The sequence below is a fragment of the Variovorax sp. KBW07 genome (assembly GCF_003852515.1).
Classification (GTDB): Bacteria; Pseudomonadota; Gammaproteobacteria; order Burkholderiales; family Burkholderiaceae_C; genus Variovorax.
This window is the reverse complement of sequence record NZ_QAJK01000058.1, coordinates 1-56987: the sequence shown is the minus strand read 5'-3', so window position 1 is coordinate 56987 and position 56987 is coordinate 1. Positions and strand designations below refer to the sequence as shown.

Here is a 56987-nt window from a genome sequence, read left to right as displayed (position 1 = left end):
TGTCGTCGGAAAACCAGAGAAAGAGGGCCACGCCCGCCAGCAACAGCAGGAACTGCAGGCCGGCAAACCATTGAACGCCGCGGCTCACGGGCGGCTCGTAGCGCGTGACCTTGGTGATGTCGAAGGCCGGTTTCGGAAAGCGCACCGCCACGTCGGCCGGGCGCCAGCCCGGCGGCTTGAGCCACACGCGCAGCTTGTCGGCCCAGCTGCGCGCGTGCCACGAGTCTTTTGCCAGCGTCCAGTACACCTCGGCGTTGGCCCACAGCGGGTCCCAGCTGCGCAGCTCGCCGCGCGTGCCGTAGACGCAGCGCTCGTCTTCTTCGCGGAAGGTGCCGAACATGCGGTCCCACACGATCAGGATGCCGCCGTAGTTGCGGTCCAGGTAGCTGTCGTTCACGGCGTGGTGCACGCGGTGGTTCGATGGCGAGCAGAACCAGCGGTCGAACCAGCCGAGCTTTCCGACCTGCTCGGTGTGCACCCAGAACTGGTAGAGCAGGTCGACCAGCGACACGATGGCGAACACCACCGGCGGCACGCCCGCCACCGCCATCGGCAGGTAGAAGAGCCAGCCGAACAACGCACCGCTCGAGGTCTGCCGCAGCGCGGTCGACAGGTTGTAGTGCTGGCTCTGGTGGTGCACCACGTGCGCCGCCCACAGCACCGCCGACTCGTGGCCCATGCGGTGCAGCCAGTAGTAGCAGAAGTCGTAGAACACCAGCGCCAGCAGCCAGCCGTACCAGGTGGTCCAGAAATCGCGGGCCGCCTCTTGCGGAAACAGCGCCACTGCCGAATACACGGCGGTGTAGATGCCGATGCGCAAGAGGCCGGTGAGCACCGCGCTGATCTGGCTCAGCATGCCCAGCCCGATGCTGTTGACCGCATCGGCCAGCCGGTAGGTGTCGTGCCCCGTGCCGCGGCGCGCGCGCACGCGGCCGACCGCGAACTCGATCGCAATCAGAAGAAAGAACACAGGGGTCGCAAGAACGATGATCTGGCCAGGGCGCATCGCGCGATTGTGGCGTTGCCGGGCGGCGACAAGTCACCGGGATGTCACGGGGGCGCCATCGTCCGGTCACGTGGCAGTGGGAGCCTACCCGTCCATGCAACGCGACGATGCTTTCCTGCGCGCATGGCGCGACACAGCGGTCCAGTCCCCGATTCAGTCGGAACCGGAGGACGAAGATCGCCAGCGTCCACCGCTGCACTTCCGCACGCTCTGGATCTCCGACCTGCACCTGGGCACGCCCGGTTGCCAGGCCCGCGCGCTGCTCGACTTTCTCAAGCACACCGAGTGCGAGACCCTGTTCCTGGTCGGCGACATCATCGACGGCTGGCAGCTCAAGCGCCACTGGTACTGGCCGCAGGCGCATAACGACGTGATCCAGAAGCTGCTGCGCAAGGCACGCAAGGGCACGCGCGTGATCTTCATCCCGGGCAACCACGACGAGTTTGCCCGCAAGTACCTCAACCACAACTTCGGCGGCATCGACGTTGCCGACGAATGGATCCATGAAACCGCCGACGGCCGCAAGCTGTGGATCATTCACGGCGACCTGTTCGACGGCGTGATCCAGTGCGCCAAGTGGCTCGCCTACGTGGGCGACTCGCTCTACGAATTCACGCTCAAGCTCAACCGGCACCTCAACTCGCTGCGCGCGCGCATGGGGCTGCCGTACTGGTCGCTTTCCAAATACCTCAAGGGCAAGGTCAAGCGCGCCGTGAGCTACGTGGGCGACTTCGAGGCAGCCGTGGCGCGCGAGGCCCGCAACCGTGGCGCGCAGGGCGTGGTCTGCGGCCACATCCACCATGCCGAGATGCGCGACATCGACGGCATTCTTTACTGCAACGACGGCGACTGGGTCGAGAGCCTGACGGCCCTGGCCGAGCACGCGGACGGCACGCTGGAAATCATCGACTGGGCGCAGCACATGCCGGTGCCGTCGAAGGAGCCGGCGCCGCGAGAGGTTGTGGCGGCCTGAAGGCCTGAAAGCCGGCGTAGCGGCAATGCCGCGCTTCGGTGCTACCGCTTGCATTGCCCCACACGTATGCATGTTGCAGACGGGGCTTCATTCGATGACTCGTTTGCTCGATGGTCCGAGCCCATCGGCATGAACTTCCAGGGTTCCCTGCATTCCTGACGCGTGAATTTTGGGCATTCTTGTGCGCCCATTCTTGTGATGGTGGTCGTTTGACTATTGTTTGCGAATGTGGACGTCCCGCGTGCCCCAGACTTTTCGGATTGCCATCCATGAGGTCTGTTGCGCGTGTCCCAAACTCTTTCGGTTACCGGCCCGGCCATCCCATTGGTTCAAGGGCGTCCCGCGCTGGAGCCCGTGCGGTTCTCCGGCCGCGAAGGCGTCAACAGCCTGTGTGAGTACGAACTCATCCTCAAGACCCCCGATGCACTGACCCACGGTGCAAGCGGCGCGGCCGATTTCAACCTCAACGACTTCGTCGGGCGTGAGATCACCTGTGCGATAGAGCTGGATGGCTCCGGCGAACTGCGGGTCGGCACCGTGGGTGCCAGTACCAGCGGCATGGGTGCCGGTGTGCGGCAGATCAGCGGCATCGTGACAGAAGCTTCCATGGAAGGAGAGGCGGGGCGCCACGTCGTCTATCGCTTCGTCATCCGCCCGTGGCTGTACCTTGCAACGCGCAATTGCGATTGCAAGATCTACCAGGACCAGACGGTCGTCAGCACGCTCGACCAGTTGCTGGGCGACTACTCGTTCCCCGTCGAGAAGCGGCTGTACGACGCCTATCCGGTTCGCGACTATTGCGTCCAATGGAACGAGAGCGACTTTGAATTTTTCGAGCGCCTGTGCCAGGAGTACGGCATCAACTACCACTTCGAGCACAGCGACGGTGCGCATCGCCTGGTCTTGTCCGATGCGATGGCGGCCTTTCGGGAATGCCCCAGTGCCGCCTACGCGAACCTCGAATTTCATACCCCGGGCTACAAGACCGATGCCGAGTACATCCATCACTTTGCCCCGCGCAGTCGGCTCACCAGCGGTGCTTACGTCACGCGAGAGTACGACTACACGCGCAGCAAAGCCCAACTGACTGCACGAAACAGCGATCCGCGCCCCACGAGCCAGGCCAACGCTGAGGTGTACCAATACCACGCAAGCGTTGGCGGCAGTCATTTCGCGCAGCCCGAGGCCGGAGCGGCCGGCCCCAACGATCCGTCCACCGAAGGCCGAGCCGTCGCCCGGCTGCGCATGGAGAACCTGCGCACCGATGGCGCGCGAGCACAGGCCGCAGGCAATCTGCGGGGCATGGTGCCGGGCTGCACGTTTCGCATGCACAAGCACCCACGCGAAGGTGCGAATGCCGAGTACCTGATCCTGGATACGGACTTCGTGATCGAAGACGTCGGCCAGGACAGCCAGACGAGCGATGCGTCCCCCGGCGGTTCGCAGAACTGGAAGGTAAGCGTCGACTTCACCGCGCACCCGATCAAGGAAGAGTTGCGCCCCGCGTTCACACGCCCCAAGCCCAAGACGGGCGGTCCACAGAACGCGGTCGTCGTCGGCCCGCCGGGCCAGAACATCTGGACCGACGAATACGGCCGTGTCACGGTCCAGTTTCCCTGGGACCGGGACGGCCAGTTCAACCAGAAAAGTTCCTGCAAGGTGCGCGTGTGCGCCCCGGGAGCGGGCAACCAACTCGGCGCAATGCACCTCCCCCGCATTGGCCAGGAGGTCGTCATCGAGTTCTTCGGTGGCGACCCCGACCTGCCCATCTGCATGGGGCAGGTCTACAACCAGATGAACATGCCGCCGTACAAGCTGCCCGAGCAGGCGGCGTTGTCAGGGTATCGCTCGCGCGAACTCGTCGGCGGTGGCGGCAATGGCTCGGCAGGGCGCAGCAACCAACTCGTTCTGGACGACACGGCCGGGGCAATTCAGGCCCAACTCAAGAGCGACCACCAGTGCAGCTCATTGAGCCTGGGCGCCATCACCCGCGTTGAAGACAATGCCGGACGCAAAGACCGACGTGGCCACGGCTACGAGCTGCGCACCGATGGCCACGGTGTCATGCGCGCCGCAGACGGCATGCTCATCACCACCGAGGCCCGCATGGATGCCGCTGGGCATGCCAAAGACCTGGGCGATGCGCTCTCGCGCCTCACGCTGGCCCGCGATCTGGTCGAGGGGCAGTCCGATGCGGCCCGCACCAGCGAGGCTCAAATCAAGGGCGACCAGGATGCGATCGCCAAGGCCCTCAAGAAGCAGAACGACACCATCAAGGGCAGCGGTGGAAATCCGCAACAGGGTCAGTTCCCGGAGTTGGCCGAACCGCATCTGGTGCTTGCCAGTCCGAGCGGTGTTGCCGTCACCTCGGGCGGTTCCACGCACATCGCCAGCGTTGAACACACGCAGATCACCAGTTCCAAACACACCAGCATCAACAGCGGCGGCAGTCTGATCGCCGTTGCGCTGGAGGCGTTCAAGGTCTATGCCATGCAAAACGGCATGGAGGTGATTGCCGCCCAGGCCGACATCGAAATCAAGGCACTCAAGAACTCCATCAAGCTGATGGCCAAGGACAAGATCGAGCTGACCGCCGACGTCATCAATATCACGGCCAAGACCCGGCTGACGATCAATGGCGGGGGCAGCTATGGTGAATACAGCGCTGGTCGCATTACGAAGGGCACCACTGGCAAGTACACCAACCATGCGGAAGTCCACAGCCAGGTTCCTGCGGACTCTCAGCCCACCAAGCCGGTGAACGGCAAGGCCTGCGCTACCAAGGAACACGCTGCGGACAAGGGCGGAAACTCGGTCGAGCGCCGATGAACGACGACGCAGTTACCGAAGGGAACAGCGCCCATTTCTCGGGGTTGGTCGATGCGTTGATCCAAGGCTGGAGTGCCTCGACTGTTCCCGCGTCTACGGACTCGAGCGAGGTGGCATCCAGAACCTCAAGGGAGCCGGTTCTCCCGCGGGCCTACCTGCTGTTCAACCGCTGCGAAGAGAACCCTTTGGTGCAGGGGCTGGCCGATCAGTTTTCCAAATGGATGCGCGATCGCGTCATCGTGCCTGACGGCTACTTCGAGCACCGCGAAGAGCACGCCCCTGTCTTGCTGGAGTTGCCTGAGGAGCTGATCGCTCCTACCCCAGGATTCAAAACCGGGGTCTTGCGCGCATGGTTGGCGCGTTGTCTGGAGTTCGCTGCGCAACAGGCTAACGAGCGCGTCACGAAACAGGATTTTTGTGGTGTCGTCATCAGCCCCGCTTCGCCCCAGGCCATCGTCCGACATTGGGTCAACCTGGGCGATCAGCGCCCACCCCGCGAGGAAGACAGCGTGCTGTTTCGCTACCAGGACCCGCGCGTCATGCAGCGCGTTTGGCCTGCCTTGAGTTCGTCCCAGCAAGCAAGGTGGCTCGGCCCGGTGACCCATTGGTGGTCAGTGATGCAGCCCTGGGGTCCATTCAGCGATCCCGCAGCGCCCGCCCAATGGTTTCACGCCAAAGCGCCGGTACCGCCCCATGGCATTCAGGCCGGTAGCTCGCCGTGCAATCTGTTCAACGAGGCGCAGTGGTTCCTCTCGGGCGTCTCGCCGGACGCCAATTCGATCTGGCGCAGCTATGCCGACAACAACATACCGGTCGAAGTACAGCCCGATCCGGACAGCCTATTGCAAATGCTGGCCGACGCAGCGCGCATGGGACTGCAAGAGCTCAATCTCGAAGACTACGTGTGGATCACCTGGAAGTACATGCCCAAAGAAGGCGCCGCACGTGCCATGGACTGGAAGCAGCCTCATCTGGACACGGCGCTGAGCCGGATTCAAGAACTGCTTCGGGATCAACCCGATGTTCGATTTTCTACCCACTTCATTAACGCCACTCGGCGTTGAAACCAAGCATCATGGCCTGTAAAACCGCTTGCAAGGAATGCGCCCAAACGGGCCTGCCGATTCTTTTTGCGCGCTATGGCGTCGCCTACAGTTCGACGAAAGAAGGAATGGCGGCACTGGATGTGCTCAAGCTCACCGGCCAGTTGCAAGTCACGCCGGGCAGTGTGGGCATGCAGATCGCCAAATACAACCTGCGCATGCTTCGCGCCGGCTATTTGTACATCCGAACGGAAGCACCGCACCGAACTCCCGAGTGGCTTGCCTATGTCGTGCACCCGCATGGCTATCTGACGAAGATCGACATCAAGCACCCGGAAAAGACCGACAACCTTGCGGCGTGCAGCCCAGGTGAGTGGGGAGCCAACAGAAGCCTCGTATGGGTGAAAGATGCGAAAGACATCACCAAGCTCCAGTACATGTTTCATCCCGACCCGATCGATCCGGTGCACCTGGAAACGGTGATCGGGAAAGACCCGGACAAATATCTGCAGCGTTTCAACGTGTCGGGCTGGGCGAACGGCAGCAAAACGGGTCCTGACACCGCGGTGCCCAACAAGGATGCAAGCCAGTGGACGGTGGCGGAGTTCAAGGCGCTGCAAGACGAAAAGGTGCGCAATGCACTGGAGCCGCAGTTGCATGGCCTGATGGGCAGCAGCGTGATGGAGCGCGGTTGGGGCGACTACGAAGACAAGCGTGTCGTGGAAACCGACAGCTATCTGGTCACGGGGGAGTACGCCGGGAAAATTTCTGTCGAGGAGTCATCCGTAGTCAAGCAGCTTGACTACGCCGGTGCACACGGCAAGCGCCTTCAAAACATCGCCAGGTTCCTGGACGACAACGGCGGGGCGATTGTCGCTTGCGAAGACGCCATCGGCATTGCGCAGGAACTGGGTCACCTGCAGGCCGAGGTGCAAACCGGCTACACGCGGTGGCAACTGACCCAGGCCGATGGTGCTGCCAACGGCGTCACCAATGAATGGGTGTACCAGACAGCCATCGCGGCGCAAAGTCTCAGGGGGCTTATCAAGAAGGGGGCGGTAGGCCGAGTCAACAAGCGCATCGCGCAGTGGGACAAGATGCTTGATCAGAGGGGCCAGGACGACGTCATGCTCTCCCGACGCAACCCGGAAGTGTTGACTCGCAATGCGGAAACACGGGCCATAGCCCATGCCAACCAGCAACGCGAAAGAGACGCCGCACTGGCGGCCGGCGATAAGGCGTATGAAGAATTGTTCGACAACGCAGGTGCGGCCAACATTCTTGAAGCGCAGCGTATTGCCTACGAAGCCAGCTCCGCCCGATTGTCCCAATTCGGCATCGACCATGTGGCCTGGCTCAAAGCGCCCAGCCTGATGCAGGCCATCAGGCGCTACAGCGCCGAGAACGACGTGATTAACGGGCCTGGTGGTGGGGGCGCACTCACCGTACAAATTTCGCACTGCATGGCTGGTACCGAATGCAACAGCACGGGGCAAGACTGGATCAAGCAGACCGACCTGTTCGGCATCAATCCGCTGAGCTCCGTCATCAGCTTCCACAACAAGGAACTCAAACGCACCCTCCAGGACATGTTCAATGAAACCTTGCCCGCCAGCTTGCCAGGCGCCGATCCCTCCACCGCATGGTCGGAAAGTCTCGTGGACAAAGTGCTCAAACCTTACGGTGCGCGCTTCGCGCTCGGCGACAAGGCCATCGACTTCGCGTCAGACAGCAAGCTCAAGCCCCTTTGCAAAAGCGCGCTCATGCGAAAGATGGCCTGGCCGCTGCATCTGGCCAGCTTGTTCAGCGTCAAGATGATGCAAACCGTAAAGAACCTGCCGGTTCTTGAGGCCGAGGCCAGGATCATCAAGTTCGTGGCCCTCACAGGCCTTGTGAGCATGGGAAAGACCGCCGCCGCCTATGCCCAGACCTTGAGCCAAGCCGACGCGGACCGTCTGCGCAATGCGACGCGTGCCATCGAAAAGGCAGGCCGCACCGAAGGCATGACCTTCGCCCGCGAAGGTGCACCATATGTCCGCGGCGCTGCCGTCGCCGGTGTGTTCGACGTTGCCAACGCCCTCGTCAAGGGCTACCAGTTGAGTGTCAAGAAAGACGTGCGCACCAGCTGGGAAATGGCGGGCAGCCTGATGCAGGGCACCGGTTCCCTCCTGGACTGGCGGGCCAAGGCGTATGAGGTGACCATCTTCGAAGGTGCCAGGGGAGAAAGCATTTTTGTGGCGACGTCGCAGCATGCGGTTGCGGACACCGTGAATGCTCTGCGCTTGCGCGGCATGCGGATGACGGCGTTCAGGTTCTTGTTGCCGGCGGCGATGGTCGGGGTGTACTGGGATGCGACCGATGCGCTTCAATCCGGTCAGCGAGGGAACTATGCGTTGGCAGCGGCTCAATCGGCCAGCGTCGCTGGAGCCGCTTTCAGCATCACCGCCACTGGCATGGCTGCGACAGGTGCGTTGTTTGGTATTTCTGCGGCCACCTGGGCCATGACGGCCTGCATCTTGGGTTTGGTGGGGGCTGCATTCACGGTGATTGCAGTGGTCGCCATCATGTTTCTCAAAGATGAAGAGTGGAAGGACTGGCTCAAGGACATCCCACTCAACAAGAAGAGAAGGGGGAAGAAGCCTGTTCACGAGAACCTTAAAGAAACCTTGCAAAAGCTTGCCAACGCCCAGGCTTCGGCCGCTTAAGGAGCACCACCTTGTTTAATGCAGAAAATGGCTATGCCCGGCAGCAGCGCAAGTCGGTAGAAAAGGGGCGCAAGGAACTCAACCTGAATGGGCAGCGCGCATGGAGGGTTGATGAAGCGAGTGATGCTGAAGGCATCGATATTCCTGGCCGCTGTGTATTTGCGCAAAACGAGGCTTATCTGGAACTGTGTAACCCTGGTTGGGATGTGCAGTGGCGCACTACGTTGGGCACACTGATCGTGGTGCCCTTTGCTTCGCTGATTATTTGGATGTGGTACGGGTTCGCAGTGAGTCCGTTGCTCTTCAACAGGTTCATCATGTTCTGGCAAATCAACCCGTATGAGCATGATGGCGATGGACTACTCATTTGGTTCGGTTGGCTCCTGCTGTTCCCTCTCGCCCTTGGCGTCGCCTTTCTTCTCTACGGCTGGTTCTTCGGCATGGGCGCTCGCACCAACTACTTCACCTATGCCCGCGGTCGAGTGCGCTTCAATCGCCTGACCCGCAAGGTCTATGTGCTGCGCCCCGGCTATTGCGGCGGCAACAAGGTATTCGATTGGGACCGGCTGGTAGCCCTGCCCAGCCGCGTGCCCGACGGTCACCCGATGGCCTCGGAGATCATTGGCTCGCTGGCGCTGTACCAGGCCCCATTGAAGCCCGACGGCAGCGACGAAGACGCTATCTATGTCGGCCCCAGCCTGACGCTGAACCCGGCGGCCCAGGCCCTGCGGCTGTGGGAGTACATCCGGCTGTACATGCAGGAAGGCCCCACGGAGGATCAGATCCCGGCCAACGTGACGAAGCACTACAACAAGGTTCCGCGCTTCGTGCCGCACGCCTACGGAACCTACTGCGGGTTGCCGAGCTTGTCGCAGTACGAGCTGGAGCAAGGGCCCGACTTCATGCGGGTTCTGATGCACAAGATCAGTCAGATGACTTGCTCATGGGCCAGGTTCCCTGCGGAGTGGAACAGCGACAGCGGGCTGGGCGAGCCCGAAGACCGGCCCGTGCAAACAGGTGCCGCGATGACGGCGTTGGTGTATCGGGCGCAGGGCCGGTTGGGCTTGGCGGATGAAATTGAACTCCTCAAACACTACGGCACTGCCGAGGCGTTGGCGGAAGCGCAGGCGAGGTTGACGAATGGAACAGGCGGAGGCACCACGGATTCACCATGAGCGCAAACCAGATCATCAAAGACCACGACAAGTGGCGCAAGGGCGCCGACGGCGCGCAAGCCGGCCTGTCTGGCGAGAGCGACAGCGGCAGCTACTCCGGGCTCGACCTCGATCTCATCACCATCGCATCGACCCGCTTCAACGGCAGCAGCTTCACGGCGACCACCTTCAGGGACGCGAACTGGTCATCGAGCCAGTTCACCGGGATTCTGTTTTCCGGTTGCGATATGGCAAGGCTGCGCATCACGGGTTGCACCTTCACCAACTGCACTTTCAGCAACTGCAACATGCAGAAGATGGAAATGACGCAGTGCACGCTGGAAGGCAGCAACTACGACAAGTGCACGATGAAGGACTCGCACATGTCCGACTGCACTGGCGGTGGGGGTGGCTCCATGAGCGACTGCGACATGAGCGGGGCCGGCATGTCGGGCTGTACCTTCACGGGCGCGACGTTGGCCGGCGCGGTGTACTCGGGCACTCAATGGTCAGGCTGCAAATTCCAAAGCTGCACCTGGAAGAACCTGGGCTTCGTCAACTGCCAATGGACCCATGTGGAAATTCTCGATTGCCACTGTGATGGCATCAAGGGTGACAGCGTCAAGGGGGAGAAGGTGACTTACTACGGCAGCTTCTTCGAGAACTCCGAATTCAGGAACAGCGCCATCAACACAGCCTGAGCTACGGGTGACGGTAGCGCTGTCGCGTTGTCTCTCCCGCGACTCATTCGTCCAATCCGACGATGCCGGCGGCACGTGCGGGCCTCACACTGCGCCGGTGTATCCCGATGCGAGAGACAACACCATGGCCTGGACCCTCAGCGCGGCGGAGACCGCATTCCGAGACGAGGTGCGCGACTTCCTCGCGCGCGAGCTGACGCCCGACTTGCGCACGGCGGGCCGGCGCTGCTCCGGCATCTTCACCGACTACGAATGGAGCAACCGCTGGCACCGCATCCTCGCGGCACGTGGCTGGAGCGTGCCGCACTGGCCGATCGAGCATGGCGGCACCGGGTGGACGCCGATGCAGCACTACCTCTTCGCCAGCGAACTGGCCGCGGCCGATGCGCCACCGCGCGCGCCGATGGGCCCCGGCATGGTCGCGCCGGTGATCATCGCCTTCGGCACCGAGGCGCAGAAGAGCGCGTGGCTACCGGGCATCCGCTCGGGCGAAGACTATTGGTGCCAGGGCTATTCGGAACCGCAGTTCGGCTCGGACCTGGCCTCGCTGCAATGCAAGGCCGTGCGCGATGACGACAGCGATGGTGGCCACTACGTCCTGAACGGCACCAAGATCTGGACCACGCACGCGCAGTACGCCAACCGCATGTTCTGCCTGGTGCGCACCGCCTCGGGCGGCAAGCCGCAGCAGGGCATCAGCTTCCTGTGCTTCGACCTTCCCGCGCCGGGCGTCACGATCCGGCCGATCATCAGCATCTCGGGCGACCACGAACTCAACCAGGTGTTCTTCGACGATGTGCGTGTGCCCGCCTCGGGGCTGATCGGCGAAGAGAACCAGGGCTGGACCATCGCCAAGTACCTGCTGCAGCACGAACGCGGCGGTGCCTGGGCTCCGATGCTGCGTGCACGCCTGCGTCGGTTGAGCGCGGCGGCCGATGCTGCGTTTGCAACCTCCGGCCGTGACGACGACAGCGAGGCCGGCGACATGGCCTTGCGCCTCGCCGAGATGGACTGCGCCATCGATGCCCTCGAAGCCACCGAGCTGCAGTCGCTGCGCGCGCAGGCACGCGGCGAGCCGCACGGCATCCGCCCATCGATGGGCAAGGTGCTGGGCTCCGAGCTTCGCCAGCGGCTGACCGAACTCGGCGTCGAAATCGCCGGCCATTACGCTGCCGCCAACCTGCCGCTGGACGACGGCCTGCAAGGCGAGCTGCCGATCCCCGAAGAGGCGGTGTTCTCGATGTCGGCCTACCTCAACGACCGCGCCGCCTCCATCTACGCCGGCTCCAGCGAGGTGCAGCGCAACATCGTCGCGAGCCACCTGCTGTCGCGCTGAGGTCCCGTCCATGAGCAAAACCACCACGACAACAACAACCACGCTGGCCGAGCAGGACGACACCCTCGCGATGCTGCGCGACAGTCTTGCGCGCTACCTCGACGACCACCACGGCTTCGAGCAGCGCCTGCACGCGCTGGCCCATGCAGACGGTGCGGACGATGCCGACGATGCGCCGCCGCCATTCTGGCAAGGCCTGTCGCGCGAGCTCGACCTGCTGGGCGCGGCCTTGCCCGAAGCGCAAGGCGGCCTGGGCTTCGGCATGCCCGCACACCTCGCGCTGATGGAAACGCTGGGCGGCGCGCTGGCGGCCGAGCCGTATCTCTCCACGATGGTGATCGGCGCGGGCCTGCTGCAGCGCCACCCTGGCGCGCAGGCCGATGCCTTGCTCGCGCGCGTCGTCGCCGGGCAGGCGGTGCTGGCCTTCGCGCACGCCGAGCCGCAAAGCCGGCACGACCGCGCCGACGTCCAGGCGCGCCTCGTGCGCGAAGGTGACGGCTTCCGGCTCGATGGCCACAAGGCGGTGGTGCAGGCCGCGCCCTGGGCCAGCCACTTCATCGTCTCGGCGCGCGGCAGTGGCGGCCCGTGCGATGCGAACGGACTCTCGCTGCTCGTGGTGCCCAAGGACACACCGGGCCTTCGCCTGCGCGCCTACCCCACGCGCGATGGCGGCCGCGCCGCGGACATCGCCTTCGACAACGTGCGCCTGCCTGCCGATGCCCTGCTCGGTACCGAAGGCGCGGCCCTGCCGCAGATCGAGCGGGCGCATGACGAGGCCGCGCTGGCCATCTGCGCCGAATCCATCGGCGTCATGCGCCGCCTGATGCACGACACGCTCGACTACGTGCGCCAGCGCAAGCAGTTCGGCGTGCCGATCTCCAGTTTCCAGGTGCTGCAGCATCGGCTGGCCGACATGCACATGGCATTGGAGCAGGCCGCCGCGCTCACCGCGAGCGTGGGCGAAACCATCGACGCCGCCACGGCGCACGAGCGCGCCCGCGCCGTGTCTTCCGCCAAGGTGGCGGTCGCGAAGGCGTGCAGGGCCGTGGGGCAGGGCGCGGTGCAGTTGCATGGCGGCATGGGCATGACGGAAGAGCTGGCGGTCGGCCACTACTTCCGCCGCGCCACGCTCATCGAAGGCCAGTTCGGGCCCTTGTCGTGGCACCTTCGCCGCGTGGCACGGCTTCGCGCCGCGAGCAACGGCACCACGTAGCTACAGACAGTCACAGTCAGCCACTCCCACGGCAAGCGCGCGCCGCATTCGTCGCTTTGGACGATGCAACCCCGTCGCCGCCGCGCCAAGATCGCCCCACGCAACAGGAGACAGACCATGGCAGGCCCATTGCAGGGACTACGGGTGATCGAGATGGCGGGCCTGGGCCCCGGGCCGTTCTGCGCGATGCTGTTCGCCGACATGGGCGCGGAGGTCATCCGCATCGAGCGCCCCGGCACGCGCACCGCGCCGCACGACATCCTGGCGCGCGGCCGCAGCACGCTGCAGGTCGACCTGCGCGCGGAAGGCGCGGCGCAATCGGTGCTCGATGCCATCGCCAGGGCCGACGTGCTCATCGAAGGCTTTCGCCCCGGCGTCATGGAGCGGCTGGGCTTGGGGCCGGCCGAGTGCCATGCGCGCAACCCGCGCCTGGTGTACGGCCGCATGACCGGCTGGGGCCAGCACGGGCCGCTGGCGCACGCGGCGGGCCATGACATCAACTACATCGCGATCAGCGGCGCGCTGCACGCCATCGGCCGTGCCGGCGAGCCGCCGGTGCCTCCGCTGAACTACGTGGGCGACTTCGGCGGCGGCGCGATGCTGCTGGCCTTCGGCATCCTTGCCGCGCTGCACGAGGCCAAGGGCTCGGGCCAGGGCCAGGTGATCGATGCCGCCATGACCGACGGCGCGGCGCTGCTGTCGGCCATGATGTACGGCTTCAAGTCGGCCGGGCAATGGAGCAACCAGCGCGGCGAGAACATGCTCGACGGCGGCGCGCACTTCTACGACACCTACGCCTGCGCCGACGGAAAGTATGTGGCCGTGGGTGCCATCGAGCCGCAGTTCTACGCACTGATGCGCGAGCGCTGCGGCATCGCCGACGACCCGGCCTTCGACGCGCAGATGGACGCCGACCGCTGGCCGCTGCTGAAGCTGCGCATGGCCGATGTGTTCCGCACCCGCACGCGCGACGAGTGGTGCGTGCTGCTCGAAGGCAGCGACGCCTGCTTTGCGCCCGTGCTCGACTGGGACGAGGCGCCCGTGCATCCGCACAACGTGGCGCGCGGCACCTTCGCGACTGTCGGCGGCGTGGTGCAGCCGGCGCCCGCGCCGCGCTTCAGCCGCACCGCACCCGTGCTGCCGCCCGCCGTGGCGCACGACGACGGCCAGGCCGTGCTGCGCCGCTGGGGCGTGGCCGCCGAAGCCATCGCGCCGCTGTGCGCCTCCTGAACAACAAGAACGCAGACGGAGACACCACCCCATGTTCCTCACCCAACCCCTGCACAAGGGCCGTCGCGAAAAAGGCAAGGCCACCGCCGTGGTCTGCGGCAAGCAGCGGCTGAGCTACAGCGAGCTGGCCGACCGCGTCGCGCGGCTCGGCGCCGTGCTCAGGCAGCTCGGCATGCAGCCCGGCGACCGCGTCGGCATGATGAGCCTCAACTCACACCGCTTCGTCGAATACTTCTTCGGCACCTGGTGGGGCGGCGGCGTCATCAACCCCGTCAACATCCGCTGGAACCCGAAAGAGGTCGCCTATTCGCTCGACGATTGCGACACCCGCATCCTGCTGGTGGACGACCTCTTCGCGCCGATGGCCGCCGAGCTGCGCCGGCTCTCCACCTCGCTGCGCACCGTGGTCTATTGCGGCGACGGCGCCGTGCCCGAAGGCATGGTCGGCTACGAGGCCTTGCTGGCCGATGCATCGCCCATCGACGACGCACCGCACAGCAGCGACGAGCTTGCCGCCGTCATGTACACCGGTGGCACCACGGGCCAGCCCAAGGGCGTGATGCTCACGCACGGCAGCCTGTGCATCAATGCATTGGGCACGGTGGCCGCATTGCCGCGCGACACGCAAGACGCGGTGGCCATCGTCGCGGCGCCCATGTTCCACGTGGCCGGCTGCGGCATCGCATTGCAGAGCGTGCTGCGGCTGGTGCCCGTGCACGTGGTGCCGATGTTCGACGAGCTGGCGGTGCTGCAGGCCCTGCAGTCGGCGCGCGTCACCGAAATGTTTTTGGTGCCGACCATGATCAAGCGCGTGATCGAGCATCCGCGTTTCGCCGAGTTCGACCTGTCGGCCCTGCGCCTGCTGTCGTACGGCGCGGCGCCCATCGACGCGGCGCTGCTCGACCAGGCCATGCGTGCCTTCCCCAAGACGGCCTTCGCGCAGGTCTACGGCATGACCGAACTGTCGCCCGTGGTCACCGCGCTGCCGCCGCATTGCCACCAGCCCGGCCCCGACCGCGACCGCCTGCTGCGCTCGGCCGGCACGCCCGTCTCCATTGCCGAGGTCCGCATCGTCGATGGCGAAGACAACGAAGTGCCTTTCGGCCAGGTCGGCGAAATCGTCGCGCGCGGGCCGATGGTCATGAAGGGTTACTGGAACAAGCCGAAGGAGACCGAGGCCGCGTTGCGCGGCGGCTGGATGCACACCGGCGACGGCGGCTTCATGGACGAAGACGGCTACGTCTTCGTGGTCGACCGCATGAAGGACATGATCGTGAGTGGCGGCGAGAACGTGTATTCGGCCGAGGTCGAGAACGCCATTGCCCAGCTGCCGCAGGTGCTGATGTCCGCCGTGATCGGCGTGCCCGACGACAAGTGGGGCGAGCGCGTGCACGCGGTGATCGTGCGGCGCGAGGGCATGGCGCTGGAGGCCGACGCCGTCATCGCGCACTGCCGCGAGCAGATCGCCAGCTACAAGTGCCCGCGCAGCGTGGAGTTTCGCGATGCATTGCCGCTGTCGGCGGCCGGCAAGCTGCAGAAGTTCCAGCTGCGCGAACCCTTCTGGGCCGGCAAGGGCCGCCGCGTCGGCTGACGAAGCCGCGACGCCGACGCCGACACCGACGCCGCGAAAAGAACACAACCAAGGAAACCAGCATGCCCATCGACTTCCACCGCTCCTGGAGCGACGAAGACCTGGATCTGTACCGCGACAACGTGGTGCGCTTCGTCGAGACCGAGGTGCTCCCGCACGACGAAGAAGCGCGCAAGCGCGGCCACGTGGGCCACGAGGTCTGGCGCAAGGCCGGCGCGCTCGGCCTGCTGTGCGCCGACATTCCCGAGCAATACGGCGGCGCCGGCGGCGACTTCCGCCACGAAGCCGTGGTGTACGAAGAGATGTCGCGCCGCGCCCTCACCGGCATGGCCACGTCGGTGCATGCCATCGTGGCGCACTACTTCTTGAACCACGGCACCGAGGAGCAAAAGCGCAGTTACCTGCCGCGCATGGCGAGCGGCGAGCTGGTCGGCGCCATCGCCATGACCGAGCCCGGTGCGGGCTCCGACCTGCAGGGCGTTCGCACGCGCGCCGAGAAAACATCCGATGGCGGCTACCTCATCAACGGTTCGAAGACCTTCATCACCAACGGCTACCTGGCCGGCGTGGTGCTGGTGGTGGCCAAGACCGACCCGGCGCAGGGCGCCAAGGGCACGTCGATCCTCATCGTCGAGACCGAGGGCTGCAAGGGCTTCCGGGTCGGCCGCGTGCTCGACAAGATCGGCATGAAGGCACAGGACACCTCCGAGCTTTTCTTCGACGACGTGCGCGTGCCGGCCGATGCGTTGCTCGGCGGGCAGGAAGGGCAGGGCTTCTTCCAGCTCATGAGCGACCTGCCGTACGAGCGCACCATCATCGGCCTGAGTGCGCTCGCCGCGATGGAAGGCGCCTACCAGGCCACGCTGGACTACGTGCGCGACCGCAAGGCCTTCGGCAAGCCGATTGCCGAGTACCAGAACACCAAGTTCAAGCTGGCCGAAATCGCCACGCAGATCAAGGTGGGCCGCGCCTTCATCGACCGCTGCATCGAAGACCTGGTGGCCGGCAAGCTCGACACCGCCACCGCCTCGATGGCCAAGCTCTGGGGCTCCGAAACGCAAGGCCGCGTGATCGACGAATGCCTGCAGCTGTTCGGCGGCTACGGCTACATGAACGAATACATGGTGGCGCGCATGTACGCCGACGCGCGCGTGCAGCGCATCTACGGCGGCACCAACGAGATCATGAAAGAGGTGATCTCGCGGGCGTTGTGACGCTGGAAAAAGCGGCCGCCTAAGAGAGCCGCCGCAGCTCCGCCCGCGCGATCTCGCGGTGCGGGTACGAGGGCGAAAGGCCGATGAAGGTCGAGTACTTCTCGCGCGCCGCCGCCGTGTTGCCCGCGTCTTCCAGCTCCAGCGCCTCGATGGTGAACTGCGTGAAGAGCCGGTTGGCGTCTTCTTCCCGCGGCGAGGCGGCCAGCGATTTCGGCTGCAGCTCGGGCTGCCGGGCGTAGATGCGGCGTTGCACTTCGATCATTTCGATCAGCGCACGGCCGATGCCTTCGATGTTGTCCGAGAGCGGTGCCAGGTCGGCCGTGCGGACTTCCGCCGCGGCCTGGTCCAGCAGGTGCGAGGCCACCCGCAAGAGGTTGTGAAGAGGCTTGAGCGTCGTCGTCATGGGCGCGCTGTTCGTGAAAGAAAGGCCGCCGCGGCGGGCGCGCGCTGGCTGTCGGGCTTCGCTGCTCGGGCTGCGAAGCCGGTGGGGTATCGGTCCATCAGGTGTCCTGTTTCGCGCCGGGGGCCGTGCGGCCGCGCGACTTCTTCGAGTGTGGTGGTTGTTGCTGTTGCTGCAGGGCAGATGCTGGGGAGTCCGGTGAACCCAGGCCGCGCATCTTTTCCGCGAGCTGGTTCGCGCGCTCGGCAATCGCCAGGCGCTTGGCCACATCGGGGCCGTGTTCCTTCACCGAGAACGCCTTGCTCACGCTGCCCTTGCCCGCCGTGTAGGTGATCGCCAGCCAGTAGCCGGGGTGCGCCGGGTTGGGTGTCTTGAAATGAACGCCGCTCACGCCGCTGGTGTTGTTGCGCCGGGTGATCTCGGACTTGGAGCGCTTGGGCGCGCGCGGGCCGTGCGGATGCGCCGACAGGCCCATGCGGATCGCTTCCTCGGCCGGATGCAGCCGCGCCAACCCTTTCATGCGCTTGAGCTGTTGCGCGCGTTCCTGCACGGCCAGCGCATGCGCCGCTTCGCCGAGGCCATCGACGGGAAAGTCGGCGCGCAATATCTCGTCCTGCGCGATGTAGGTCTTGGCCATCCAGCCGCGCACCTTGCCGCCCGGCGCCAGTTGATGGAACACGCCCGGTATGCCCGTCGTGTTGTTGGCCCGGGGCTTCTGCGCCCGCACGCGCCGCTCGACCGGCGGCACGCTCCTGACGATGAAGTCGCGCCAGTCCTGTGCATGAAGCAGCGCCTGTTCGGCACTGCCGTAGCTGGCCTTGCCGAAAAGCTTGTGGTGGCGGATGCCGTTGCGAACCAGGGAAACTTCGAAACCCCAAGACCTGGAGTAAATGCCGTACATGGCTGCCGGATTGGGGATACCTTTGGGCATTCTCGACGCGCTGAATCTTTCAGCATTGCTGCTTCTCATGAGCTCCCCGGACCGCGTGGCGCTCATTGGCGTGCGTGTTTCGCCGCTATTTTGGCCGAAGCCACATGACAGTTCTGCCCGACTGTATGTTTTTGGCGCAACGAAATTCCCGGCGGCAAAAGCATTGCCGCCGGCCCTCGTGGCGGGCACGGAGCCCGCCCTGCCGCACGAAAGCATTACAGGTCCGGCCTGGCTTCGGCGGTGGCCAGGTGCGACTGGCGGATCTCCGGGCGGTAGGGAACGGATACGCCTGTAGCGTTCAGTTTCGCCTCGAGCTGGCGCTCGCGCTCCGCAATGGCCATCTGCTTGGCCGTGTCCGGGCCGTGCTCCTTGATGGAGAAGGCCTTGCTCACGCTGCCCTTGCCCGCGGTGTAGGTGATGGCCAGCCAGTAGCCCGGGTGCCCGACGTTGGGCGACTTGAAGTGAACGCCGCTGACGCCGCTTGAATTGGTGCGCCGGCGGATCTCGGACTTCGAGCGCTTGGGCGAGCGCGGCTCGGCGGGGTGCGCCGCGGGCGCCGTGCGAATCGCTTCCTCGGCCGGGTGCAGCCTGGCCAGGCCGGCCATGCGCTCCAGCTGGCGCGAACGTTCCTCGATGGCCAGCGCCTGCGCCGCACTGCCCATGGCATCGACGGGGAAGTCGGTGCGAAGTACTTCGTCCTGCCCGATGTAGGTCTTGGCGACCCAGGCCCGGATCCGGCCGCTGGAGCCGACCTGGCAGAAGACGCCCGAAACACCGGTGGTGTTGTTGATGCGCAGCTTTTCGGCCCGTGCGCGCCGCGGCACGGGGGGCACGCTGCGCACCACCTCGTCGCGCCAGTCCTGCGCCTGCAGCAATGCCTGTTCTTCGCTGCCGTAGCTGGCGCGGCCGAACTGCTTGTAGTAGCGCGTGCCGTTGCGCACGATCGAGACTTCGAAGCCCCACGTGCGGGGGGAAATGCCATACATGGCGGCCGGGTTGGGTATTCCTCTGGGCATGGTGACTTCGTGCTTTGCAGCGCTCCCGGTATGGACGACTCCCCGAACCAGTTTCTGGGCTCTCTGAAGGGAATGCTAGGGATTGCGCGGGGGCGGCGGTATCACCGGAATCCGTAGTAGTGAGGGCCACCGGGAGGCCCGGACTACCGCTGCTACCCATGCCGGGCGCGCGCGGGTTTCAGGATGTACGGCGCGTGGCGGCGTTTTGGCGGCGCGCCGGGCCGTCAGCGGATCACGCCGATCTTCCGCGCGATCGCCACCGCCTGCGTCCGGCTCTTCGCGTCGAGCTTCATGTTGATGTTTCGCAGGTGCGTGCGCACCGTGCTGTCGGACACAAAAAGTTTCTCCGCCATCGCGTTGTTCGAGTACCCCTCGGCCAGCAGTTGCAGCACGCGAATCTCCTTGCGCGTGAGCGGCTCCTTCATGGCATCGCCGGCCGGCGCCTCGGCATCGGCCGGCGGCGCCATCGGCCCGATCAGCTGCAGCAGCCGCTGCAGGTGGTCGGCCAGGATCGGGTCGTTGCTGTTGCTGTTGCCGCCGCGCGACGCGGGCGCTTCGTGCATGGCCGTGGCGTACCGGTGGATCAGCGTCCCCACGGCCGGACCTTCGTCGAGGATCAGCCGCACGAACCCTTCCTGGCTCGCCGTCTGCAGCACTTCGCCGATTTCCTCGATGGCCGCGGCCATGTCGCCGGCGCGTTGCAGCGCCATCGCGCGCAGCACCCTGAGCTTGAGCGCGCGGCGGTTGCTGCCCGCCGCGCGCGCGGCATGGAGCTCGGCGTCGAGCACGTCCAGCGCGGCGCGCGGGTCGCCGAAAGCGATGTCCCAGCGCGCCCTGGCCAGCGCCAGGTAGTCGAGGTCGTGCGCGGGCAGGCGCTGGCGCCGTGCGCGCTCCCACAGCGCCGGGTCGTCGGCGCGCAGCAGTTCGTCGTGCGAGGCGGGGCCGTTGCCCTGCAGCAGCAGCATGCGCGAGCGCTCCAGCTTGGCGCTGGCCACCACGCGCGGCAACTGCCGGTGGTGTCCCAGGTATTCGAGCTCGGTCAGCGCCTGGAAGGCCGCGTCGATGTCGCCGGCGTGGAACGCGATGCGCGAGCGCATCACGTGGCTCAGGATCATGTGGTCGGGCAGGCCGACGTCGCGCGCCAGCGGCAGGTACACGTTCAGCAGGTGCTCGGCCTGCACCAGCTGGTGCGTTTCGTACACGGCACCGGCATACAGCACGCCGGCCCAGGCGTTGCCGTGGCTGTGGTTGTACGACACGGCGTGGGTCGAATCGACCGCCATGCGCAGGCGCGCCGTGGCCTGCCGCAGCCGGCCTTCGTGCAGGTCGAACAGCCCGGCCAGCGATTCGGTGTACATGCGGTTGAAGGTGCTGCTGCCGTGCTCGCGCGCGGCTTCGAGCATGCGCCGCGCCTCGTGCTGGTCGCCGCGCACGGCCAGGATGTGGGCCATGGCATTGAGCAGCACGCTGTCGGCAAAGGCCAGGCCGGTGGGCAGGCGCGCCAGGCTCTGGCGGCCGGCTTCGTAGGCCTCGTCGTGCCGGTCCTGCATGGCCAGCAGCAGCGGCACCAGCGAACGCGCGCTGGCCCGCACTTCGGGAATGGCGCTGTCGATGCAGCCCGATTTTTCGAGCATGCGCATCGCGTCCCACGGGCCGTGGGTGAAGCAGGTGGCCCACAGCGCGATGGGCTGCAGGAAGGGGTGTTCGCGCAGCTGGTGGTCGGGAATGGCCGAGAACCAGCGCGCCAGCATGCGCATGCGGCCCTGTTCGAGAAACTGCGCCGCATAGCTGTCGAGCAGCGTCAGCGCATATGGAGCGTCGCCGCCTTCGATGGCATGGTCGATGGCCGGCACCGGGCGGTCGTGCGATTCGTACCAGCCCGAGGCCGCGAGGTGCAGCCGCTCTATTTCTCCGGGTTGCTCGCGCGCCAGCTGCGCGCGCAGGAAGTCGGCGAACAGGCTGTGGTAGCGCCAGGCGCGGCCGTCGCCTTCGGCGCTCACGGGCGTCAGGAAGAGGTTGGACGCGGCCAGTTGTTCCAGGATGGCCGCGCAATCGGCGCGCGGGTTCAGCGCCTGGCACACCGAGGCGTCGAGCTGCCGCAGGATGCTGGTGCGCAGCAGGAAGTCACGAATCTCTTTCGGTTGGTGCGCGAGCACGTCTTCGGCCAGGTACTCGGCCACGGCGCGGTCGGAGCCCGAGAAGCGCTCGACAAAACCGGTCTCGGTGCCGTGCCGCTCCAGCGCCATCGACGCCAGCCAGATGGCCGCCACCCAGCCTTCGGTCTTGCGGTGCAGCTGCGAGAGCATGTCGGCGGGCAGCGCCTGCATGGCCGGGGCGGTGCGCAGGCCGAAGAAGGCGCTGGTTTCTTCCAGGCTGAAGCGCAGGCGGTCGGTGTCGATCTCGATGAGCTGCCCGCGCGCGCGCAGCCGGCCCATGCCCAGGTCGGGCAGGCCGCGCGAGCCGATCACGATCTGTCCGCGGCGCGGCAGGTGCTCGACGATCTCGCGCACCAGGCCCAGCACCGCCGGCTCCTGCACCACCTCGAAGTCGTCCAGAAACAGCGTGAAGGGCGCGTCGTGCGCGGCCAGTGCGGCCACCGCGTCGAAGGGGCCGTTGGCGCGCGGCTCTTCCACGCCCAGGCGCAATGCGGCCTCGGCCAGGCAATTGAGAAAGCGCGACACGTCGTTGTCGGCGCGGTCCAGCGTGAGCCACGCGGTGGCGATGCCCCGGGCCTCCATGCGCGCGCGGATCTGCGCCATGGCCGTGGTCTTGCCGAAGCCGGCCGGTGCGCGCACCAGCACCAGCTTCACGGTGGCCGCGGCGGCAATCTCTTCGCTGATTGCGGTGCGCGGCACCTGCGTGGCGGTGGTGGCCGGCGGGTTGAGCTTGGTTTCGAGAATCCTGGCGGTGGGAGGCGACATCGCGAGCGAACGGACGAACTGGCGAACGGAAAAAGGACAGGGCGGCGCACGGCCCGAAGCGGCCCGGATTTCCGTCGTTTCCGACGATGCCGCCGTCGATTCTGCTTCCTAAACTGGCCGGCGACAAACCGTTCACGCCATTGCCGACTACTCCCTGCAAGGAACCCTGATGCAACTCGATTCAAGTATTGCCGCCGTCGTCACGGGCGGCGCCTCGGGCCTGGGCGCCGCCACCGCGCGCCGCCTGGCCAGCCACGGCGTGAAGGTCGCGTTGTTCGACCTCAATGCAGAGCAGGGCGAAGCGCTTGCCAAGGAACTGGGCGGTGTGTTCTGCAAGGTCGACGTGACCTCCGAAGAGCAGGTTGACGCGGCCTTTGCCAAGGCCCGCGCCGCGCACGGGCAGGAGCGCGTGCTGGTCAATTGCGCCGGCACCGGCAACGCCGTGAAGACCGCGAGCCGCGACAAGGCTACGGGCGAGATCAAGCACTTTCCGCTCGCCAATTTCGACCGCATCATCCAGATCAACCTGGTGGGCACCTTCCGCTGCATCGCCAAGTCGGCGGCCGGCATGCTCACCCTCGACATGCTGCAGGACGGCGAGCGCGGCGCCATCGTCAATACCGCTTCGGTGGCGGCGCAAGACGGGCAGATGGGCCAGGCGGCCTACACCGCGTCGAAGGCCGGCATCGTCGGCATGACGCTGCCGATTGCGCGCGACCTCATGAGCGAAGGCATCCGCGTGAACACCATCCTGCCGGGCATCTTCGACACGCCGTTGCTGCAGGGCGCGCCCGACAACGTGAAGGCGGCGCTGGCGGCATCGGTGCCATTTCCCAAGCGGCTGGGCAACCCGGCGGAGTACGCGACGCTGGCCGAGCTGATGATCACCAACGGCTATTTCAACGGCGAGAGCGTGCGCCTCGACGGGGCCATTCGCATGGCGCCGCGCTGACCCGTTCGCCCTCTCATTTCCTCAGAAACCCAGGAGAAATTTCATGCCCGAAGCCTATATCGTCGCCGCCGCGCGCACCGCCGGTGGCCGCCGCAACGGCCGCCTTGCCGGATGGCACCCGGCCGACCTTGCCGCGCAGGTGCTCGATGCGCTGGTGGCGCGCACCGACGCCGACCCCGCGCTGATCGAAGACGTCATCATGGGCTGCGTCGGCCAGGCCGGCGAGCAGGCCTCGAACATCGCGCGCAACGCGGTGCTGGCCTCGCGCCTGCCCGAGTCGGTGCCGGCCACCTCGGTCGACCGGCAGTGCGGCTCGTCGCAGCAGGCGCTGCACTTCGCGGCGCAGGCCGTCATGTCGGGAAGCATGGACATCGTGATCGCGGCCGGCGTCGAAAGCATGACGCGCGTGCCGATGGGCCTGCCCACCACGCTGCCACTGAAGAACGGGCTGGGCTTCTACGTGAGCCCGCTGATGGCGAAGCGCTACCCCGACATCCAGTTCAGCCAGTTCACCGGCGCCGAGATGATCGCGAAGAACTACGGCATCGAGAAGTACGAACTCGACGCCTACGCGCTGCACAGCCACAAGAATGCCATCGAGGCCACCAAGGCCGGCCGCTTCGCGCAGGAAATCGTGCCGGTGGCGGTGCGCATGGCCGACGGCACCGAGCCGGGCGACATGCACACCACCGACGAAGGCATTCGCTACGACGCCACGCTGGAGAGCATCGCCGCCGTCAAGCTGATCGCCGAAGGCGGGCGCTGCACCGCGGCCACGGCCAGCCAGATCTGCGATGGCGCGAGCGGCCTCATGGTGGTCAACGAGCGCGGCCTGAAAACGCTCGGCGTGAAGCCGCTGGCGCGCATCCATCACATGAGCGTGATGGGGCACGACCCGGTCATCATGCTGGAGGCGCCCATTCCCGCCACGCAGCGCGCCTTGCAGAAGGCCGGCATGAAGATCGAGGACATCGACCTGTACGAAGTCAACGAAGCCTTTGCGCCGGTGCCGCTGGCCTGGCTGCAGACGATGGGCGCCGACCCGGCGCGGCTGAACGTGAATGGCGGCGCCATCGCGCTGGGCCACCCGCTGGGCGCTTCGGGCACCAAGCTGATGACCACGCTGGTCCACGCGCTCGGCCAGCGCGGCAAGCGCTACGGCCTGCAGACCATGTGCGAAGGCGGCGGCATGGCCAACGTGACCATCGTCGAGCGGCTCTGAGCTTCGGCGGGGCCGCGGGCTATGCTCGCAGCCACATGCCGTTCGACGACACCGCTTTCTCTTCTTCTTCACTGCCGGGTGCGCGCGCCGTTGCGTTCGCGCTCGGGCTGGTGCTGGTGCAGGCATTGGCCTTCACCGGCAGCGCCTGGGCCATGCCGGGCTGCCTCGACACCGCCGTGCAGGTGCCGTCGCCGCCGCGTGCGCTCGCGATGGCCGATGCGGCGTTGCTGGAGCACCAGGCTTTCGGCGGCCAGGCCATGGATGCCGAAGGCCGCCTCACCCAATCGGGCGATTCCGAGGCCGAGGACACGCGCCGTTCGGCCAAGGGCCCGGCACCCTGGCAGCGCGTGCTCGGCTATTGGCGCGCCATCGATCCGCAGGACAGCAGGCTGCCGTCGCTGGTGCGCTTCGGTGGCACGCACCCCGCGGACCGGCGGCTGCTGACGCAGGCGCTGAACCAGTCGGCCGCTCTTTCGTTGCAGAGCCCTGGCGGCGGTCCCGACCTGGGGCTCGATGCCAACGGCCTGCGCGCGGCCGAGGTCGCGCTGAACCGCGTGGCCGTGATCGATTCGCCCTGGTCCGCCGCGTTCATCAGCTGGCTCGCGCGCCGTGCCGGGCTGAGCGACCAGGAGTTCGTTTTTTCGGAAGCGCACGTCGACTACGCGGGCGCCGCCTGGCAGGCCGGCGTGGCCGAGTCGGCCGGCCAGCCCACGCGTTCCGCCATGCGCGCCTGCGACCTGATGCGCACGCCGCCGCGCGTCGGCGACCTGGTGTGCCAGGCACGGGGCACCGCCGGCGCCGGGCTCAATACCTTCGACAAGATCGGGGAGGTGCTGGCCACGCGCCCGACCGGCGGCGAGGCGCTGCCGATGCATTGCGATGTGGTGGTGGCCATCGATGCCACGGGCTTCGACACCGTGGGCGGCAACGTGCTGCAGTCGGTCACGTTGCGGCGCCTGGACTTTGCGCGCGGCACCCAGCTGCTGGACCCGAGCTACCTGCCCGAAGGCTGCGCGCTGAGCCGCGCGCCCGGGTGCGTCGACCGCCACATGAGCCGCCAGCCGTGGTCGCTGTTGCTGCAGTGGCGCTGAGTTGCTGAACGGCTGAACCGCCGCGCGGTGGCGCTCAGCGGTAGAACGCTTCGACCTTGCCCTTCAGCTTGAGCAGCAACGGGCGGCCCTTGCGGTCGACCGTCTTGCCCGAGGGCACCTTGATCCAGCCTTCGCTGATGCAGTATTCCTCGACGTCGAGGCGTTCCTTGCCGTTGAAGCGGATGCCGATGTCGCGCTCGAAAAGGGCCGCCACGTGGTGCGGGCTGCGCGGGTCGGTGGACAAGTGGTCGGGAAGGGGTGGGAGGGGAGTGGCTTCTGTCATGGCGCCCGATGATAGGACCTGGCGGCCGGCCATTTCACCGGCGGGCCGTGCTAGCGGCGTTTCTTCTTTTTCGTGGCCTTGGCGGCGGGCTTGGGCGCAAAGCCCAGGGCGGCGCGTGCCAGCGCATCGGCCTCGCCATTGCGGTGGCGCGGAATCCAGCGGATGCTGGCCTGCTCGAAGGTGCCGAGCAGCGCGCGGGCGTCGTCGAACAACTCGGCCATGCGCGCAATCGGCCTGGCGGGCTGCGCCGTGCCGAGCTGCTCGACCAGGATGCTGTTGTCGCTGTAAGCCTGCACGTTCGTCGCACCCTGGGCCCGCAGTTCGTGCAGGGCCAGGGTCAGCGCCCGCAGCTCGGCCTCGTTGTTGCAGCCCGTGGTGTGCGTGGCCTGCGACAGCGTGCGGCGGCTGCCGTCGGGCGCCGTGATGACGGCGCCGATGCCCATGCGGCCCGGGTTCGGCATGGCGCTGCCGTCGCAATAGACGACCCACGGAAGGCTCTGGCTCATTCGCTTGTTCGTTCGGGAGGCTTCGGGACGTGTGCGGCCGCTAGCAGTTGTTGCGCTTGATGCCCGCGAGATTGCACGGCCGCTGGCCGGGCGGCGGGCCTGGGTCTTGCGCACGCGGCGGCGGCCGGCGCGCGTGGCGCCAGCCGTCGTAGTACGGGTCCGGGCTCAGGATGACGATGCCCGGGTCTTGCGCGGGCTCCTGCGCAGGGCGGGCGTCGGGGTTGCGCGGAATGATCGACGGACCCGACGGCGTGTTCTGCGCCAGGGGCGATGGCGCGGCATGCGGTGCCGGTTGCGGTGCAGCATCGGCGCGGCGCGCCTCGTCGGAGGGCGAGCGTGGCGCCGGCGGTGGCGATTCGAGAATCGCCACCGGCCGCGACTGCCGGCTGCCCGACGGGCAGGCGCCATCGGTGTACGAGATGGCGCCGTTGGCGTCGGTGCAGCGAACCACCTCCGCATGCGCGCCCGGCCCCATCGCCAGGGCCGAGAGAAAAACCGAAAGCGAAAGGGCTGCGGTGCGCATGGTGTCGTGAGGGCGGACGCTATTCCGCCGAGGGTTCGCAGAACCGGATGCGGTTGCTGAAGGGATCGATCACTGTCATCTCTTTCCCCCAGGGCTGTTCCTCGATGCCGGGTTTCATGTGGGCGTAGTTCCTGCCGGCCAGTTCCTTCTGGTAGGCCACCACGCCGCTCATGGTGACATAGGCGGTGGCGCCGGGGCTGGCGTCGCCATGATGACCACTGAGGTGGAGTGTCATCCCGGAACGGGACACCTGGCAATAGAGCGGAAAGTTGTCGCCGAACCGGTGCTCCCAGTCGAGGCGGAAGCCCAGGAAGTCGATGTAGAACTCCTTGACCTTCTGCTCGTCGAAGATCCGGAAAATAGGCGAGGGCGCATGCAGCGCAATGCCGCTGGAATCCGTGGCCGCTTCGACGGTGGCCGCATCGATCTTCGCGGCCAGCACGTTCCAGTCGGAGAAGCCGAATTGAGCAGCCACCGCTTCGAGCGCCTGGCTGTGCGAGATGTCGATGTCCTGCTGCTTGAGCGTGGCCTTGAGCGCCTTGGCCATGGCCTTGGCATCGAGAAAATTACGCATGGTGTGATCCATCCTTCCGATGGCGAAGAATCGAGGTCGGTGCTCGCATTGCCAACGTCTTCGCCATGGAGGTTGGAGAGGAACGCGGGAGAAAAGAAATACTTTCACCATGCCCCGGAAGGGCGCGAGCGGCAGGCAGTATCGGCCGGGTGAAATGTTAGCGGGGTTGGGAGGCCGGGGCAACCGGCCGGGAGCGTCTTGCCGCTCCCGGGCAAGCCTTCGACGAACACCACGCGGCGCCGCACGATGGTTCACTGCGCCAGGTACGCCTCGACCGCCGGGCCCCAGAGCGCAGGCTGCGTGTACAGCATGTGGCCGTTCATGCCCGGCTCGAGGTCGAAGGCCTTGAAGCTTCCCTTGCCACCTGCCGCGGTGAATGCCTCGAAGTTTTTCCGGCTGTGCGCGATGGCGTAGAAGCTGTCCTTCTCGCCGTACAGCCAGAGCGTGGGTTGCGAGAACGCGGCGCCGCGCCTGAAGGTGACCGGGTTGATCGCATCGGCGGCGTTGCCGGGGCACTTGTCGCTCATCCAGCCGCCCACGAAATTGATGGCACCCTGAAAGACGTTTGGCCGTGTGCCCGCGTAGGCAATGGCAAGGATTCCACCGCGGGACCAGCCCGCGATCTCCATGCGCCTGGCGTCCACGTCGGGGTTGCGCTGCAGCCATGCGGCGGCCGCGTCCAGGTCGGCGAGTGCGTGCTCGAAGCCCGCCAGCGCCAGGGCCGGTTCGCAGCTGTAGTGGTCGCGCTTGGCGGTAAAGCCTTCGTCGTAGAGCCCGTCCGATTGGCCGCGCCCGCGCCGCTGCGGAAACGCCACCAGCCAGCCGCGCTGCGTGAACCAGCTCGCCAGGCGTTCGGGTGCCCAGGTCTGCTTGAACAGCGAAGGGTCGTTGCCGATGCCGGTGGAGCCGTGGTTGAACATGACGGCCGGGAACGGGCCGGCGCCCTCGGGCTTGTAGACCACCATCTCCAGCGTGACGGGCGCGCCGTTCTCGACGAAGGGCGTGGGCACGCGCACCGTGCTGCGCTCTTGCGCCGCGCACACCGCCGCGGCGAAGAAGAGGCAGGCGGCGATGAAGAGGCGCTTTGTCATGGGCGGTGGTGTCCTTGAAGATACGCCGCATTCTGCCCGCGCGACCTGAAGCCGCTACCCAACGCCACTGCCTTGTGCCGCTATGGCAACGGCTGCGTGGCCTTCGCCCCGAAGCGAACCGCGCCGCTCGCCAGCACGACGCCCGGCACGACCAGCCCCAGCGCGAGCAGCACCGCGCCGGTGACGGGTTCGTCCATCCAGTACGCCGCGCCGAGCGTGGTCAGCACCGGCACCAGCGCGGCCGACAGCGAAGCACGCGACGCACCCAGCCGCGCGACCGCCACCATGTAGACCACCAGCCCCAGCAGGCCCGCGACCACGCCTTGCCCCACGGCCTGCAGCGCAACGTCGGGCCATGGCGCGCTGAGCAGTTTCGGCGCGCCGGCGAAGCACAGCACCGGCAACAGCAGCAGGCTCGACCATCCGTTCACGAAGGCGGCACCTTGCCACGGTGTGAATCCGCAATGCGCGAAGGCCAGCGAATGCACGGCCCACAGCATGGCCGCCGCGAGAAAGAGAAGGTCACCCCGCCAGTCGAGCGAGCCGCTGCGGAAGCTGCCCGCCGCGAACAGCACCATGCCGGCCGCGATGCAGGCCAGCCCCAACAAGCGGATGCCGCCGACTTTCTGGCCCTTGTGAAGCCATGCCCCCACCGCCGTGAACAGCGGCAGGCTGCCCGCCATGAAGATGCCCATGTGGCTCGCGGGCGCCCAGCGCGCGCCGGCCAGCACCAGCAGTCCGAAGGGCAGGCCACCGCCGATGACGAACAGCACGAGCGTCAGGCGCGGGGCGTTCGGCGGAATCAACCTTTCTTTGCTGCCGAGCCACAGCGGGCCGAGCAACAAAGCGGGAATGCCGTAGCGCATCAGCGCCAGTTCCATCGGGCCGAGCGTGGTGGTCACGCCGTGGCGCGAGACGAGTTGCCAGGCGCTGCCGACGAACGCGGCGGTGAGTGCGGCCAGGAGGCCTGCGAGAAGATTGCTGCGGTCCATCGCGGCGAGTCTCGCGACCGCGCCGCACGGTGGCTATCAGATTCGTGCGCCCAGCACGCGCCGTGCTTCGCCCAATGTGGCGCCGGTTTCGCGGCGGAAGATCGCGCCCAGGTGGCTCTGGCTGCAGTAGCCGAGGTCGTGCGCGATGCCCGCGAGATCAAGGTCGCCTTCGGCCAGTCGCTCCATCGCCGCCGCCAGCCGCAGGTGCTGGCGGTACTGGTGCAGGCTCAAGCCGGTCTGCTCGCGGAAGCTGCGCGCCAGATGAAACGGAGAACGCGACACCGCGTCGGCCAGGTCGTGCAGGGACACGCGCGAGCCACCGTTTTCTGTTTCCGCCAGCAGCCGCCGCGCACGGGCGACCGCACCCGTCAGCGGCGCTTGCGGGCGCGACCGGTCGAGCGCCTCGACCAGTGCCCCGAGGTCGCCGGCACCCGTGCCGTTCGCCAGCAGCTGGCGCTGTGCGGCATGAAGCCGGTACAGCAAGCCCGGCCGCAGGAAGCAGAAGCTGGGCGTGCCATCGGCAGGCTGTGGGGACGCGTGTCCGCTGACCACCAGACTCTGGCGCGCGGTGTCGGCGGTGGGGCGCATCTGGTAGACCGCCGCATCGCCGAAGCGCATGGCGGTCAGGCTGTCGACCAGCCAGGTGTGATCGCCCGAGCGCACGTCGAGCATCGTGCGGCCCATCGGGAAGACGATGCGCCGCGAGGCCACGGTGTAGGGCGTGCTCCACTCGGCGCGCTGCGCATGGAAGCGCACGTGCTCCACATCGAACCCATGTCCGGTGTGGAGAAGCGTTCGGTCCTTGGGCATCGCGTGGCGTGTGGGGTGATATGGGGTGGCGGGGAATGGTGGCGGGGGTTCCAGTCGCATTCTGCTGCCGGCGGGCCATTGCCGCACGTCAAGCAAACGGATAAGGCCCCGCCATCGCGCCGATATGGCTCACATGGCTCACCATGCCGTGCGCTTCGTCCCACAGGTGCAGCATGCAGCCCGGCCGGCCCAGGTACGAGGCGGGTGCCGCATCGGCCTTCAGCTGCAGCGCGATTTCCGTCGTGCTGCTCGGGCACGAACACACGACGGTGCCGGCCCAGCGCCGCAGCATCGTGCGGTGCACGTGCCCGCACAGCACGCGCTCCACGTTGCCGGCCCCGCGCACGATGGCTTCGAGCGGCGCGGTGTCCATGTAGCGGTATGCGTCCATGTAGGGAATGCCGCTCATGAACGGTGGGTGGTGCAGCATCAGCAGCGTCGGCTTCTTGCGATCGGCCTGCAGCGTGCGTTGCAGCCATGCGAGGCCTTCCGCATCGACACCGCCATGGTGGAGCCCGGGAATGCACGAGTCCAGCGCGACGATGCGCACCGGGTGCTCGTCGACGCAGTAGTGCAATGCGCCGGTGCGCGGCAGGTAGGCATGGTCGGCGAAGGCCGCGCGAAAGTTCTCGCGCTCGTCATGGTTGCCGGCAATGACGAGGTACGGAATGTCGAGCTTCGCGAGCCGCGTACGCACTTCGGCGTATTCGTCCGGCCGGCCTTCGTCAACGAGGTCGCCTGTCAGCAGCACCAGGTCGGGACGGCGGTCCAGCCCATGCAGGTGCGCGATGGCTTCTTCGAACATGCGGTTCGAGTCGACAACGCCCTGGTAGAGCTGCCCGGCGGGCCGTACATGGGGATCGGAAATCTGCGCGATGAGCATGGTGAGAGCAAGCCTCGTGGTTTCCCATCGCCAAGCAGGTTTCGTTCCGGGCCTTTCAGATGCCGGTGAACTCCGCCACTTCGTGCAGCCCCGCGCGCTCGGTCACCAGCGCATCCAGCGGCCTGCTGCGGTCGGCGTGGCCGATGGCCATGCCGGTGAACAGCATGCGTTCGGGTGGCAGCGAAATGAACTGGCCGATGGTGCGCGGGTAGATGGCCCAGCACTCCTGCGGGCAGCTGTCGAGCCCTTCGGCGCGCAGCAGCAGCATCACGTTCTGCAACATCATTCCCAGGTCGGACCACTGCGGTGGGCCCATGCGGCGGTCGACGCTGCAGAACAGCGCGAGCGGCGCACCGAAGAACTGGTAGTTGCGCGCAAACCATTCGCGCCGTGCCGCCTTGTCTTCACGCGGAATGCCCAGGCGCGCGTACATCGCTTCGCCGACTGCGAAGCGGCGGTCGCGGTAGGGCGCCACCAGTTCGCGCGGGTAGATGTCGTATTCGCTGCCTTCGCCGGTGGGCGCTTCCTGCACGCGGGTGCGCATGATGGCCTTGAGCTGTGCGAGCTTGTCTCCGCCCACCACGTGCAGGTGCCAGGGCTGCAGGTTGCCGCCCGAAGGCGCGCGCAAGGCCTGCGCGAGCACGCGGCGAATGACGTCGCCATTCACCGGCGTGTCTAGAAAATCGCGCACCGAGCGGCGGGTGGCCACGGCGTCCTGAACGTTCATGAAAAAAGAGTCCTTGTGATGTGCCCGCGCAGGGGCTCGCGCGGCACGGCGGGGCCATGTTAGGGGCAACCCTCGGGTGTTCTCAATCGTCCGTTCCGACGATGGGGCGTGGCAGGCGGCCTGCCTACCATCTGCTGCGATTTCCCACGCCCAGGAGACACACACATGCTCGGACTGATGCAAGACCGCCCGCTGCTGATCTCGTCGCTGATCGACCACGCAGCCACTTTCCATCCGCACGCGGAGATCGTCGGGCGCACCGTGGAGGGGCCGGTGCATCGCACCAACTACGCGGAACTGCAGCGCCGTTCGAAGCAGGTGGCGAATGCAATGAAGGCGCTGGGCATCGAGTCCGGCGACCGCGTCGGCACGCTGGCATGGAACACCTACCGCCACCTGGCGCTGTACTTCGGCGTGTCGGGCGCGGGCGCGGTGCTGCACACGGTGAACCCGCGGCTCTTTCCCGAGCAGATCGACTACATCGTCAACCACGCCGAAGACAAGGTGCTGTTCTTCGACGCCAACTTCGCGCCGCTGGTCGAGAAGCTGGCGCCCGGCCTGAAGTCGGTGCGTGCCTTCATTGCCATGACCGACCGCGCGCACATGCCCGCCATCGACGTGCCCAACCTGCTGTGCTACGACGAGCTGATCGGCGCGCAGAGCGAGGACTACACCTGGCCCGAGTTCGACGAGCGCACCGCCTCGTCGCTTTGCTACACATCCGGCACCACCGGCAACCCGAAGGGCGTGCTGTATTCGCACCGCTCCACGGTGCTGCATTCGCTGATGGAATGCGCGCCTGACACCTTCGGCGTGAATTCGCAGATGACGCTGCTGCTCGCCGTGCCGATGTTCCATGCCAATGCCTGGGGCATGCCTTACGCGGCGGCCATGACCGGCATGAAGCTGGTCATGCCCGGCCCGCACATGGACGGCCAGAGCCTGTACGAGTTGATGCGCGACGAAAAGGTCGGCTTCTCGCAGGCCGTGCCCACCATCTGGCTGATGCTTTTCCAGTACTTCGACGCGCACCCCGAAATCGACACGCGTGCCCTGGGCCTGAAGCGCATCGGCGTGGGCGGTGCCGCCACGCCGCGCGCCATGATCGAACGCTTCGAGCGCGACTTCGGCGCCGACTTCGTGCAGGGCTGGGGCATGACCGAGACCAGCCCCATCGGCGTGATCGGCAACCTGCTGCCCAAGCACCTGTCGATGCCCAAGGAAGAGCAGATGCGCGTGAAGATGCGGCAGGGCCGCGGCGTGTGGGGCGTGGAGCTGAAGGTCGTCGGCGAAGATGGCCAGCGCCTGCCGCACGACGGCAAGGCCTTCGGCCACCTGCACGTGCGCGGTCCGTGGATTGCGAGCGGTTACTTCAAGGGCGAAGGCGGCTCGGTGCTCGACGCCGAAGGTTTCTTTCCGACGGGCGACGTGGCCAACATCGACGAAGACGGTTATGTGCAACTGGTCGACCGCGCAAAAGACGTTATCAAGTCGGGCGGCGAATGGATTTCTTCCATCGACCTGGAGAACGCGGTGAGCGGGCATCCGGCCGTGGCCGAGGCGGCCGTCATCGGCATCGCGCACCCGAAGTGGCAAGAGCGCCCACTGCTCATCGTGGTGAAGCGCGCGGGTGCGGAGGTCACGGGCGAGGAACTGCTCACTTTCCTTTCGACGCGCGTTGCAAAGTGGTGGCTGCCGGACGACGTGGCCTTCGTCGACAGCCTGCCGCATACAGCCACCGGCAAGCTGCTCAAGACCAGGCTGCGCGAAATGTTCAAGGGATATGTCGCGGCAAAGTCAGTTTGATGACTTGTTCGATTTTTCTGTGGACAACTCTGTGGGTTGTCGGGGGAGGCGAGGCGGCGAAGCGAGGATTGACGGGGCTTCCCACCACGTTGCCTGTTGAATAAGCAGCGCCTTCGGCTGGGGAAAAAAGAGGGTTGCCGGGCGCGAAGGTATTCAGAAAAGCGTGATAGGGGATGGGCGGATTTTTGTTGCGGCCCGGCGCTTGACCCGGCCCCAGGGGCACCCTCTAAAAATGGAAGATCGAACCAAAGGAATCATCCATGCGATCTTCAGCCCCGTACCTGAATCCGTCCGAAGCGGCGCGCCGACTCGGCGTGTCGGCCAAGGCGTTGCGGCTCTACGAACAGCGTGGTTTGCTGGAGCCCGTTCGAACATCGGCCGGGTGGCGCGCCTATGGTCCCGACGAGATGGCGCGTGCCTCGGAAATCGTCGGCCTGCGCGCCTTGGGCTTCAGCCTTGCGCAAGTGGGGCGCGTGTTGAAGGGCGATGCCCAAGGCCTGGAGCAAACGCTGGCGGTGCATCAGAAAGCACTTGAAGCGCAGCTTCGCCAGCTCGCGCACACCGCCCAAAAAGTTCGCGACCTGCGAAGCGATGTGGCGCAAGGCCGCACGCCGACGCTCACGGAGTTGGCCGGTTTGCTGGCGCCCGTTTCTTCAACGGTCAGTGCCGCATTCGATCTGCCGTGGCCTTGGGGTGGCGAGCGCTTCGAGTGGCGTGGCATGCGGTCCCTGAACTACATCGTCGGCCCGCTCGGCAGTGGCAAGACGCGGCTGGCGCAACGCCTTGCCGAAGCGCTGCCCCATGCCGCGTGGCTGGGGCTCGAAAGGCTGGAAGATGGCGGTGCCGCCGCGCGGTCGAAGCTGGACAACGATCCGTTGTTGAGAGCGCGGGTCGATGAGGCCATGGCCTGGCTTGTCGAAGACGGTGCCGTGCCATCGGATGCCCTGGTCGCGTTGCTTGCCGCGCTGGAAGCGGAAGGCCCAGCGGCCTTTGTCGTGGACATGATCGAACAGGGCCTGGCGCAGGCCACGCAGGAGGCGTTGATGGCGTGGCTGCGTGGCCGTGGACCGGGCGCGCGCCCGATCTTCATGCTCACGCGTTCCTGCGCCATCCTCGACCTGGCGGCCGTCGGCGCGGACGAAGCCATCGTTCTTTGTCCCGCGAACCACAGTCCGCCGACGCAGGTTGCGCCGTACCCCGGCGCGCCGGGCTACGAGGCTGTGGCCACCTGTCTCGCGTCGCCCGAGGTGCGGGCCCGAACCGCAGGGGTCATCGCGTGGCGGCCGCCGGTGGTGGCCACTTGCCCCGCACCAGCGCCGCCCGCCCGAACGGCGTGATGCGCCGCACGATGGCCAGCTCGCGCGGGGCGCTGCCGTCTTTCCAGTTCAGCGCGGGGCTGATCGATGCATCGACAAAGCCGGCCTGCTTCAGCGCCTCGATGCAGTTGATTTCTTCGGGCTCTTCCACGCGCAGCGGAAACGGCGAGTGTTCGATGCGGTGCAGGTAGGCCATGGGCTCGAGGCTTTTCTTCTTCGCGGGCTTCGGTGGCTTCGACGGTGTTTCGTCGCCGTGGCCTCGCATGCGGGCGATCTCGGCATACCCCTCGTCGGTGATGCAGACCACCAGCGCGGCCTGCGCCAGCCTGTAGTTGCCGCCCGGATCGAACGCCGGGTCGATGGACGCCTCGATGAGGCTGGTGGCTTTCAGGACCGAGACGCGCCGGACATCGTGCGCGTCCGTCACGTGCATCGGCAAGCGAGCGTGCTCCAGTTGAAGAAGGTAAGTAAGCGGCACCGAAGATCCCCTGTCTGCGCCCCTCCCGCCCACTGCTGCCGACGTCGTTCCTGTGCCGCGCCACCTCGCTGAAGCGAGGGCACCGCAGGAACGCCGCCACCTTTTCTGAACAACCCGCACGCGCTGGCATATCGACCCGCGAAGGGCAATCACCGAAGCACGTAGGAATTGTTAAAAGTTGTTTTCCTCGGATGATTCTTGTGGAGCCGGGCGGTGGTGCGCCATCCCCGAAACAGGGTATTCGGTGGTATTTTTTTTCGGGATCGCGCTACCGCCCGCCGTCAGCCGCGTGCCGGCTCAATGCTTGTGGTCGCCATGCCCCGCGGCCGGCTTCGCCGATGCATTCAGCGCGCGCACGGGCGCCTTCACTTCGACCGTTTCGCGCTTGCCGTCCTTGGCTTCGAACACCAGTGTCAGCGGCACGGTGTCGCCTTCCTTCACCTGCTGCTTCAGGTCGAGCAGCATCACGTGGTAGCCACCGGGCTTGAGTTCGACGGTCTTGCCGGCGGGCACGTCGAGCGCCGGAATCTGCCGCATGCGCATCACGTTGTCCTGCATCGCCATTTCATGCACTTCGACGACGGGCGTGACGGGTGAGCTGGCCGACACCAGCTTCGTGTCCTTGGCGGCGCTCAGTTGCATGAACGCGCCGGTGGCCTTCTGCTGCGGCACGGTGGCGCGCACCCAGGCTTCCTTGACGGTGACTTGGGCGTGCGCGCTGGCCACCAGGAACGAGGCGGCGGAGAGGGCGAGGATGCGTGCGATGGGGGTCATGAGAAGAATCTCCTTGGAGTGATCGATGAGTGATCGATGAGTGCGTGAATGGAGGGATGAACGGATCGGGTGGAAGCTCAGGCGGATGTCTTCAAGATCTGCCGCAGGTCTTGCGCGCATTCTTCCGCGCCTTGCTCGTGGCGCAGCACCAGCCGTATCTTTCCCTCGGGGTCGAACACGTAGCTGAAGGCCGAGTGGTCCATGGTGTACGACGAGCCTGTGGGCACCTTCTTGTAGAAGACCTTGAAGTCCTTGGCGGTCTCGGCGGTTTTCTGCAGGTCGCCATACAGCCCGATGAAGCTCGCATCGAAGGCCTGCGTGTAGGCCTTGAGCACCACGGGTGTATCGCGCTCGGGATCGACGGTCACGAAGATCACCTGCAAGCGCTGGCCATCGGTGCCCAGCATGCGGCGGATTTCCGCGGCGCGCACCAGCGCGGTGGGGCACACGTCGGGGCACTGCGTGAAGCCGAAGAACATCATCACGGCCTTGCCCTTGAAGTCGGCCAGCGTGCGCTCGCGGCCATCGGGATCGGTCAGGCGAAAGTCCTGCGCGTACTTGGCGCCGGTGATGTCGACGCCGTTGAAGCTGGCGGGCAGCACCTTGTCGCAGCCGGCAAGGGAGGCAAGCGACAGCGCGGCCAGCCCGCCGCCGGCCAGCAGCAGCGCGCGGCGGCGTGATGAAGGCGCGCCGGGAATGGGAGATGCCGCGCGCGTTGCGTGCGACGGAAGGGTCTTGTTCATGAAAGCTCTCTCCAGCGCCCACGGGGGCGCCGACTCATTGCAGGAACGTGCGATGCGGCATCCGCCCGAGCGGCGGCATCACGCGCTGATGAAGAACTGAAAAGGAGTCAGGAGAAAGCAGGAGGCCCGCGCGCCGGCATCGGCGCAGTGGCCATCGCGGCGATGTGCACCGACTGAAGCGGCCGCGGCGCATGGGCCGGCGGCATGAACACGGGAAGCGACACCACCGGTGCGGCGGGCGGCGCGCCGGACAGCACGCACAGCGGGCAGTCCATGTGGCCCGCGCCCAGCTCTTGCGCACCATCGTCGGTGTGCACGATGACCTTGACCGAGCCGATGCTCGAGCAGACCAATTCCATGGCCTGCGGATGCACCACCGGCGAAGCCACGGCCGCGCCGATCGACAGCGTGAACCACAGCAGCACCCAGCGGACCAGGTCCGTGCCCGGACGCCGCATGCCCGCGCGGGTGGCGGGCCGTTGGTGCGGGGCGTGGCGAAGGGAGCGCATCGGCGCGGATTATCGGCCACCCGCGCGTGCCGCATGTTCCGTAGGTGCTTCGGGGAAAGCCCTTCGGACTGCGGGACTGCGGGGCCTCGGGACTTCAGAGCTTCAAGGTCGCGCCCGCCGCGGCGCGAATGCGGTCCGCCGATTGCCGCGCGCGGCGCATGATGCCCTGCGTGTCGTAGGCCAGCAGCCGCCCGTTGCGCTTCACGATGCGGCCATCGACCATCACGGTGTCGACGTTGGCGGCACTGCCGCTCTGCACGATCGCCGTTTCCACGTTGCCTATCGGTCCCATGTTCAGGTCCTGCGTGCGCACCAGGATGATGTCGGCGCGCTTGCCTTCGGTGATGGAGCCGGTGACGTCGCCCAGCCCCATGGCGATGGCGCCGTTGAGGGTCGCCATCTCGATCACCTCGGGCACGCCGACGGCCTTCGACCGTTCGCTCGGCGTGCCGGCCCACGGCACGCCCAGGTTCCAGGTGAAGCGCATCGCCTCGAACATGTCCGGCGGCGCGATGGAGGTCGCATCGCTCGACAGCGAAATGGCCAGGCCCGCGTTGCGCATCGCGAGGAGCGCGGCGCGCGCATCGCCGGTGCCGCTGAGCCGCAGCTCGGAGTGCGTGGCAAAGGTCAGCGGCGTTTTCGTGCGCGCCATGGCCGCCAGGTCGGCCGTGCTGGCGGGCACGTAGTGGGCGATCATGAAATCGGGGCCCAGGTAGCCGCGCCGCTCGTAGTCGACGGCATCGACGTTGTTGGGCGCCTCCTGCGGTGCGTGGATGGCCATGGGCAGCCCGCTGGCCTTGGCGAACTTCATCTCTTCGTGGAACACGGCATCGGTGCTCTGCTGCGGGCCGCGCAGGTTCAGCCCCAGGTGCACCAGCCCGTCGAAAGGCGAGCGCTCGCCGAACCATTCGCGCCGCACGCGCGCCAGGTCGTCGTAGCGGTTGATTTCGTCGGCGGGCATCTTGTCGACGTGGCCGTAGGCATAGCGGGCGCGCAGCAGCGACTGCCGGTGCGCACGCAGCTCGGCATCGGCGTGGGCCGGCGAGCGCGTGTTGTGCGACCAGTTGTGCACGGTGGTGGTGCCGCCGTTGGCCAGCTCGGCGCAGCCCAGCAGCACGCTGTTGTAGAAGTCGTCGGGCGTGTACAGGGTCGAGGTCGCGTTCTTGGCGGGGTAGTACGAAAAGCCGCCCTCGCTTGCGGTGAAGCTGCGGCCGATGGCGCTCCACATGTGATAGTGGGAATTGACGAAGCCCGGCATGACGATCATGTCGGTCGCATCGATGATCTCCGTGCCGGCCGGTGCGCGGAGGCCCCGCCCGATCTTCTCGATCACGCCATCGCGAACCAGCACATCGGCGCGCGGCAGCACGCCCTTCGCGCGGTCCACGGTGATGACCGCGCCGTTGCGCACCAGGTAGCTGCCGCGGCGGATGCGGGGCGCTGCGGGCGATGCTGGCGAGCGGGCCGTGCGGGCTGAAACCGACGCCGCGCCGACGAGCGCCGGGGCACCGGTGGCGGCGACCATCAGGGCGCCCACGAAGCGGGTGAAGTCTCTCTTGGTTGTTTTCATGTTTTCGACCCAGTGATTGAAATGACGGAAGAAAGAAGAGAAAGCGAAAGCCCGTTCAGTACGCCTTGACGAGAAAGGCCGCGGTCATCGCCAGCCCCGTCAGCACGACGAAGCCGCGCACCACGTCGGGCTTCAGCCGCCGCGCCGCCATGCCGCCGGCATAGCCACCCAGCGTGGCAAAGAGCGCCATCCACAGCGCGTGCGTCCAGACGATCGCGCCGCTGGCCGCGTAGATGCCCACGGCGATCAGCGTGAGGATCGCGGAGACGAAGTTCTTGATGCCGTTCATGCGACCCATGTCGGTGTGGCCCAGCGCGCCGAGCACGGCGAGCAGCAGGATGCCCAGGCCACCGTTGAAGTAGCCGCCATAGACGGCGACCGCGACGATGCCCAGGTCGGCGACCCATCGGCCGCGCGGTTTGCCGTTGCTGTTGCTGTTGCCTGCGGTGGCGAGCCTGCGGCGCACCAGGCCGGGACCGATCGCGAAGAGCAGCGTCGCGGCCAGCAGCAGCCACGGCACGATGCGGGCAAAGGCATGGTTCGAGGTCGACAGCAGCAGCGCCGCTCCGGCCGCGCCGCCGAGCACCGACAGCACGCCCAGCCGCATGAGAGATGGAGACATCGGGCCCGACAGTTCCTTGCGCAACGCCCAGGCGCCGGCCAGGTAGCCCGGCAGCAGCGCGGCCGTGCCGGTGGCGTTGGCCGACACCAGCGGCACGCCGACCATCGCCAGTGCCGGCAGCGTGAGAAAACTGCCACCGCCCGCCACCGCGTTGAGCGCACCGGCCAGTGCCGCGGCGCCGCCGAGCAGCGCCCAGTCGAGCAGCATCACGGCTTGCGTGCCGGCAGCGACATGCGATCGGTGCGCAGCAGCATGGTGAGCACCACGCCCACGGCCGCCAGCAATGTGATCTGCGCGAGCCCGGCCGTGCTCCAGCCGAAGCGCGAGGCGATGCCGCCGATGACGAAGCCCGCGATGGCGCCCGCGCCGTACAGCGTGGTCACGAACACGCCGGTGGCGCGGCTCGTGAGCGAGGCATGCACCGACTTGATGTGATAGCCGGCCAGGTTCACATACAGCACGCCGCTCACCACGAAGCCCCAGGCGAAGGACAGCACCGATTGCATCAGCATGTCGGTGGGGCCCGAGAACATCAGGAAGCCCAGCAGGCCGGTGCCCACGAAGCTTGCCGAGAGCACGAGCTTGGGGTGGAAGCGGTCGCCCAGCCAGCCGCCGAAGATCGACGCGAACACGCCGAAGCCGAAGATGCTCATCACGCGGCCGGTGTCCGACGGCGTGTAGTGCAGGTGCTCGCGCAGGAAGGTCGGGTACATGCCCAGGTAGCCGTAGATGCAGAGCCCGCCGATGACGCTCATGCCGGTCAGCAACGCCGTGTTGCGGTTCCACAGGGTGGTGGCGCCGCGCTGGTCGCTGCGCCCGCCGGTGGCGGCCACGTTCTCGGTCATGCGCTTGCTCACGGTGAGCGCAATGAGCGCCATGGCCGCGAAGCCCGCGAGGCCGAACACGATGAGCGGCAGGCGCCAGTCGCGCTCGACGCCGATCAGGTGGCCGCCGAGCAGCGGTCCCAGGATCGCGCCGATGCCGAAAGAGAAGTTGATGGCGCCCACCGCGGTGGCGCGGTAGCGCGCAAAGTAGCTCGCGGCAATGGCAATGACCACCGTCAACTGCATCGCTTCGCCGATGCCGGTCACGGCGCGGTAGACGATCATGTCGGCGAAGCCATGCGAGTAGGCCGCCAGCAGCGTGCCCAGCGAGAAGATCGCGATGCCGATCTGCAGCACCGTCTTGCGCGACAGCCGCGCCAGCAGGTAGCCCGTGGGAACGCCGGCCACGGCCATGCCCAGCGTGAAGATGGTCGACAGCAGGCCGGTGTCGGCCAGGCTGAAGCCGAACTCCTTTCGCACGTCCGCGGCGATGAGCGGAAAGATCTGCCGGTCCATCGCGTTGAGCGCGTACGAGGCGAGCAGCACCAGGAACATGCCGATTTCCAGCGCGGTGATGGGCGCCTCGCGGCGCGCGTCACCGGCCGCCGGGGAAATGACCGAGGTTGGGGAATGCACGTGTTGTCTCCTTCTCGTCGAGCGAGAAATCTGTTTGTTGTTCGTTCGTTCGTTGCCTTGGGGCGCCGGTGGTGCGCCGGCGACAGGTCACGCAGTGGTGGTTGCGGTGCCGTACCAGTCGAGGATCTGCTCGCCGGTCATGAAGGCGACGTCGTCATGCGTCTTGATGTGCGCCAGCGCCTCGCGGAAATAGCGCAGGCGGTGCGGTGCGCCCATGATGTACGGGTGTACCACCAGCGCCATGACGCGGGCCGAATCTTTCGCGTCCGAATAGAGCTGCTCGAACTGGTCGATGGCGCGGTCGCGGTACTCGCTGGCCTTGTGGTGCTGGATGAGCATCATCGCCACGTCGTTGCATTCCTGCGTGTAGGGCACGTTGACGATCGCGCCGCCGTCGCGCGTTTTCAGGCGCACGGGCTGGTCGTCGAGCACCCAGTCGCACACGTACTCGTAGCCTTGCTCGGCCAGGATGTCGGGCGTGTGCCAGGTCTCGGTGAGCCCCGGGCCGAGCCAGCCGCGCGGGCGCTTGCCGGTGTAGGCGCGAATGGCTTCGGTGGTCTTGGCGATGTCCTCGACCTCGTCGGGCACCTTCTGCATGTTGCGCTGCCCGAAGCCGTGGCCGATGAACTCCCACTGGCGTTCCTTCGCGGCCTTGGCGATGGGCTCGTAGGCGCCGATGGCCGAGCCGTTGATGGCGAGCGTGGCGCTGATGCCCAGCGCGTCGATCACTTCCAGCATGCGCCAGAAGCCGACGCGGTTGCCGTACTCGTGCCAGGCCCAGTTCGGGATGTCGGGCATCGGCGAGCCGCCGGCCGGTGGCGTCAGCACCGTGCGCGGCATGGTCTCGTCGATGTTCCATTCCTCGACGTTGACGATGACCCAGACGGCCAGCCGCTTGCCGCCGGGCAGTTTGAGTGCGGGACGGTCCGCGATGGACGAGTACGAGATGCGTTCGAGTGGTTTCATGGTGTCTCCGTATTCAGTTCGGTGCGATGCGGCGCCGGGCTCAGACGATTTCGACCTGCAGGGGCGCGAGTCCGTCGATGCGGCCGGTGAGCTTGTCGCCGCGCTGCACCGGGCCGACCCCTTCCGGCGTGCCGGTGAAGATCAGGTCGCCGGGCAGCAGGCGGTATTGCTTGGACAACTCGCTGACGATTTCATGGACGTTCCAGATCATCTTCTCGAGCACCGAGTCTTGCCGCACCGCGCCGTTCACCGAGAGGTTGAGCGTTCCCGAGCGGATGTGCCCGACCTTCGCCACGGGATGGATCGGGCCGCAGGGCGCCGAGTGGTCGAACGACTTGCCCTGTTCCCATGGCAGGCCGCGCTTGTTGCATTCGCGCTGGCGGTCGCGCCGCGTCATGTCGAGGCCCGCAGCGTAGCCGAACACGTGGTCCAGCGCCTTGTCGGGCGACACGTTCGACGCGTCGCTGCCGATGGCCACCACGAGTTCGAATTCGAACTGGAAGTCGTCCGTCAGCGTGGGGTAGGGCACGCGCCCGTCGGTCACCACCGAGTCGGAGGGCTTCTGGAAGAAGAACGGCGGATCGCGCTCGTCGCCTTCCTTCATCTCGCGGATGTGGGCCAGGTAGTTGCGGCCCACGCAGTAGACGCGGCGCACCGGAAAGCGCTTGTCGCTGCCCACGATGTCGATGGAGATGGGCTGGACCTGCAGGGTGTCGGCGGGGGTATGGGGAGCGGTCGTGTGCGCGAGGTCGGCCGTCGGCTGGGGGGACATGGGTTTGTCTCTCTGGATGGTTTGGAAAGGAGTGGCTAGAGTCTAGGAACGGGGCCCCCCGGCCTCAACGCACAGGCTTGCGCAAAGATATGCAATCCTTGCGATCTTGCGACCGGCCCTTTCATGCAACCCACGTCTTCCTCGATCGAATTCAAGCCGCCCCGCGCCGGTGCGGCGCGTGCCGCCATCAGCAACTACACGATGGCGGCGCGGGCACAGCGTGCCTATTTCGGTATTCACGACCAGAGCAACTGCCTGCCCAACCCCGTGCCGCACCGGCACGAGTACTTCCAGATCTACGTCAACACGCGGGGCGAGACCACGCACTACATCGGCGGCAGCCAGCGCGCCATCGGCGCCGGCACCGTGAGCTTCGTGCTGCCGTTCCTGGTGCACTACATCCCGAACGCGGCCGACGGCGTGTTCCACGTGATCAACATCAGCAAGGACTATCTGCTGCCGTCGCTGGAGCTCGATGTGTTCGAGCTGTCGGAGGTTCCGCTGTCGCGCGCGCCCGAGCTCGCACCCTTCCGCTTCCAGCATTGCCTGGACTTTCGCTTCGACGAAAGAGAGACCCAACAGCTGCAGGACCTGTGCGAACGCATGGCGCAGGAAGCACAGCGGCCGCCCGACGAAGACACCGCCAGCCACCTGCTGATTCGCAGCCATCTGCTTCACTTGATCGGCATGGTGTGGCGACGCTACGGCGAGGAATTTCGCAACTGCGAGGCGCAGGGGCTGGCCCTGCAGTCGTACCGGCCGGCCGTGCTGCGCTGCATCCGCTACATCAGCCGCAACCTCGCGCAGGAACTGACCCTGGGCGACGCGGCGCTGGCGAGCCATGTGTCGGCAACGCACCTGGCCCATCTGCTGAAGAGCGAAACGGGCAAGACCTTTCTTGAGCTGGTGACCGAGCGCCGGATCGAGCGCGCCAAGACGCTGCTGGTTTTCACCGGCGCCTCGGCGGCGGAGATCGGCGAGAGCACCGGCTTCGGCGAGCCGACACAGTTCGCGCGCCGCTTCGGGCAGATCGTGGGGGCCACGCCTTCGGCGTACCGGCGGCAATTCCAGCGGGGGAACAGCCGGACCTGGGATTGACCCTGGCCGGCGCCCGCGTGGCGTCGATGCCCGGTTGCTGAACCGGCCACAACAGGCGTCATTCGTTCATTCATCGCCTCGCAACGAGGCGATGGCCGCGCCGACCGGCGGCGCTGCATGCCCGCGCGCATTGCGCGCAAATCGGCTCATTTATCACTTGTTCAGGGGATATCTGAGCGTTTACAAAAAATGTCAAATCGCTCGTTTCTCGGGTGTTTTGTTACATATATGCATTTTTTGTTGCATTCCTAACTGCGTCCCGAGCCCAGGCATTTACTACCCAGGAGCAATTGATGGACCGCAGAAGGTTTTCTCTCACGATGGTTGGCGCGGCCGTGTTGGCCGGATGTGGCGGTGGTGGCGGCGGAGGCGGATTTGCATTTCCTCCCGTCGCGGCACTTCCTCCCGCTGCGCCGCCGCCATCGGATCCCCCACCACCTCCGCCGCCGCCACCGCCCGTGGCAGGCCCCGAACTGGCAACGCCGACGACACTTCCCGCGGGGGTTGCGTTCCTGCAGACCATTGCGGCCACGGACGGCGATGGTTCGCAGGCACCCGGGCAGGCCAACATCTGGGACCTGAACAATGATTTCTCCCTGCAAGACGGTGGCAACGATCAGGTCGACACTGCCTTGGCTCTCTCGGTGAGCGTCGGCGCGAGCCCCGATTCATTTCCTTCAGACCAGCTGTATTCGGAGCTGACAGCGCTGGGCCCGGAGATGGGCGTGGCGGACGGCGAACTCCAGGTTTCTTTCGCTTCGGATCCCGCCTTCGGGGGGACGGGTGGGTATGCGTTCCTGCACCCGGGTACGGAAGTGCGCTTGCAGCAAACCTTGAACCTTGGCGCTGCCGCCGGGGGCGTTTCGTTGTCCTGGAGCGGCAATGGCCTTCCCGACTTCCTCAACGCCAAGGAGGGTAACTTGAAGGACCCTACGGAGTTCAGGCAGGTTGTCGTGCGCGACGCTGCTGGAGTGGTGCAGTCCACGCTCTACAGGGCGGACCCGGGCGGCGAAACGGGGACTTGGGGCACGGCTTTGCTCACCCCGTTCGTTGGGCAGACGGTGGTGCTGTCGTTCGAGCAGCGGCTCTCGGCTGGTTTCGGGGTCATCGACGACGTTTCGGTGACGGACGCTTCCAGCCATGAGTTTGTCGTCAACGGCGGTTTCGAATCCCAGGGCACGGGCTGGCATGTGCCGTCCACCAAGGTTTCGCAGAACCTGCGCTCCGGCGTGCGCACCTTGAACGGCCTCGAGGTGCAGCGAAGCTTCTATACGCAGCCCAATCTGCTGTGGGGGCGATTCACCGACGTCTTCCACAACCCGAGCGCCGCAGCCATCCAGGCCGAGGTGACTTACGACTCCAACCTGGGATCGGACAGCAGGGGCATCATCTATCCCACGCCCGGCGCAACCCAGAAGGCTTTGACCAGCTGGGATGGGGACACTGGCGATCGCGATATCGGTTTCGTGTTCGGAGCAGCGGACGCCGTGACCTACCAATCCGCCACGGCATTGCACACCAGCGACGGCAGTGACTTGATGGTGTTCAAGTTCAACATCTCGGTGCCGGCGGGGGGCAGCGTCACGCTGATCAATTTCCTGTTGATGAATGGCACGGACACCGGGCGTGCCGCAACCGACATCACGGCGCGGGCGACCGAGATCGACACGCTGGCCGCGGACATCGCCAACAACTTCAAGACCAACTTCGTCTACCAGCGGGGCCTGACGCAGGTGCAGTTGGATACGCTGAAGAACTTCTGAGCGTTCCTGCAAACCGCAGCCCTGGGCTGCGGTTGCTTTCCAGGCATGCAAAGAAAAAAGCCTTGCAAGTCGTTGACTTGCAAGGCTTTTTGATTTTGGTGGCTCTTCACGGATTCGAACCGCGGACCTGTGGATTATGATTCCATCGCTCTAACCGACTGAGCTAAAGAGCCGTTTCAGTACCAAGTTTTGCAGAATTTCTGCGGTTTTGCACTGAGCCCAAAATTATAGCCCAGGCTTTGGGCCGAGTTCAACTCCCGGCCGGCAACTTCCTCAATTCTTCCGTCACCAGCCGCACGATCAGCTTGTCCAGCGTCTGCACCGAGTAGTTGCCGACGTCGTGCACGGTCTGCGTTCCCGGGCCGCTCGCGGGGTTCGCCGCCTCCTTGTAGGTCAGGAACACGAAGCGCCCGCCGGTGTACTGCGCGATCTGGCGCTGGATGTATTCGCCCTGCTTGTCGAGCCCCGAGGCGCCGACGCTGAAAACCTTGATGCCCTTGCCCAGCGCCGCGACCATGTCGTCGTCGTACTGCGGGCCGCCGTAGTCCAGGTGCGGCGGCGCATCGGCCAGCAGCACCACCAGGCGCGTGGTGCCGGTGCCGCGCCAGCTCAGCTTGTGGACGGTTTCGTTCAGCGCCTCGTTCATGGCCTCGGGGTAGTCGCCGCCGCCCGCGGCCCGCAAGGCATCGAGCACGCCCTGGAAGGCGTTCAGGTCGTTGGTGAAGTCGTGGCGGCGCACGATGAAGTCGTCGCTGCGGTCGCGGTACGCCACCAGGCCGAAGCAGGTGTCGGGGCGGCTCGGCAGGCGCGCGACCTGGTCGGCGATGGTGCGCAGCGTGGCCTTGAGCCTGGCGATTTCATCGTCCATGGAGCCGGTGGCGTCGATCAGGAAAACCAGGTCGAGCTGTGCGCGCGCCGGCGCCGCGCCCGGTTTGTCGAGCACCACGTCGACCGCGTTCTTCTGGCCGCGCTGCAGGAAGGCGGTGCTCTGGCGGCCGTTCTTGCGCACGGTGACCTCGTACACCTGGCTGCGCCCGGCGTTGTCGAAGGCATTCGGATGCAGCCAGGCGCGGCCGCCCGCGTCGGTGCGGGCCCACATGGCGGCGCCGTTCGGGGCCTGCACGGCGACTTCGGCATCGGGCACGACGGCGCCGCGCGCATCGCGCACCTGCAGCAGGTGGCGCTGGCCGATGTCGCGCTCGCGGTGGACGACCTGGGTGCGGCCGCGGAAGGCCAGGTATTCGCTGAAGTCGGCGTTGTCGTCGACCATGCCGGCGGTGACCGGCTCGTTGGCGGGGCGTGCGGCCTGCACGGGTGCGCTGTTGCTGACGCGCGGGGCCGTCGGGGCCGGCAAGGCCATGGGTGGGGGAGCGGCTTCCGCAATGGGAGCGGCAACTGCAGGGGCCGAGGGCACAGCAAGGGCAAGGGCCGGCGAAGACGGGGCCGCCAGCTCGCTGGCCGCGGCGCCGTAGGCCTTCGCACGGCCAGCGGCTGTGGAAGGCGCTGGCTTGCGCAAGGCGTCGGCCCGGGGCGCCTCGTCACGCGACGCGTCGGCGAGCGTGGCCCTTCTGCTTTCAAGCCGGGCCTGTCCCATGCCGGGCGTCTCGTGGGTCTGGACCGGCCGCGCGCAATGCGTGGCGGACGGCGCCTCGAAATTCGGCATGGTTTGCTGCACCGCCGGTGACACGGCAACGGGCGCCGGCGTCGGCCAGCGCGCGGTGCCGCTGCCACCCTGGCTGACGGCCAGGGGCTCGGTGGCACCGCAGGCCGTGAGCATCAGTTGGGCGCAAAGCAGCGCGACGAGCGGGCGGTGAAACCGGGGGGCGAAGGGCTGGTTCATGAACGAACTCCGGGTGGTTGGATGCAGGCTGATACGGCCGGCCAGCGGCCACGGGGTTAGCCCGCGCCACTTTTTTTGCCGATGCCAACCCCGATGCCCTCCGCCGTCCGTACAAGCTCAGGTGAAAATCCTTCGATGTCCGCGCTTCCCCGCGCCCCTTCCGCCAAGAACGCCCCCGAGCGCGAAGCCATGCCCGACGACCAGTTGATGCTGGCCTACGCGCACGGCGATGCCGCCGCGTTCGACGTGCTCTATGCGCGCCACGAGGGCGGGCTGTTCCGCTTCGTCAAGCGTTTGCTGGGCGCGCGGCTCGCGGCCCAGGCGGACGAGGTGTTCCAGGACACCTGGGTGCGCATCATCTCGGCGCGCGAAAGCTTTTCGCCGCAGGGCGCCACCTGGCGCACCTGGGCATTCACCATTGCCCACAACCTGGCCATGGACCGCCTGCGCGTGAGCGGGCGCGAAGTGGCGCTCGATGCGCACGGCGCGGACGACGACAGCGACCCCGTGCCCGCGCTCGACCGCGGCGTGCGCGGCGCCGTCGATGCGGCGGCGCACCCGTCGGCCGAAGAGCTGGCGTTCTGGCGCGCCGCTGGCCGCCGCCTGCTGGCCTGCCTCGACGAACTGCCGGCGGACCAGCGTGCCGCCTTCTTGCTGCATCACGAAGACGGACTGACCGTCGAGGCGCTGGCCGCAAGCCTGGAGATCGGCTTCGAGACGGTGAAGAGCCGTCTTCGATACGGCCTGCAGAAACTGCGCGGCTGCATGGAACGCTACCTGTCGGTGCTGGAGCAACGCGCATGAGCAGCAGCAACGGCGGCAATGGCACCCCCATCGATATCAACGGCGACGGCACCGGTGACGGCGATCTGCGCGATCCGCTGCTGCGCCGCGCGCTGGCCCACGCGCCCGACAGCGAGGCCACGCCCGATCCCCGCACGCGCGACGCCATCCGCAAGATGGCGCACAACCTGGCCGCGACGCCCGTGTCCGCGGCGGGCGCCGCCGCCAACAGCGCGAATGCCGCGCCTTGGTGGCGCCGCCTCCTGTTCGGTGGCGGCGAGCCGGGCTCGCGCATGCCCTGGAACGCGGCCTTTGCGACCGTGCTCGTGGCGACCTTCGTGACCGTGCTGTGGCATCGCGAGCCGATTCCCGATGCGCAACTCGATGGCGAGGCGCGCGTCGGGGGAGCGGCGGCGCCTGCACATGCACCGGCACCAGCGCCGGTTCAGCCACCCGCGGAGGCTGCGTCGCAGGCCAGTCCGCCGGCGGTTGCGGCGGCGCCGGAGCCGGCACCTGCGCTTGCGCCTGCGGTCGCTGACCAACAAGCGCCCGCTGCTGCCTCGGCGCGCGACGAGGCGCCGCGCAGCTCGCGTTCCAAGGAGTCGGTCGAAGCTAGCACGGTGGATGCGGCCCGCAAACCTGCCGCGGCACCGCAGGCATCCGCCAAGCAGGCGCCCCGTGCGCCCGAGAACGATCAGAAGAAGGTGGAGGCACCGGCGCAAGCAGCGGCACCGGCACCTGTGCTGGCTGCGCCTGCGCCGCCTGCACCTGTACCCGCACCCGCACCCGCACCCGCACCCGCACCCGCACCCGCACCCGCACCGATCGCGCCCGCGACGCCACCAGCCATCGTGGCCGAGGCACCTACCGCGGCACGCGAGGATCGGCGCGAAAACGACGTGAACATCGAGCGGCGTCGCGCCTACAGCGCGGGAGCCCCGGCTGCCCCGATGGCAGCCCCAGCCCCCGTGGCGCCTGCAGCTCCCGCAGCTCCTGCAGCACCGGCCGCTGCGCCACCCGCCATAGCGCTTGAGCGGAGCCCGCCGCCATCGCTGGAGCTTGCAGCGCCGCCGCGTTCGGCGTTCGCGCGCAAGGAAATACAAGAGAACAGCAGCAGCTCATCGCTCGCTGGCCAGGCCAATACAGACCAGGCCAATGCGGAAGCATCCGGTGCACTGCGCCAGGCGGCACCGCGTGCCGTTGCCAAGGCCTCGAAGCCGCCGGTGCCGGGCACGGCTGCCTTCGCTGCACTCGACCGGTGGACTTCGTTGGACCTCACGCGCTCCGGTCTCGGCGTGCGCCATGCGCGTGGCGACATCGAAGGATTGGCGGCACTCGTGGGCACCGTGGCCCGCTCGGCCACGTCCATGGACCAGCCGCTGGCCGTGCCGGTAGAGGCGCGCCTTGCGCTCTACAGGGGCGAAGCGCTCATCGCCGTGCTGGAGATTGCCGGCGACCAGGTGCGCTGGACGCCGCAGCCCGGCGGCACCGCGATGGTCGGCACGCCGCCGGCCCAGGCACTCGCGGCGCTGCGTTCATTGCTGACGCGCTGAACACCGACAGCGAGGTAGCGGCGACAGCGTCAGCCGCGGCGCAGCGCACCGCACTGCACTGCACCGCGCCAACCCAATCAGGCGTTCTTGAAATCCGGCTGGCGCTTGTTGAGGAAGGCGTCCATGCCTTCCTTCTGGTCCACCGTGGCGAACAGCGCGTGGAACAGCCGGCGCTCGAACATCACGCCGTCGCTCAGGCCGCTTTCGAACGCGCGGTTCACCGATTCCTTGGCCGCCATCACTGCGATCTGCGAGTAGCCCGCGATGATCAGCGCTGCGCCCAGTGCTTCGTCCGCCAGCTTTTCGAATGGCACGACCCGGCTCACGAGGCCCGCGCGTTCTGCTTCTGCGGCGTCCATCATGCGGGCCGTGAGCGCCATGTCCATCGCCTTGCTCTTGCCCACCGCGCGCGGCAGGCGCTGCGTGCCGCCGGCGCCGGGGATCACGCCGATCTTGATTTCGGGCTGGCCGAACTTCGCGTTGTCGGCCGCGATGATGAAGTCGCACATCATCGCCAGCTCGCAGCCGCCGCCCAGTGCAAAGCCGCTCACGGCCGCGATCACCGGCTTGCGGATCGAGCGGATGGTTTCCCAGTTGCGCGTGATGTAGTCGCCCTTGTAGGTGTCGATGAAGCTGTACTTGGCCATCGCGGCGATGTCGGCACCGGCCGCGAAAGCGCGTTCGCTGCCCGTGAGGATGATGCAGCCGATGGCATCGTCGGCGTCGAATGCCTTCAGGGCCTGGCCCAGTTCGGTCATCAGTGCGTCGTTCAACGCATTGAGCGCCTTCGGGCGGTTGAGGGTGATGATGCCGACCTTGCCTGCTTCGGTCCGCACTTCGATGTTTTCGTAGCTCATGGTGTCTCCGGGGGAAGGGAAAAAACGCGCTTCACTATACCCAGCATGGCGCCGGCTTGCCGTTCGGGCTCACAGGTCGGGGAGGGCGTCAAATTCGGGGGCGATGTCCTTCGGGCGGCACGGGGGCTCCTTTCGCTCGCATAGCGCGCACTGGCAAGTGCCCCTAGAGTGCGCGGCAATGACATCCAACTACGCCTTCCTGTTCGTCGCCATCGTTGCCGAGGTGATCGCCACCAGTTTTCTCAAGGGGTCCGAGGGCTTCACGAGGCTGTGGCCCAGCGTGGCGTCGGTGGCCGGCTATGCGGTCGCTTTTTTCTTCCTGTCGCTGACGCTGCGGACCATTCCGACGGGCATCGCCTACGCCATCTGGTCGGGCGTGGGCATCGTGCTGATCTCTCTCGTCAGCTGGCTGTGGTTCGGCCAGAAGCTCGACGGGCCGGCCATCCTGGGGCTTGGATTGATCATCGCGGGCGTGGTCGTGGTGAACGTGTTTTCCAAATCGGTTGCCCACTGAAGAAGCCCGAATGATGGGTTTCAGTTGAGAATTATTCTCAACTAGAATGCCCGCCATGGAGTACCCGATGCAAGAACATGCCGTGTTGCTGCGGGCCTATGCCCGGGTGCAGGAGCGCTGCTCGCGCCTGCTGGTCGAGCAGGCCGCGCTCGTCGAAAGGCTCGAGGCACAGATCGTGCGCCTGCGTGGCGCGCTGGTCGCGCGCGATTCGGCCATTGCCATCGTGCGCGAAGAGCTGGCGGCCCGTGCCGCCGCGGGTGGCGCGGTGCCGAAGCGCCTGCACGCACTGCTGGCGCCGGGCAGCCGCCGCCATGTTGCGGGCAAGCCGCCGGAACAAAAGGCGTCCGCCGACCTGCGCGAAAAAGCCGTGCTGTGCGTGGGCCGCGAAGAAGAGGCGCCGTCGCTGGCGCGGCAGCTGGTCGAAATTGCCGGTGGGCGCTATCTGCACCACGACGGCGGCGACGATGCCGACGACCCCGCGCTCGAAGCCGGCCTGCGCGCCGCCGACCTGGTGATCTGCCAGACCGGCTGCGTGAGCCACGGCGCCTATTGGCGTGTGCAGGACCATTGCCGGCGCACCGGCAAGCCATGCGTGCTGGTGGGCGAGCCGCAGCCGATGCTGTTCGTGCGGCACCCCGCCACGGCGGAGCACCTCAGCTAGCTCACCCAGGCGCTGTTCAGCGCTGCGCCGTTGGCGCGAGCCAACTGGCCACCTTCGTGGCGTCGTGTGCGAACAGCCGCCAGGTGGTCACGCCCGTTGGCAGCGCCAGCGGCAGCTTCAACAGCTTGCGGTCGCGCGCCACGATGGCGGTGAACTTCGTCGCATCGCCCAGGTACAACGCCAGGTCGTCGAGCTTGGCAATGCGCCAGGCTTGAGCGGACCGCTGCTGTCCCTTCTTGCCGACGGCCGGCAGTTCGATGCCGAGCCATTCGTCGTTCGCGGAAAAGCCGGCCTTCTCGGCCGCGCCGCCGCGCAGCACCACCTTGACCTGCACGCTGCCGTTGGCCTCGGCCACGCGCAGCCCGAGCACCTGCGCTTGCTGCGAAGGGTCTTCCAGCGTGGCGACGCCGTGCGCGCGCAGCAGTTGCGCCAGCGGCAGCTCTTCGGTCGAGTGCACCCAGCGCGCGAGCTCCGCCGCATACGACCGGCCGCTCACGGCTTCGAGTGCCGCGGCAATGTCGGCTTCGCTGATCGGCCCGCCGCCGCTGTGCGTCCACAGGTGGCGCATCACGTCGTCGAGCGTGCCCTTGCCCTCGTGGCGCAGCGTGAGGTCGAAGCACAGCGCCACCAGCGCGCCCTTGGTGTAGTAGCTGACGGTGCTGTTGGGCGTCTGCTCGTCCTGGCGGTAGTACTTGACCCAGGCATCGAAGCTCGCGTCGGCCACAGGCTGCACGAGGCGGCCCGGCGTCTGCATCACCTGGTTGATGGTCTTGTTCAGCAGGCGCAGGTAGGCCGCATCGTCGATGCGGCCGGCGCGGCGCAGCAGCAGGTCGTCGTAGTAGCTGGTGAAGCCCTCGAAGAACCACAGCAGCTGCGTGTAGTTCTCGCGGCTGTAGTCGTAGCGGGCAAACTCCGCCGGCCGCATGCGCTTGACGTTCCAGGTGTGGAAGTACTCGTGGCTGATGAGGCCCATCAGCGTGGTGTAGCCCTCGGGCTGCTTTTTCTTTTCGCCGCGCTGCGGCAGGTCGCGGCGGTTGCAGATCAGCGCGGTGGAATGCCGGTGCTCGAGCCCGCCGTAGCCGTCGTCGACCGCGTTCAGCATGAAGACGTAGCGGTCGATCGGCAGCTTCGGGCCGCCACGCTTGCCGGCCTTGTCGCCGTGCCAGAAGCGCATCTCGGCTTCGCAGATGGCCTTGGTGTCGGCCACCAGGCGCTCGCCGTCGAACGAGGCCGCGGCGCCCGCGATCACGAAGCGGTGGGGCACGCCGCAGGCGTCGAACTCGGCGCTCCAGAAGGCGCCCATCTCGACAGGGCTGTCGGCCAGCTCGTCGTAGCCGGCGGCCTGGTAGCTGCCGAATCCGTGCTTGTCGGTCTTGATGGGAACGAGGGCGGTGGCGCACGACCAGCGCGCGCCGTCGTCGGCCGTGCTGGCCGGCGCGACGATGTCGATGGCGTGCGGCGCATCGGTCTGGCCTTCGACCCGCAGGCACACGCTGGTGCCGTTGAAGAAGCCGCGTTCGGCATCTAGCCAGGCGGTGCGCACCGAGTTGTCGTACGCGCAGACCTGGTACTGCAGCACCAGCGGCTGGCCCGGCGCGCATTCGACCAGCCAGCTGCACTTGTCGAGCTGCGTCAGCACCGTCTTGCGGCGGCCCTGCGTGGCGCGCAGGCCCTGCAGGTTCTTGGCGAATTCGCGCACCAGGTAGCTGCCCGGAATCCACACCGGCAGCGTCACGCGCTGCTGCGCGGCGGGCGCGTCGATGGTCAGCGTGACGGCGAACAGGTGCGCATGCAGGTCCGCGCATTCGACGCGGTAGCGCACGCCCGCGGCAGGCGCTGTGCGTGGGGCAGTGGCTGCGCGCCGTGTGGTGGTGGCCTTCGTCGCCATCAGCTGGACGAGGCGGCGAGTTGCTTCTCGACCTGCTCGGCGGGGATGGCGCCCGGCGTGCGCGTGCCGTCGCTGAAGATCAGCGTGGGCGTGCCGGTGATGTTGTACTTGCGGCCGAACTCGACGTTGCGCTGCAGTGCGGTCACGTCGCAGCTGCTGGACGCGGTGGCGGGCTTGGTGTTGGCTTCCATCCAGTCGCTCCAGGCCTTGCCCTTGTCCTTGCTGCACCAGATGTCACGCGACTTGACCGACGAATCGGGTCCGAGCACCGGGTACAGGAACAGGTACACGGTCACGTTGTCGACCGACTTCATGTCTTTCTCGAAGCGCTTGCAGTAGCCGCAGTTCGGGTCTTCGAACACCGCGAGCTTGCGCTTGCCGTTGCCGCGCACGATCTTGAATGCGTCTTTCAGCGGCAGCTGGTCGAAGGCGATGGCGCTGAGTTTCTCGACGCGTTCCTCGGTCAGGTTCTTGCGGGTCTTCACGTCGATCAGGTTGCCCTGGATCAGGTAGTTGCCCTGTTCGTCGGTGTAGAAGATCTGCGAGCCGTTCACGCGCACCTCGAAGAGGCCGGGTACCGGCGACTTCGACACTTCGTCGATGGCCGGGAACTGCGGAATGCGCGCGGGCAGGTTCTTGCGGATCTCGGCTTCGCCGGCGGTTGCGGTCACGACCGCGCCCAGCGTGCAGGCGGCGAGAAGAAGGTTGCGGGCTAGAGTCATCGGGAGATCCGTTCGGGTTCGGGTGTGTTCGGTTGCGTGGCGTCAGGCCTTCAGGCCCATGGCCTGGGCGGCGATCCAGTGCTTCACGAGGCGCGTGCGGTCGAAACCGCGCATGCCCCAGTTGCGCAATGCAGGGAGTGGACCCACGTTGTGCGAGAAAAGTTGCTGCAATCCGTCGGTTGCCAGGCTCATCTGCAGCACATCGGCGCGGCGGGTGCGTTCGTAGCGGCGCAGCAGGCGGGCGTCGCCCACGCTGCGCCAGTAGTCGCGGTTGCGGATCACCTCGGCCAGCACCGCCGCATCGGCCAGGCCGAGGTTCAGGCCCTGGCCCGCGAGCGGGTGCACCGTGTGCGCGGCGTCGCCGGCCAGCGCCCATGCGCGCGTCGGCTGCCCGGGCATCACGCCGGTCCAGCGGTCGGCAATGGCGCGTTGCAGCGGCCAGGCCGCGCGATCGCTCGTCAGGCGCAGCGCGCCGAGCGCGCCATGGCTGGCTTCGCTCACGGCGGCGTTGAATTCTTCGTCGCCTTGCGCCAGCAGGGCCGGCGCGCGCAACTGGTCAACCGACCACACCAGCGCGAGCGACTTGCCGTGCGTGCCGCCGAGCGGCAGCAGCGCGAGCACTTCGCCCTTGTCGTTGAACCACTGGCGGGCGATGCCGTCGTGCGACTGGTCGGCGTCGAGGCGGGCGGCCACCGCATGCTGCGGATAGCGCGTGACCTCGTAGCTCACGCCGAGCGCATCGCGCGTGGCGCTGGCCTTGCCTTCGCACACCACGGTCAGCGGCGCGGGAACGGGCTCGGCCACGACCTCGATCTGGGGCTGGAAGCGCACCGCGTCGGCCAGTTGCTGTTCGAGCGCGGGCACGTCGACGATCCAGGCCAGCGCATCGACCTTCTGGCGCGCGGCGCGGAACTGCACGCGGCCGCCTTCGTCGCCGTGCACCAGCATTTCGCGCACCGCCGTGGCATGGGCCGCATCGGGCCAGGCGCGCAGCGATTCGAGCAGCGTGCGGGAAGCGGTGTTGAGCGCATAGGCCCGGATGTCTTCCTTGCCCTGCGTGGCCGGCGGCACCACCAGCGCGACGCGCGCACGCTCGCGCGCGAGCAGCAGGGCCAGCGTACGGCCGACGATGCCGGCGCCGCGAATGCAAACTTCTGGGGGGAGGGCCATTTCACAATTGTAGGAGTTGCCTGCCCGGGAGCGAGCGGCGCCTGTCCCCCGGTGCACGAAGGTCTTCCGGCCGGTGCGATGCAGGACAATCGCAGCCGATTTCCAAGGAACCCCACTGTGTCCCAGCCCGCTTTCGACCTCGAAGCCACCATCGCGCGCCTGTTCATCTACCCGGTCAAGTCGTGTGCCGGCGTGGAGCTTCCCGAAGTGCTGCTGACCGAGACCGGGCTCGAATTCGACCGCGCCTGGATGGTGGTCGACGCCGAGGGCGAATTCGTCACCCAGCGCCAGTTGCCGCGCATGGCGCTGATCAAGCCGCAGATGAAGCACATGGAAGTGGTGCTGCGCGCCCCCGGCATGCTGGCGTTGCACCTGGCGTTCGACCGTGTCGAGAAGCCGGTGCGCGTGCGGGTGTGGAAAGACGAAGTGGCCGCCTACGACATGGGCGACATCGCCGCCCAGTGGTTCAGCGATTTCCTTTCCGAGCCGGGCAAGCCGCAGGCCTTGCGCCTGGTGCGTTTCGACCCGGAGCAGAAGCGGCTGTCGAGCCTGAAGTGGACGAACGGCGTCGAAGCGCAGACCCAGTTCGCCGACGGCTACGCGCTGCTGGTGGCGAGCGAAGGTTCGCTGGCCGAACTGAACGAACGGCTCGCGGCGCAGGGCCATGGTGCGGTGGGCATCGAGCGGTTTCGTCCCAACATCGTGCTGGCGGGCATCGAGTCACACGACGAGGACCGGGTCGACGCGCTGCACGTGACCACGGGCGAAGGCGAGGCGGAGTTGCGCCCTGTCAAGCCTTGTACGCGCTGCCCGATTCCTGATATCGACCCGGCTACGGCGGTCAGCAGCCCTGAGGTGAACGACACGCTGCGCACTTACCGCGCGGATGCGCGAGTCGATGGCGGCATTACCTTTGGCATGAACTGCATCGTCATTCAGGGCGTGGAATACATGCTCAAGGTCGGGCAGTCCGTTGGGGCTAACTACCAGTTCGAGTGACGGGGTCGGGGTCGGGTTCGGGGCGGGGTCATTCGGGGCGCGTGCGACTGACACCGGGTGCTCCCCTCCGCGAATGTCCCCCGCTTCGCTCCTCCTTTATTTCGCTGCGGGGAGCACCCGATGCCATTCTCACATGGACACGCTCTGAGTGCTTCGCTGATCAACCAGTGCTCTGAACTCGCTCACGCTGGCGGTGTGCTCTGCGC

At 66.8% G+C, this 56987-nt stretch carries 51 protein-coding genes and 1 tRNA gene (1 of these 52 running past the window's edge); 23 read left to right on the top strand and 29 right to left on the bottom strand.

The window, feature by feature from the left end; translation table 11 throughout:
• Nucleotides 1-1006 carry the 5' portion of a lysoplasmalogenase family protein gene (locus DBV14_RS13480; RefSeq protein WP_124459680.1) on the bottom strand. Its footprint begins 749 nt before the window's first position, so only the first 1006 of its 1755 coding nucleotides appear in the window; it begins with the start codon at nt 1004-1006; its stop codon lies off the left edge, out of view.
• Between the two features lie 94 nt (nt 1007-1100).
• Between DBV14_RS13480 and DBV14_RS13475 the strand changes: the two genes are divergently transcribed.
• The 11 genes from DBV14_RS13475 to DBV14_RS13425 all read left to right on the top strand — a co-directional run bounded on the left by DBV14_RS13475 (nt 1101) and on the right by DBV14_RS13425 (nt 16995).
• Complete coding sequence (locus DBV14_RS13475) at nt 1101-1979, top strand: UDP-2,3-diacylglucosamine diphosphatase (protein ID WP_124459679.1); 879 nt, start codon at nt 1101-1103, stop codon at nt 1977-1979.
• 285 nt (nt 1980-2264) lie between these two features.
• Complete coding sequence (locus DBV14_RS13470; protein ID WP_124459678.1) at nt 2265-4808, top strand: type VI secretion system Vgr family protein; 2544 nt, start codon at nt 2265-2267, stop codon at nt 4806-4808.
• Nucleotides 4805-5872 (top strand): DUF4123 domain-containing protein, encoded by a 1068-nt coding sequence (locus DBV14_RS13465; RefSeq protein ID WP_124459677.1) that lies wholly within the window; start codon nt 4805-4807, stop codon nt 5870-5872. The genes DBV14_RS13470 and DBV14_RS13465 overlap by 4 nt, the downstream gene beginning before the upstream one ends.
• An 11-nt stretch (nt 5873-5883) precedes the next feature.
• A complete protein-coding gene (locus DBV14_RS13460) occupies nt 5884-8556 on the top strand; it encodes a T6SS effector BTH_I2691 family protein (RefSeq protein WP_124459676.1) in 2673 nt (890 codons plus the stop codon).
• Nucleotides 8557-8567: 11 nt separating this feature from the next.
• Entirely contained in the window at nt 8568-9731 is a 1164-nt protein-coding gene (locus DBV14_RS13455) for a DUF6708 domain-containing protein (protein WP_124459675.1), read from the top strand.
• Nucleotides 9728-10411 carry a pentapeptide repeat-containing protein gene (locus DBV14_RS13450; protein WP_124459674.1) on the top strand — a complete coding sequence of 228 codons (684 nt, stop codon included), beginning with the start codon at nt 9728-9730 and terminating at the stop codon, nt 10409-10411. The genes DBV14_RS13455 and DBV14_RS13450 overlap by 4 nt, the downstream gene beginning before the upstream one ends.
• A 124-nt stretch (nt 10412-10535) precedes the next feature.
• Nucleotides 10536-11747: an acyl-CoA dehydrogenase family protein gene (locus DBV14_RS13445; protein WP_124459673.1), complete on the top strand. Its 1212-nt coding sequence runs from the start codon at nt 10536-10538 to the stop codon at nt 11745-11747.
• Between the two features lie 10 nt (nt 11748-11757).
• Nucleotides 11758-12960: an acyl-CoA dehydrogenase family protein gene (locus DBV14_RS13440; RefSeq protein WP_124459672.1), complete on the top strand. Its 1203-nt coding sequence runs from the start codon at nt 11758-11760 to the stop codon at nt 12958-12960.
• Between the two features lie 117 nt (nt 12961-13077).
• On the top strand, nt 13078-14190 hold the full coding sequence (locus tag DBV14_RS13435; RefSeq protein ID WP_124459671.1) for a CaiB/BaiF CoA-transferase family protein: 1113 nt from the start codon (nt 13078-13080) through the stop codon (nt 14188-14190).
• 31 nt (nt 14191-14221) lie between these two features.
• A complete protein-coding gene (locus DBV14_RS13430; protein WP_124459670.1) occupies nt 14222-15781 on the top strand; it encodes a long-chain-fatty-acid--CoA ligase in 1560 nt (519 codons plus the stop codon).
• 62 nt (nt 15782-15843) lie between these two features.
• Nucleotides 15844-16995, top strand: coding sequence for an acyl-CoA dehydrogenase family protein (locus tag DBV14_RS13425; RefSeq protein WP_124459669.1), 1152 nt, complete (start codon nt 15844-15846; stop codon nt 16993-16995).
• Nucleotides 16996-17014: 19 nt separating this feature from the next.
• On the opposite strand, the gene DBV14_RS13420 is transcribed toward DBV14_RS13425, so the two are convergent.
• The 4 genes from DBV14_RS13420 to DBV14_RS13405 form a co-directional block, all read right to left on the bottom strand.
• Nucleotides 17015-17398 (bottom strand): hypothetical protein, encoded by a 384-nt coding sequence (locus DBV14_RS13420; RefSeq protein WP_124459668.1) that lies wholly within the window; start codon nt 17396-17398, stop codon nt 17015-17017.
• A 97-nt stretch (nt 17399-17495) separates the two neighbouring features.
• The gene (locus tag DBV14_RS13415; RefSeq protein WP_185546009.1) at nt 17496-18326 is read right to left on the bottom strand and encodes an AP2 domain-containing protein; all 831 of its coding nucleotides are present in this window, start codon (nt 18324-18326) and stop codon (nt 17496-17498) included.
• 215 nt (nt 18327-18541) lie between these two features.
• Entirely contained in the window at nt 18542-19342 is an 801-nt protein-coding gene (locus DBV14_RS13410; protein ID WP_260397018.1) for an AP2 domain-containing protein, read from the bottom strand.
• A 224-nt stretch (nt 19343-19566) separates the two neighbouring features.
• Complete coding sequence (locus DBV14_RS13405; protein WP_124459667.1) at nt 19567-22263, bottom strand: LuxR C-terminal-related transcriptional regulator; 2697 nt, start codon at nt 22261-22263, stop codon at nt 19567-19569.
• A gap of 169 nt (nt 22264-22432) precedes the next feature.
• Here DBV14_RS13405 and DBV14_RS13400 point away from each other — a divergent pair, with 169 nt between their 5' ends.
• From DBV14_RS13400 to DBV14_RS13390, 3 genes are read left to right on the top strand one after another with little or no spacing between them, the layout of a single operon-like run.
• Nucleotides 22433-23215, top strand: coding sequence for an SDR family NAD(P)-dependent oxidoreductase (locus DBV14_RS13400; protein ID WP_093056669.1), 783 nt, complete (start codon nt 22433-22435; stop codon nt 23213-23215).
• A gap of 43 nt (nt 23216-23258) precedes the next feature.
• The gene (locus DBV14_RS13395) at nt 23259-24437 is read left to right on the top strand and encodes an acetyl-CoA C-acetyltransferase (protein ID WP_124459666.1); all 1179 of its coding nucleotides are present in this window, start codon (nt 23259-23261) and stop codon (nt 24435-24437) included.
• Between the two features lie 35 nt (nt 24438-24472).
• Entirely contained in the window at nt 24473-25528 is a 1056-nt protein-coding gene (locus DBV14_RS13390) for a DUF2272 domain-containing protein (RefSeq protein ID WP_124459665.1), read from the top strand.
• Nucleotides 25529-25562: 34 nt separating this feature from the next.
• Here DBV14_RS13390 and DBV14_RS13385 read toward each other — a convergent pair whose 3' ends face one another.
• The 9 genes from DBV14_RS13385 to DBV14_RS13345 all read right to left on the bottom strand — a co-directional run bounded on the left by DBV14_RS13385 (nt 25563) and on the right by DBV14_RS13345 (nt 31917).
• Nucleotides 25563-25811: a DUF3297 family protein gene (locus DBV14_RS13385; RefSeq protein WP_124459664.1), complete on the bottom strand. Its 249-nt coding sequence runs from the start codon at nt 25809-25811 to the stop codon at nt 25563-25565.
• Nucleotides 25812-25861: 50 nt separating this feature from the next.
• Nucleotides 25862-26317 carry a ribonuclease HI family protein gene (locus DBV14_RS13380; protein WP_124459663.1) on the bottom strand — a complete coding sequence of 152 codons (456 nt, stop codon included), beginning with the start codon at nt 26315-26317 and terminating at the stop codon, nt 25862-25864.
• A 40-nt stretch (nt 26318-26357) separates the two neighbouring features.
• Nucleotides 26358-26840 carry a DUF4124 domain-containing protein gene (locus tag DBV14_RS13375; protein WP_124459662.1) on the bottom strand — a complete coding sequence of 161 codons (483 nt, stop codon included), beginning with the start codon at nt 26838-26840 and terminating at the stop codon, nt 26358-26360.
• A 19-nt stretch (nt 26841-26859) separates the two neighbouring features.
• Entirely contained in the window at nt 26860-27414 is a 555-nt protein-coding gene (locus tag DBV14_RS34155) for a glyoxalase superfamily protein (protein ID WP_124459661.1), read from the bottom strand.
• A 251-nt stretch (nt 27415-27665) separates the two neighbouring features.
• Nucleotides 27666-28505 (bottom strand): S9 family peptidase, encoded by an 840-nt coding sequence (locus DBV14_RS13365; RefSeq protein ID WP_124459660.1) that lies wholly within the window; start codon nt 28503-28505, stop codon nt 27666-27668.
• A gap of 80 nt (nt 28506-28585) precedes the next feature.
• Nucleotides 28586-29497 (bottom strand): DMT family transporter, encoded by a 912-nt coding sequence (locus DBV14_RS13360; protein ID WP_124459659.1) that lies wholly within the window; start codon nt 29495-29497, stop codon nt 28586-28588.
• Between the two features lie 36 nt (nt 29498-29533).
• Complete coding sequence (locus DBV14_RS13355) at nt 29534-30307, bottom strand: AraC family transcriptional regulator (RefSeq protein ID WP_124459658.1); 774 nt, start codon at nt 30305-30307, stop codon at nt 29534-29536.
• Between the two features lie 88 nt (nt 30308-30395).
• Complete coding sequence (locus DBV14_RS13350) at nt 30396-31190, bottom strand: phosphodiesterase (RefSeq protein ID WP_124459657.1); 795 nt, start codon at nt 31188-31190, stop codon at nt 30396-30398.
• A gap of 55 nt (nt 31191-31245) precedes the next feature.
• Nucleotides 31246-31917, bottom strand: a complete 672-nt coding sequence (locus DBV14_RS13345; RefSeq protein WP_124459656.1) for a nitroreductase — start codon at nt 31915-31917, stop codon at nt 31246-31248.
• 165 nt (nt 31918-32082) lie between these two features.
• Between DBV14_RS13345 and DBV14_RS13340 the strand changes: the two genes are divergently transcribed.
• Together DBV14_RS13340 and DBV14_RS13335 are read left to right on the top strand one after the other, a co-directional pair.
• On the top strand, nt 32083-33723 hold the full coding sequence (locus DBV14_RS13340) for a 3-(methylthio)propionyl-CoA ligase (RefSeq protein ID WP_124459655.1): 1641 nt from the start codon (nt 32083-32085) through the stop codon (nt 33721-33723).
• Between the two features lie 260 nt (nt 33724-33983).
• Complete coding sequence (locus DBV14_RS13335) at nt 33984-35060, top strand: MerR family transcriptional regulator (protein ID WP_124459654.1); 1077 nt, start codon at nt 33984-33986, stop codon at nt 35058-35060.
• Here DBV14_RS13335 and DBV14_RS13330 read toward each other — a convergent pair.
• The 9 genes from DBV14_RS13330 to DBV14_RS13290 form a co-directional block, all read right to left on the bottom strand.
• Nucleotides 34993-35472, bottom strand: a complete 480-nt coding sequence (locus DBV14_RS13330) for a hypothetical protein (RefSeq protein ID WP_124459653.1) — start codon at nt 35470-35472, stop codon at nt 34993-34995. The two genes, DBV14_RS13335 and DBV14_RS13330, sit on opposite strands and share 68 nt — an antisense overlap.
• A 342-nt stretch (nt 35473-35814) precedes the next feature.
• Nucleotides 35815-36291 (bottom strand): copper chaperone PCu(A)C, encoded by a 477-nt coding sequence (locus DBV14_RS13325; protein ID WP_124459652.1) that lies wholly within the window; start codon nt 36289-36291, stop codon nt 35815-35817.
• A 77-nt stretch (nt 36292-36368) separates the two neighbouring features.
• Complete coding sequence (locus DBV14_RS13320; RefSeq protein ID WP_124459651.1) at nt 36369-37034, bottom strand: SCO family protein; 666 nt, start codon at nt 37032-37034, stop codon at nt 36369-36371.
• Nucleotides 37035-37141: 107 nt separating this feature from the next.
• Nucleotides 37142-37492, bottom strand: coding sequence for a DUF2946 family protein (locus DBV14_RS13315; protein WP_124459719.1), 351 nt, complete (start codon nt 37490-37492; stop codon nt 37142-37144).
• 145 nt (nt 37493-37637) lie between these two features.
• Entirely contained in the window at nt 37638-39113 is a 1476-nt protein-coding gene (locus tag DBV14_RS13310; protein ID WP_260397017.1) for an amidohydrolase family protein, read from the bottom strand.
• Between the two features lie 55 nt (nt 39114-39168).
• Nucleotides 39169-39939, bottom strand: a complete 771-nt coding sequence (locus DBV14_RS13305) for a sulfite exporter TauE/SafE family protein (protein WP_185546013.1) — start codon at nt 39937-39939, stop codon at nt 39169-39171.
• A gap of 2 nt (nt 39940-39941) precedes the next feature.
• Nucleotides 39942-41195, bottom strand: coding sequence for an MFS transporter (locus tag DBV14_RS13300; protein ID WP_124459649.1), 1254 nt, complete (start codon nt 41193-41195; stop codon nt 39942-39944).
• Between the two features lie 87 nt (nt 41196-41282).
• A complete protein-coding gene (locus tag DBV14_RS13295) occupies nt 41283-42161 on the bottom strand; it encodes a polysaccharide deacetylase family protein (RefSeq protein WP_124459648.1) in 879 nt (292 codons plus the stop codon).
• A gap of 40 nt (nt 42162-42201) precedes the next feature.
• The gene (locus tag DBV14_RS13290) at nt 42202-42933 is read right to left on the bottom strand and encodes a fumarylacetoacetate hydrolase family protein (protein ID WP_124459647.1); all 732 of its coding nucleotides are present in this window, start codon (nt 42931-42933) and stop codon (nt 42202-42204) included.
• 123 nt (nt 42934-43056) lie between these two features.
• On the opposite strand from DBV14_RS13290, the gene DBV14_RS13285 reads away from it, so the two are divergent.
• Nucleotides 43057-44031, top strand: coding sequence for an AraC family transcriptional regulator (locus DBV14_RS13285; protein ID WP_260397016.1), 975 nt, complete (start codon nt 43057-43059; stop codon nt 44029-44031).
• Nucleotides 44032-44489: 458 nt separating this feature from the next.
• Nucleotides 44490-45794 carry a hypothetical protein gene (locus tag DBV14_RS13280; protein WP_185546008.1) on the top strand — a complete coding sequence of 435 codons (1305 nt, stop codon included), beginning with the start codon at nt 44490-44492 and terminating at the stop codon, nt 45792-45794.
• 96 nt (nt 45795-45890) lie between these two features.
• On the opposite strand, the gene DBV14_RS13275 is transcribed toward DBV14_RS13280, so the two are convergent.
• Nucleotides 45891-45967, bottom strand: a tRNA-Met gene (locus DBV14_RS13275).
• A gap of 77 nt (nt 45968-46044) precedes the next feature.
• The gene (locus DBV14_RS13270; RefSeq protein WP_124459645.1) at nt 46045-47634 is read right to left on the bottom strand and encodes a VWA domain-containing protein; all 1590 of its coding nucleotides are present in this window, start codon (nt 47632-47634) and stop codon (nt 46045-46047) included.
• Between the two features lie 135 nt (nt 47635-47769).
• Here DBV14_RS13270 and DBV14_RS13265 point away from each other — a divergent pair, with 135 nt between their 5' ends.
• Together DBV14_RS13265 and DBV14_RS33420 are read left to right on the top strand one after the other, a co-directional pair.
• The gene (locus tag DBV14_RS13265; protein ID WP_124459644.1) at nt 47770-48438 is read left to right on the top strand and encodes a sigma-70 family RNA polymerase sigma factor; all 669 of its coding nucleotides are present in this window, start codon (nt 47770-47772) and stop codon (nt 48436-48438) included.
• Entirely contained in the window at nt 48435-49970 is a 1536-nt protein-coding gene (locus tag DBV14_RS33420) for a hypothetical protein (protein WP_260397015.1), read from the top strand. The genes DBV14_RS13265 and DBV14_RS33420 overlap by 4 nt, the downstream gene beginning before the upstream one ends.
• Before the next feature lie 77 nt (nt 49971-50047).
• Here DBV14_RS33420 and DBV14_RS13255 read toward each other — a convergent pair whose 3' ends face one another.
• Nucleotides 50048-50827, bottom strand: coding sequence for an enoyl-CoA hydratase (locus DBV14_RS13255; RefSeq protein ID WP_093246663.1), 780 nt, complete (start codon nt 50825-50827; stop codon nt 50048-50050).
• A 178-nt stretch (nt 50828-51005) separates the two neighbouring features.
• On the opposite strand from DBV14_RS13255, the gene DBV14_RS13250 reads away from it, so the two are divergent.
• Nucleotides 51006-51341 carry an SMR family transporter gene (locus tag DBV14_RS13250; RefSeq protein ID WP_124459643.1) on the top strand — a complete coding sequence of 112 codons (336 nt, stop codon included), beginning with the start codon at nt 51006-51008 and terminating at the stop codon, nt 51339-51341.
• Nucleotides 51342-51408: 67 nt separating this feature from the next.
• Complete coding sequence (locus DBV14_RS13245) at nt 51409-52002, top strand: DUF2325 domain-containing protein (RefSeq protein ID WP_124459642.1); 594 nt, start codon at nt 51409-51411, stop codon at nt 52000-52002.
• A 16-nt stretch (nt 52003-52018) separates the two neighbouring features.
• Here the strand turns inward: DBV14_RS13245 and DBV14_RS13240 are convergent, their stop codons facing one another.
• Genes DBV14_RS13240 through DBV14_RS13230 form a run of 3 tightly spaced genes read right to left on the bottom strand, consistent with a single transcriptional unit; the run spans nt 52019 to nt 55782 of the window.
• Nucleotides 52019-53890 (bottom strand): M61 family metallopeptidase, encoded by a 1872-nt coding sequence (locus tag DBV14_RS13240; RefSeq protein ID WP_124459641.1) that lies wholly within the window; start codon nt 53888-53890, stop codon nt 52019-52021.
• Nucleotides 53890-54612 (bottom strand): DsbC family protein, encoded by a 723-nt coding sequence (locus DBV14_RS13235; protein ID WP_124459640.1) that lies wholly within the window; start codon nt 54610-54612, stop codon nt 53890-53892. Before DBV14_RS13235 ends, DBV14_RS13240 begins: the two co-directional genes overlap by 1 nt.
• A 42-nt stretch (nt 54613-54654) precedes the next feature.
• A complete protein-coding gene (locus DBV14_RS13230) occupies nt 54655-55782 on the bottom strand; it encodes an FAD-dependent monooxygenase (protein ID WP_124459639.1) in 1128 nt (375 codons plus the stop codon).
• A gap of 117 nt (nt 55783-55899) precedes the next feature.
• Here DBV14_RS13230 and DBV14_RS13225 point away from each other — a divergent pair, with 117 nt between their 5' ends.
• Entirely contained in the window at nt 55900-56781 is an 882-nt protein-coding gene (locus DBV14_RS13225; RefSeq protein ID WP_124459638.1) for an MOSC domain-containing protein, read from the top strand.
• Nucleotides 56782-56987 lie beyond the last annotated feature (206 nt).

Excerpts from the sequence above, each read along its gene's own strand:
- DBV14_RS13240 (WP_124459641.1), bottom strand. The coding sequence starts at position 53,890 with ATGGCGACGAAGGCCACCACCACACGGCGCGCAGCCACTGCCCCACGC.
- DBV14_RS13445 (WP_124459673.1), top strand. The coding sequence starts at position 10,536 with ATGGCCTGGACCCTCAGCGCGGCGGAGACCGCATTCCGAGACGAGGTG.
- DBV14_RS13420 (WP_124459668.1), bottom strand. The coding sequence starts at position 17,398 with ATGACGACGACGCTCAAGCCTCTTCACAACCTCTTGCGGGTGGCCTCG.
- DBV14_RS13320 (WP_124459651.1), bottom strand. The coding sequence starts at position 37,034 with ATGAACAAGACCCTTCCGTCGCACGCAACGCGCGCGGCATCTCCCATT.
- DBV14_RS13440 (WP_124459672.1), top strand. The coding sequence starts at position 11,758 with ATGAGCAAAACCACCACGACAACAACAACCACGCTGGCCGAGCAGGAC.
- DBV14_RS13395 (WP_124459666.1), top strand. The coding sequence starts at position 23,259 with ATGCCCGAAGCCTATATCGTCGCCGCCGCGCGCACCGCCGGTGGCCGC.
- DBV14_RS13450 (WP_124459674.1), top strand. The coding sequence starts at position 9,728 with ATGAGCGCAAACCAGATCATCAAAGACCACGACAAGTGGCGCAAGGGC.
- DBV14_RS13400 (WP_093056669.1), top strand. The coding sequence starts at position 22,433 with ATGCAACTCGATTCAAGTATTGCCGCCGTCGTCACGGGCGGCGCCTCG.
- DBV14_RS13380 (WP_124459663.1), bottom strand. The coding sequence starts at position 26,317 with ATGAGCCAGAGCCTTCCGTGGGTCGTCTATTGCGACGGCAGCGCCATG.
- DBV14_RS13285 (WP_260397016.1), top strand. The coding sequence starts at position 43,057 with ATGCAACCCACGTCTTCCTCGATCGAATTCAAGCCGCCCCGCGCCGGT.
- DBV14_RS13315 (WP_124459719.1), bottom strand. The coding sequence starts at position 37,492 with ATGCGGCGTCCGGGCACGGACCTGGTCCGCTGGGTGCTGCTGTGGTTC.
- DBV14_RS13410 (WP_260397018.1), bottom strand. The coding sequence starts at position 19,342 with ATGCCCAGAGGAATACCCAACCCGGCCGCCATGTATGGCATTTCCCCC.
- DBV14_RS13265 (WP_124459644.1), top strand. The coding sequence starts at position 47,770 with ATGTCCGCGCTTCCCCGCGCCCCTTCCGCCAAGAACGCCCCCGAGCGC.
- DBV14_RS13230 (WP_124459639.1), bottom strand. The coding sequence starts at position 55,782 with ATGGCCCTCCCCCCAGAAGTTTGCATTCGCGGCGCCGGCATCGTCGGC.
- DBV14_RS13250 (WP_124459643.1), top strand. The coding sequence starts at position 51,006 with ATGACATCCAACTACGCCTTCCTGTTCGTCGCCATCGTTGCCGAGGTG.
- DBV14_RS13295 (WP_124459648.1), bottom strand. The coding sequence starts at position 42,161 with ATGAAACCACTCGAACGCATCTCGTACTCGTCCATCGCGGACCGTCCC.
- DBV14_RS13325 (WP_124459652.1), bottom strand. The coding sequence starts at position 36,291 with ATGACCCCCATCGCACGCATCCTCGCCCTCTCCGCCGCCTCGTTCCTG.
- DBV14_RS13465 (WP_124459677.1), top strand. The coding sequence starts at position 4,805 with ATGAACGACGACGCAGTTACCGAAGGGAACAGCGCCCATTTCTCGGGG.
- DBV14_RS13290 (WP_124459647.1), bottom strand. The coding sequence starts at position 42,933 with ATGTCCCCCCAGCCGACGGCCGACCTCGCGCACACGACCGCTCCCCAT.
- DBV14_RS13355 (WP_124459658.1), bottom strand. The coding sequence starts at position 30,307 with ATGCCCAAGGACCGAACGCTTCTCCACACCGGACATGGGTTCGATGTG.
- DBV14_RS33420 (WP_260397015.1), top strand. The coding sequence starts at position 48,435 with ATGAGCAGCAGCAACGGCGGCAATGGCACCCCCATCGATATCAACGGC.
- DBV14_RS13425 (WP_124459669.1), top strand. The coding sequence starts at position 15,844 with ATGCCCATCGACTTCCACCGCTCCTGGAGCGACGAAGACCTGGATCTG.
- DBV14_RS13310 (WP_260397017.1), bottom strand. The coding sequence starts at position 39,113 with ATGAAAACAACCAAGAGAGACTTCACCCGCTTCGTGGGCGCCCTGATG.
- DBV14_RS34155 (WP_124459661.1), bottom strand. The coding sequence starts at position 27,414 with ATGCGTAATTTTCTCGATGCCAAGGCCATGGCCAAGGCGCTCAAGGCC.
- DBV14_RS13475 (WP_124459679.1), top strand. The coding sequence starts at position 1,101 with ATGCAACGCGACGATGCTTTCCTGCGCGCATGGCGCGACACAGCGGTC.
- DBV14_RS13405 (WP_124459667.1), bottom strand. The coding sequence starts at position 22,263 with ATGTCGCCTCCCACCGCCAGGATTCTCGAAACCAAGCTCAACCCGCCG.
- DBV14_RS13270 (WP_124459645.1), bottom strand. The coding sequence starts at position 47,634 with ATGAACCAGCCCTTCGCCCCCCGGTTTCACCGCCCGCTCGTCGCGCTG.
- DBV14_RS13350 (WP_124459657.1), bottom strand. The coding sequence starts at position 31,190 with ATGCTCATCGCGCAGATTTCCGATCCCCATGTACGGCCCGCCGGGCAG.
- DBV14_RS13430 (WP_124459670.1), top strand. The coding sequence starts at position 14,222 with ATGTTCCTCACCCAACCCCTGCACAAGGGCCGTCGCGAAAAAGGCAAG.
- DBV14_RS13365 (WP_124459660.1), bottom strand. The coding sequence starts at position 28,505 with ATGACAAAGCGCCTCTTCATCGCCGCCTGCCTCTTCTTCGCCGCGGCG.
- DBV14_RS13335 (WP_124459654.1), top strand. The coding sequence starts at position 33,984 with ATGCGATCTTCAGCCCCGTACCTGAATCCGTCCGAAGCGGCGCGCCGA.
- DBV14_RS13415 (WP_185546009.1), bottom strand. The coding sequence starts at position 18,326 with ATGCCCAAAGGTATCCCCAATCCGGCAGCCATGTACGGCATTTACTCC.
- DBV14_RS13245 (WP_124459642.1), top strand. The coding sequence starts at position 51,409 with ATGCAAGAACATGCCGTGTTGCTGCGGGCCTATGCCCGGGTGCAGGAG.
- DBV14_RS13340 (WP_124459655.1), top strand. The coding sequence starts at position 32,083 with ATGCTCGGACTGATGCAAGACCGCCCGCTGCTGATCTCGTCGCTGATC.
- DBV14_RS13330 (WP_124459653.1), bottom strand. The coding sequence starts at position 35,472 with ATGCACGTGACGGACGCGCACGATGTCCGGCGCGTCTCGGTCCTGAAA.
- DBV14_RS13375 (WP_124459662.1), bottom strand. The coding sequence starts at position 26,840 with ATGCGCACCGCAGCCCTTTCGCTTTCGGTTTTTCTCTCGGCCCTGGCG.
- DBV14_RS13345 (WP_124459656.1), bottom strand. The coding sequence starts at position 31,917 with ATGAACGTTCAGGACGCCGTGGCCACCCGCCGCTCGGTGCGCGATTTT.
- DBV14_RS13435 (WP_124459671.1), top strand. The coding sequence starts at position 13,078 with ATGGCAGGCCCATTGCAGGGACTACGGGTGATCGAGATGGCGGGCCTG.
- DBV14_RS13360 (WP_124459659.1), bottom strand. The coding sequence starts at position 29,497 with ATGGACCGCAGCAATCTTCTCGCAGGCCTCCTGGCCGCACTCACCGCC.
- DBV14_RS13390 (WP_124459665.1), top strand. The coding sequence starts at position 24,473 with ATGCCGTTCGACGACACCGCTTTCTCTTCTTCTTCACTGCCGGGTGCG.
- DBV14_RS13385 (WP_124459664.1), bottom strand. The coding sequence starts at position 25,811 with ATGACAGAAGCCACTCCCCTCCCACCCCTTCCCGACCACTTGTCCACC.
- DBV14_RS13235 (WP_124459640.1), bottom strand. The coding sequence starts at position 54,612 with ATGACTCTAGCCCGCAACCTTCTTCTCGCCGCCTGCACGCTGGGCGCG.
- DBV14_RS13460 (WP_124459676.1), top strand. The coding sequence starts at position 5,884 with ATGGCCTGTAAAACCGCTTGCAAGGAATGCGCCCAAACGGGCCTGCCG.
- DBV14_RS13255 (WP_093246663.1), bottom strand. The coding sequence starts at position 50,827 with ATGAGCTACGAAAACATCGAAGTGCGGACCGAAGCAGGCAAGGTCGGC.